This window comes from Streptomyces sp. NPDC049887 (assembly GCF_040656535.1).
Lineage (GTDB): Bacteria > Actinomycetota > Actinomycetes > Streptomycetales > Streptomycetaceae > Streptomyces.
This window is the reverse complement of sequence record NZ_JBFAMM010000004.1, coordinates 285,653-343,323: the sequence shown is the minus strand read 5'-3', so window position 1 is coordinate 343,323 and position 57,671 is coordinate 285,653. Positions and strand designations below refer to the sequence as shown.

Below are 57,671 nucleotides of genomic sequence, written 5' to 3'. Positions count from 1 at the left end.
CGTGATGCGGGGCGGCCCCGTGCCTCGCACCTTCAGCACGGCCGCGAACCGGCCCTCTCCCTCCGCCGGTGGCTCGGCACGGGCGGTGAGGGTGACCCTGGTCGACGGCAGCAGTCCCAACCATGGGCGGGCGGCCTCGCCGGGCCGGACGATCACCAGGACCGGCGCCCTGGTCGTGATGGACTCCCCCTCCGGTGTCGTGACCCTGACGACCTGTCCCTCCAGGAGGACGGCGGTCTGTGACGCCGGATCACCCCAGGTCCGCGGCCGTGTCCTGCGCGGATCGGTGGTGACGGTCAACTCGGCGGTGATCGGGCGGTTTTGCCGGGCCGCGTCGGGTACCGGCCCCCGGTACAGATCCGCGCCGCGCAGTGCGCCGGCGGCCGTACCAGCGGCGGTGCACAGCAGCACGGCGGCGGCAGCGACCCTGTTGCCGGCCCCCTGCCAGGAACGCCGGCGTACCGCCCGGACGGTGAGCGACAGCAGGAACGTGCCCGCCAGGGCGACACAGACGAGCACCGTCACTCCCGGCCAGGGCGGCCGCGTCGTCAGAGCGAGGGTCGCCGCGCCCCAGGCGGCCAGCGCGGGCAGCACCAGACGCAGATCGGCCGGGCGTTCCTCACGGGGTTGGGCCGCCTCCGGCCAGGACTCGGGGGGATCCGCGGGCGCCCGGGTCACGGCCGCACCAGCGGTTCCAGATCCGCGAACCGGCGGTCGCCGATCCCCGTCACCTCGCGGAGTTCGTCGACGGAGCGGAAGCCGCCGTGCTCGGTGCGGTAGTCGAGGATGTGCCGGGCGAGTACCGGGCCCACACCAGGCAGGGTGTCGAGCTGCTCCACCGTGGCGGTGTTGAGGCTCAGTGGTCCCGCGCCCGGGGCAGCGCCGCCCGGCGGCCCCTGCGGCCCCGGAGGTTGCGGGACGCCCACGACCACCTGCTCGCCGTCCATGAGCACCCGCGCCCGGTTGAGGCCGGTGAGGTCGGTGCCCGCCTTCACCCCGCCCGCCGCAAGCAGCGCGTCGGCGACCCGGGACCCCACCGGGAGGCGGAGGACGCCCGGCCGCCGAACCTTGCCGCTCACATCGACCACGATGCGCCCGGCGGGCTCCCGCGCGGGCGGTGGGCCCGGCGAGGGCGCGGGTCGATTCACCTCCGGAGCGGGCGGGGCCTCCCCGACCAGTTCGGGCGCGCGCACCGGCTCGGGCTGCCCGGACCAGAAGTGGTGCACGGCCAGGCCCACCCCCAGGACCAGGACCAGCGCGAGAGCGGCCAGTGCCTTCGGCTCCAGCCCGCAGCGCAGCCGCACCCACGAGGGCATCCGCTCCGCCAGGGCCAGCCGTGCCCGCTCCGGCAGCGACGGCCCGGCAGCGGTCGCTCGGCCCGCTCCTGAGGGGTCACGCGAACCGGGCGGCGGCCCGGACCGGACCCTGCCCGGCTCGGGCGCTGCACCGGCGTCCCGCCCGCTTTCGGGGTCGGCCGTCGCTCGGTCAGGCGCCGGTGTCCCAGCAGCCGCGGGCGGCCAGGTGCGCGTGGGTTGGCCGGTCGCCGTCCCGGGTGCGCCGGACATCCGGAAGAGGGCGTGAGCGCGCAACCGCGCCGCCGTCGGCGGCGCCGTGTCCGCCGGCGAGGGGGCGGACGGGGCCGGCACCGGGTGGCTCCCGGTGCGCTGCCGCTGCCGCCGGTGACGTACACGGCCGTCCGAGGCAGGCCCACGGCCCGGGCCGCTGGTCGCAGAGCGTGATCGGTGACTCATGCCATCCGACGGTAGGCATCTCCGCGCTATCGCGCTGAGCAGCACCAATTCCGGTGGACAACCGGGCCTTTGTGGAAAACTCGCTCACTCTCCGAAGTGACGAGACCGTACGGGCCGGCGACCAGCCGACGGCAGAACCCGCGCCCCGCACCACCGCACGACGCGGACGGGCCCGCCGCGTCACCGCGTCCTCACCTCTGTGAGACCACCGCCCCCAGCAGTCCGGGCCCGGTGTGCGCGCCGATCACCGCGCCCACCTCGCTGACGTGCAGTTCCCCGAGGTTCGGCACCCGCTCCCGCAGCCGCTCCGCCAGCGCGGACGCCCGTTCCGGCGCGGCGAGATGGTGCACCGCGATATCCACCGGTCCCGTACCGGCGCGCTCGGCGGCGATCTCCTCCAGCCGGGCGATCGCCCTGGAGGCCGTGCGCACCTTCTCCCTGAGCTCGATGCGGCCGCCCTCCAGCTGCAGCAGCGGCTTCACCGCGAGCGCGGACCCGAACAACGCCTGGGCGGTACCGATGCGGCCGCCCCGGCGCAGATAGTCGAGGGTGTCGACGTAGAAGAACGCGGACGTGCCCGCGGCGCGCTTCTCGGCCGCTGCCACCGCCTCGTCGAGGGAGCCGCCGGCGTCCACCGCCTCGGCCGCGGCGAGGGCGCAGAATCCCAGCGCCATCGCCACCATGCCGGTGTCGACCACACGGACCGGGACGGGTGCCTCCCGGGCGGCCAGCGCCGCCGCGTCGTAGGTGCCGGAGAACTCCGAGGACAGATGGAGCGAGACGATGCCGGTCGCCCCGGCCTCCGCCGTGGCCCGGTAGGCGGCCGCGAAGGTCTCCGGGCTCGGCCGGGACGTGGTCACGGCACGGCGCTTCTGGAGGGCCTGGGCGAGGGAACGGGCCGAGATCTCGGTGCCCTCCTCGAGGGCCCGGTTCCCCAGCACAACGGTCAGTGGCACCGCTGTGATGCCATGCGACTCCATCGTCTGCGGCGGCAGGTAGGCCGTGGAATCAGTGACGATCGCGACATGGCAGGACATGAGCGGGAGGTTACCCGCAGGGGCCGCCGCACGGGAGCCCGACCCCGCCCCACCACGCGTCTCCGTCCGGCGGACAGCCTCCGTCCGGGGCAGCCCGGCCGTCCGGCGGAGCGCTCGGCGCCCACCGGGCACGCTCCCCGGACGGCGCGCTCCGTGTCCTGGTGCGAGGTCTCCGAACGGCGAACTCCTGCAACTAGTTCGAGGTCTCCGGACGGGCGGACTTCTCCCACGAGTACCGCATCGCGAGCCGCGGGTCCCGTGGCGGGATCGCCCGGGGCTGCTGAGCGCCCGCCCCCGGCTCCGATTCGCCCGGCGTCCGCTCCGGGCCCGTCGCGGCCTCCGAAGGCCGCGCCGACGAGGCCCGCGGCCCCTGTGCCGACTGCGGATGAGTGGGCTCCTCGGCCGGCTCGGGCCACACCGGCTCGGCGCGCGACCAGTCGCGCAGGGCTCCCGCCTCCACGTCGATCTGGGTGGTCAGCGACTCCAGGTCGTCCTCGGCGAACGACCGCGCCCGGTCCCGCGCCGCCCAGCGCAGGGACTCGGCGGAGTGGGTGATCCGCTCGACCCGTTCGCGCAGCTGCGGCAACAGCTCCGTGGTCCTGGCACGATCCGGCTCGCGCTCCAGGCGCCGCAGCTCGTCGTCCAGCTCCCGCCCGTGCACGCTGAGCCGCTCGAAGAGGCCGATCGACTCCCGCAGCGACGCGTCCTCGGCCACCCCCGCCTGCAGGGCGTCCTGCGTGGCCCGCATCGACGTGCGCAGCCGGAGCCTCAGCTGGGCCAGCTCGCCGGCAACGCCGACCTGCCCGAAGCTCTTCGCCCGCAGCGTCGTGTCCTCGACGCTGCGCCGCGCCTGGCTGATCGTGCGGTCCACGCCGCGCTTGGCAGCACCGATCGCCTTGACGCCCACGTACACCCCGAGTGTCACAAAGGCGACGAAGAGCAGCGCCAGGATCAGGATGACGGCTTCCATGGGCGCCCCTCCGAGTCGTATGCGGTGTGTACTCCCACGGTAAACGGAACGGGCAGGCCGAGGGTTCCGGCGGAACCCCCAACCTGCCCGTAGGGGAAAGATCAGGGCCGGGGCCGGCAGCCGGCCCCGGCGCTCGGACCGGGCCGGTCACGCAGGGACGATGTTCACCAGCTTCGGCGCCCGCACGATCACCTTGCGGATGCCCGCGCCCCCCAGGGCGGCCACGACCGCCGGGTCGCCCACGGCCAGCGCCTCCAGTTCCGCGTCACCGATCGACGGGGAGACCTCCAGACGGGCCTTGACCTTGCCCTTGACCTGCACGACGCACGTCACCGTCTCGTCCACGACGTACGCGGGGTCGGCCACCGGGAAGGGCGCGTGGACGACCGAGCCGGAGTGGCCCAGCCTGCGCCACAGCTCCTCGCCGATGTGGGGGGCCAGCGGCGCGATCAGCAGCACCAGGCGCTCCGCCACCGAGCGGGCGACAGGGCCGCCGGTCTTGGTCAGGTGGTTGTTCAGCTCGGTGATCTTGGCGATGGCGGTGTTGAAGCGCATCGCCTCCATGTCCTGGCCGACGCCCTCGATTGCCTTGTGCAGGGCGCGCAGGGTCGCCTCGTCCGGCTCCGCGTCCACGACGGTCACCTGACCGGTCGCCTCGTCGACGACATTGCGCCACAGGCGCTGCAGCAGCCGGTACTGGCCGACGACGGCACGCGTGTCCCAGGGACGGGAGACGTCCAGGGGACCCATCGCCATCTCGTACAGGCGCAGGGTGTCGGCACCGTACTCGGCGGCGATCTCGTCCGGGGTGACCGCGTTCTTCAGGGACTTGCCCATCTTGCCCAGCTCGCGCCTGACGGGCTCGTCACCGTGGACGAACCCGCCGTCGTGCTCCCGGACCTCGGCGGCGGGCACCGGGAAGCCGCGGGCGTCCCGGTAGACGTACGCCTGGATCATGCCCTGGTTGTACAGCTTGTGGAACGGCTCGGCGGACGAGACGTGACCCAGGTCGAACAGGACCTTGGACCAGAAGCGGGCGTACAGCAGGTGCAGCACGGCGTGCTCGGCGCCGCCCACGTACAGGTCCACACCGCCGTGCGGCTGCCCCTCACGGGGGCCCATCCAGTACTGCTCGATCGCCGGGTCGACCAGCTTGTCGGCGTTGTGCGGATCCAGGTAGCGCAGCTCGTACCAGCACGAACCGGCCCAGTTCGGCATGGTGTTGGTCTCGCGCCGGTACCGCTTGACCCCGTCGCCCAGATCCAGCTCGACGTCGACCCACTCCGCGTTGCGGGACAGCGGGGTCTCGGGCTGGGTGTCGGCGTCGTCCGGGTCGAAGGTGCGCGGCGAGTAGTCCTCGACCTCCGGCAGCTCCAGCGGCAGCATCGACTCGGGCAGCGCGTGGGCCACACCGTCCTCGTCGTAGACGATCGGGAACGGCTCGCCCCAGTAGCGCTGCCGGCTGAACAGCCAGTCACGCAGGCGGAAGTTGACGGTCGCCTCGCCGATGCCCTTGGCCACCAGCCAGTCGGTGATCTTCGCCTTGGCCTCGGTCACCTCCAGTCCGTCCAGGGAGATCTCGTCGTTGGAGGAGTTGATCGCCGGGCCCTGGCCGGTGAACGCCTCGCCCTCCCAGCCCTCCGGGGGCCGCACGGTGCGGACGATGGGCAGGCCGAACGCCTCGGCGAACTCCCAGTCGCGCTCGTCCTGGCCGGGGACGGCCATGATCGCGCCGGTGCCGTAGCCCATCAGCACGTAGTCGGCCACGAAGACCGGGATACGCGCGCCGGTGACCGGGTTCACGGCGTAGGCGCCGGTGAAGACACCGGTCTTGTCCTTGTGCTCGGTCTGGCGCTCGACGTCGCTCTTCGTCTGGGCCTGCTTGCGGTACTCGGCCACGGCCTCTGCCGGGGTGGCCGCGCCGCCGGTCCAGGCGTCCTTGCCCCGGGCCTCATCGGGCCATTCGGCGGGCAGGACCGAGTCGATCAGGTCGTGCTCGGGCGCCAGCACCATGTAGGTGGCGCCGAACAGGGTGTCGGGGCGCGTGCTGAAGACCGTGATGCGGGCGCCGTCGTGCCCGTCGACGGTGAAGTCGATGCGCGCGCCCTCGCTGCGGCCGATCCAGTTGCGCTGCTGCAGCTTGATGGCCTCCGGCCAGTCCAGCGCGTCCAGGTCGTCCAGCAGCCGGTCCGCGTAGGCGGTGATGCGCATGTTCCACTGGCGCAGGTTGGCCTTGAAGACCGGGAAGTTGCCGCGCTCGGAGCGGCCCTCGGCGGTGACCTCCTCGTTGGCCAGCACGGTGCCCAGTCCGGGGCACCAGTTGACCGGAGCGTCCGAGGCGTACGCCAGGCGGTAGCCGCCCAGGACGTCGGCGCGCCCGACGGCGCTCAGCTCGCTCCAGGGACGGCCGGACGGGGTGGCCCGCTCGCCGCTCTCGAACTGGGCGACCAGGTCGTCGATCGGGCGGGCCTTCCCGGCGTCCTCGTCGTACCAGGAGTTGAAGATCTGCAGGAAGATCCACTGGGTCCACTTGTAGTAGTCCGGTTCGATCGTCGCGAACGACCGGCGCTTGTCGTGCCCCAGGCCCAGCCTGCGCAGCTGGATCTTCATGTTCTCGATGTTGGCCTCGGTGGACACGCGCGGGTGCGTGCCCGTCTGGACGGCGTACTGCTCGGCGGGCAGGCCGAACGCGTCGAAGCCCAGGGTGTGCAGCACGTTGTGCCCGGTCATCCGCTGGTGCCGGGCGTAGACGTCGGTGGCGATGTAACCCAGGGGGTGGCCGACGTGCAGGCCCGCACCGGACGGGTACGGGAACATGTCCATGATGAACTTCTTGGGGCGGGCCACGAGGTCGGCGTCCCCGGCCAGGTCACCGCTCGGGTTGGGAGCCTCGTACGTGCCGTCGGCGTCCCAGAAGTCCTGCCAGCGCGCCTCGATGTCGGCGGCCATGGCCGCCGTGTAGCGGTGGGGTGCGGCCGCCTCCGCGGAGGGGGACCCACCCGTGCCGGAGGCCACGGGGGAGGAATTCGTCTCGCTCATGATCCTTAAAGCTCCATCGATCGTCTCTGCCTGCGATTGCCTGAAACGAAAAATCCCCTCGCACAGGAGGGGACGCCGCGCCGATTCCGACCGGGAGACCACCGGTCGGGACTGATCAGCGCGGCTCGCTAAGCAGAAGGCGTACGGCACGCATGGCGCCAGGGTACAGCAGGCCACCTTCCCGCCGCACAGAGTGTCCGCCCGCCGGCACGGGACGGAACCGCGGGGGACCGGGGAAAAGCCGCTCCACGGCCCCGCCCGGAACCGGACCCGGGGCCCCCGTATGTCCGGCCCGCCAGGCGTCGTCCGTTCCGTCGGAGCGAGTCCCGGAGGGATGCGGAGCGCCGGATGGTGAGTGGAGAGCATCGCCCGCATGAGTGAAGAACCGTTTCGGACGGCCCGAGTTACTCGGCGTATCACCCCTATCCGGGGCAACCCCAGAGTCAGTTGTCGGTCAGGCTGACCACTAAACGTCGAAAACTCGTACCCACTGGTATGACGCCACTTAGAGTGCGACGACGGGACCGCTTTCCCGCACCATTCGGAGCCCCCATGAACCCTCGTCGCAAGATCCGTTCCTCGCCCGGTGAACCGGGCATGAGCCGGCAGGCACAGGGCGGACTGATCGTCGCCGCTCTCGTGCTCGTACCCCTGCTCGCCATCGGTGGCAGTGATGCCTTCCGCGCAGCGCTGGACTTCACCACCGGCGTGCTGTCCCTGGTCTCCCTGACCGCCTCGGTCGCCTGGGGCCTCATCGCCACCGACCGCGTGTTCCTGTCCACGCGTCACCGCCTGCTCGCCCAGGCCATCCACAGAAGCACCGCCGTCGCCTCGCTCGGCTTCCTGCTCCTGCACATCACGGTCAAGGTCTCCCTCGGCCACGTCGAACTGCTCGGCGCCCTGGTGCCGTTCGGCCTCGGCATCACCGGCACCTCCGGCCTCATCGGCTTCGGTTCGCTCGCCGGTCTGCTGATGGTCGTCGCCGCATCCACCGGTGCCGCGCGCAGCGCACTCGCCGGGAACGGCCGCTTCGCGGGCCGCTGGCGGGCGCTGCACATGCTGGCGTACCCGGCCTGGTGCTCCGCCCTCGTGCACGGCCTCTACGCGGGTCGCCCCGCCGCCGGCTGGGTGATCGTCATGTACAGCCTGGCGCTGACCGGAGTCGCCGCCGCCGTGTCGCTGCGGCTGCTGCCGCGCCCGGTGAAGCGGCAGCTGGTCGAGCGGATCATGAGCCTGACGGGCGCCTCCGGCGATGCCCCCGGAGCCACCGAACAGAACGTGCGGGACATGGCGTCGGCGCCCCTCCCCGGTACGTCCGGCATTCCCTCGCAGCCCCAGGCGCGGTTCGAGCGCGAGTACCCGCGCGGCGCCGCCGACCTCGGCGACCCGCCGGGCCGGCCGCTGGGCTCACCGCTCGGATCCCCGCTGGGGCAGCCGCTCGGCGCCTCACGCGGTGAGCCTCGCCGGCTCGCCGCCCCCTCCCCGCAGCTGTACGAGGCCAGCCAGCAGCTCTACGACAGGGCACCGATCCCCTCGACCGAGCCGGCCACGGCGACGGGCTCCTTCCCCGGCGCCGGCCCGGCGATGGGCGGTTCGCTGTCCGGCGACGGTCCCGGAACGGGGATCTCCGCCGCCTACCGGGCCGTTTCCCGCGCGGGTGACCCCTCCCCGCGCACCGGTGGCCCCACGGCCCCGCCGGGGCGCTCCTCGGACGACGTGCCGTTCGCCGAGCGCATCCCCATGACCGAGGAGCTGCCGGTCGTCCCCGACGACTCCTCCCCCCGTTCGGCGAGCTGGCCGACTCCCTCGCCGCCGCCGCCGGCCCAGGCCTTCCCCCAGCCGCCCGCGTCCCCCCCGTACGACACCGGCACGACCTCCCCGTACAGCGACTCGTACGCGGCGTCGCCGGGCGCCGCCGGGTACGACCCCGTCTCCCCTTACGGCACCGCCGGCACTCCCGGCGGCTACGACGGCGCCCCGTCCGCCGAGCCCTTCCAGGGCTCGTTCGACGAGACCCAGCCGCCGCCCGGCCCGCTGTATCCGCCCACGGCCGGGGAACCTTGGAACACACCTGCAGGAGAACGACCGTGAACGCCCCCCTCCCCGATGTCCCCGAAGTCCGCGTCGTCGGCCTGCCCCAGCTCACCCAGGGATTCGACCTGGTCGAGCGTCTCGACCTGTCGATGCACCTGAAGGTGCACGGCCCGCTCGAACCCATGAGCGGCGAGCGGCTGGCCCAGCTGGCCGAGAACATATCCCTGCGCGGCCGCGGGGGCGCGGGCTTCCCGTTCACCCAGAAGCTGCGGGCCGTGGCCAAGGCCGCCATCAGGCGGGGTGTGCGGCCCGTCGTGGTGATCAACGCCAGTGAGGACGAACCGGCCTGCCGCAAGGACACGGTGATGGTCAACCGTGCGCCCCACCTCATCCTGGACGGCGCGCTGCTCGCCGCCGAGGCGCTGGGCGCCCGCACCCTGATCGTCGCGGTGACCCGCAACTCCACGGAGGTCTCCATACGGGCCGCCCTGGCCGAGCGCGGCCTGTCCGACCGGCGCGGGCAGCAGCTCCGCGCCCGGGTGCAGCGCAACCCCGAGCGCATGGTCTCCGGTGAGGCCTCGGCGATCATCCGGGCGATCAACGGCGGCCCCGCGCTGCCTCCCGGCCGCCGTGAGCGCGCCGCCGAGTCCGGTGTGGCCGGGGCGCCGACGCTGCTGTCCAACGCGGAGACGTTCGCGCAGCTCGCCGTGGCCGCCCGGATCGGGGCCCGCAGGTACGGCCACACGGGCCTGGAGAACGAACCGGGCACGGTGATGCTGACGGTCTCCGGAGCGGTCGCGCGCCCCATGGTGATCGAGGTGCCGACGGGCGTGCCGATGCGGTACGTACTGCAGCTCGCGGGTGCCCCGCCGGTGCCCCAGGGCGTGCTGACCGGTGGTTACCACGGCAACTGGATCGACGCGGCCGCGACCCACGAGGCCGTGATCTCGCGGGAGTCGCTGGCCAACGTCGGCGGGGCACTCGGTGCCGGCGCCATCCTCCCGATCGGCCAGGAGACATGCCCGCTCGGGGAGGCGCAGCGCGTGGCCAACTGGCTCGCGGCCGAGACGGCGGGCCAGTGCGGCCCGTGCAAGCTCGGCCTGCCCGCGGCGGCCGGCGGCCTGTCGGACGTGATCAACGGCGGCGGGCCGGCCGCGCTGGAGGCACTGCGCGAGGTCACCCAGGCCGTCAAGGGCCGGGGGGCGTGCAAGCACCCCGACGGTTCCGCCCGGTTCTTCTCCTCGACACTGTCGGCGTTCACGGACGACCTGGCCGCGCATGTCCTGCACGGCGGCTGCGGCCGGGAGACCGTCGGTGTGCTGCCGCTGCCCGGGCCCGGCGGCCAGGAGGCTCAGGAGTCCATTCCGAGCGGCGAGAAGCTCGCGGTGGACTGGACGCTGTGCCAGGGCCACGGCATCTGCGCGGAGATCGTGCCGGAGCTGATCCGCATGGGCGCCGACGGCTACCCCTCCGTGGCGGAGGCAGCAGTTCCGATGCATCTGCGGGGGCGCGCGCAGCGTGGCGTGCGGCGCTGTCCCGCGCTGGCGCTGCGCATCGAACAGGCGCCGCCCCCGCGGAGCAGCAAGCCGGCCCTGCCGCCCGGTGGTGACCGCAAGGCGCTTGGCAGCGGCCAGGGTTGACACACGGAAGAGGGCCATCCGATCGGATGGCCCTCTTCCGTGTGCTCCGAAGAGCCTCTGTGGAGCTAAGGAGAATTGAACTCCTGACCTCTTGCATGCCATGCAAGCGCTCTACCAACTGAGCTATAGCCCCTTGCTGTCGACCGCTTCGCTTCCCAGGGTCTCCCCCGCGGCGACACAGAGAACATTACACGGTCCCCCCGGTGGTTCACCAAATCGTTTGCGGTCCGCACCCGGCACGGGCGACGACGCCGGCTCACGCCGTGACCGCGACGGCACCCTCGTCCGCCCGAGGGCCCGGCGCGCGCGCCCTCGGCGCCGTATGCCCCTGCCTCGGCCTTTCGCGGCGCCCCGGAGGGCGCAGCACCCGGACGGAATGTCCCTGATCCACCTTTTCACCCGAGGGCACCGCGAACCGGTCGCCGCGCGCCGGAATGACCTCGCGCTCGTACACGCCCGGGTGGAGGCGCCACGACCCCGCGGCCCGAACTCACCCCGCACCCGGGCGGCATGGCCCTCCCGGCCGTCCCGCGCCTACGGCCGTCGACGCGCCTGGGCCCGGCGGCACGGGCGGAGGCCCGGGGGCGTCACGCCGTCGCGAAGGAGTAGAAGCGCTTGAGCGTGCAGTGTTCGTCGAGCAGTCGTCCGTAGATCGGCTCCCCCTCGAGCTCACGGTAGGTCTCGATGGGATCGCCTTTTATGATCAGTGCCCGCGCGCACTCCTCGCACCAGTACTGGTACTCGGGGTTGACCGGGTCCATGTCCCGGACGATCGGCGTGCCGCTGCCGCACCAGTCGCACTTCCTCCGGTGTGCACCCATCATTCAGCTCCAGCTGTGGCCGCAGGCGGTGCACACGTACGAGATACCTCCGTTGTCGCCGAGCACTTGGGCAACGTGGGACGAACCGCATGAAGGACAGCTGAGGCCGGCACGGGCGTCCGCAGCGAGGAGCTGGTCGTCGTTCTCCTCGTTGCCGCCTCCGGGCATCGCCTCTCCCTCCCGTCCAGGCCTTCGTCCCCCTTCAGCCGTCCCGATTCTGCCATGGCGGGGCATGGGGGTCATCGGCGTCGGCGAACCGGTGCGTCATCGTTCCGGAGATCACCACGACCGCGGGGTCGAGGGCGCGCAACGGGGCATGGAAACACGAAAATCCCGCCCCCTGCGGGGGACGGGATCCGGGTGATGGTGCTTGTGGAGCTAAGGAGAATTGAACTCCTGACCTCTTGCATGCCATGCAAGCGCTCTACCAACTGAGCTATAGCCCCTTGCGTTCATCGCGCTCCGCGCTGCGAACAAGAAGAACCTTAGCCTGTGACCAGCCGGAAAGTGAAATCCGGCCGGTCCCGGGCCGTCCGACGGGCCCGGCACGGGTCCGCGGCGGGCCGCACACTGGTCCGGGAACGGGCGCGCGGCGCCGGCAGAGCGGGCCGGGAGCGGCCGCACGGCACCGCCGAGCGCCCTCGGCAGCGGCCCTGAGGGCCACGAGGGCCACGAGGGCTTCCGGGACGGACGCGGCCGGAGCGGCTCACAAGGACCGCTGCCGCACGGCCGACTCAGTCGTCGTCGCCGAGGACCGGCTCGGGAAGGGTGCCGGCGTTGTGCTCCAGCAGGCGCCAGCCCCTGGCGCCCTCGCCGAGGACGGACCAGGAGCAGTTGGAGAGGCCGCCCAGGCCCTCCCAGTGGTGGGCCTCCAGGCCCAGGAGCCGGCCGATCGTCGTGCGGATGGTGCCGCCGTGGCTGACGACGACGAGCGTGCCCCCGTCGGGCAGCTTGTCCGCGTGGCGCAGCACGACCGGCGAGGCCCGGTCGGCGACCTCGGTCTCCAGCTCGCCGCCGCCGCGGCGCACGGGCTCGCCCCGCTTCCAGGCGGCGTACTCCTCGCCGTGGCGCTCGACGATCTCCTCATGGGTCAGGCCCTGCCAGACGCCCGCGAAGGTCTCGCGCAGTGCGGAGTCGTGGATGACCTCGTGGCCGGTGATCGAGGCGAGCTGGTCGGCCGTCGTCGCCGCACGCTTCAGGTCCGAACTGATGATCGCGTCCGGCTTCAGTGACGCCAGGAGCCGCGCCGACCGGCGTGCCTGGCTGACGCCGGTCTCAGTCAGCTCGATGTCCGTCGAACCCTGGAACCGGCGCTCGAGGTTCCAGGCCGTCTGGCCGTGCCGCCACAGGACGATGCGGCGGCCGCGACCCTTGCCGGTGTCGCTGCGGCTCAGCTCAGCTCACCGTCCGATCCACTGCCGTCCCCGCTGAGCCTGGCGTGCTCCTCCGCCTTGCCGCGCGTCTTCAGTGCGTCCTCGGGCAGCGGAAGCTCCGGGCAGTCCTTCCACAACCGCTCGAGGGCGTAGAAGACCCGCTCCTCGCTGTGCTGGACGTGGACCACGACGTCGACGTAGTCGAGCAGGATCCAGCGCGCGTCGCGGTCGCCCTCACGGCGCACCGGCTTGGCGCCGAGCTCCTTGAGCAGCTTCTCCTCGATCTCGTCCACGATCGACTTGACCTGGCGGTCGCTCGGGGCGGAGGCGAGGAGGAATGCGTCCGTGATCGACAGCACATCGCTGACGTCGTAGGCGATGATGTCGTGCGCGAGCTTGTCCGCGGCCGCCTGTGCGGCGACGTTGATGAGCTCGAGGGAACGGTCCGTAGCGGTCACAAGCAGGCTTTCGTCGGCGGTCGGGACCCCTCCAGGGTCTCACGGACCGCCGACAACCCATGCGGCCGTTCGCCGCGGCGGCGCTCGGCACCCCGCCGGACGGCCCGAAGGCGCGGGCCCGGGTGCCCCCGGCCCGCGGAGCCCTCCGTCCACGGAGCACGACGCCGGCGGATCACCTGGGCTCGTAGTCCTGGCCGAGGACCACCAGCACGTCGGCGTTCGGGGCGGCCCTGCCCTTCTCCACCGCGCCCTCGTCCAGGCCCAGCGTCTTGGCGACCTCGACGGCGTTCTGCTTCTGCGCCGCGTCACCGTAGACGACCCGCGTCGACGACTCCGCCTCCGCCCTGCCCACGTCCACGAACGCGTAGCCGCCGTTCACCAGGACGATCCTGGTGCTCTCGGTCGCGTCGCCGTCGCCGCTGGCGTTGCGGACGCCCACGCGGACCGCCGCGCCCTGCTCCGGCGCGCTCACACGGCCGCCGAGGACGTCCGTGATCACGCTGTCGCTCGCCTCCCGGCTGAGTCTGCCGTCGTCCTGGACGGGCAGCACGGCGGTCTTGTAGTCGCCGCCCTTGGCGTGCTCCGCGAGCTTCGCGAGCGACGCCCCCAGATCCTTCTCGGGCAGCGACGGGTCCAGGATCTGGGCCAGCGTCTCGACGGTCACCGTGGCGGCCTTGGCGTCGCTGGGCATCTTCCGCAGCACGCCGTACATGACCTGGCCGAACCTCTGGAGTTGGTCGGCCTCGGCCTCTCCGGGCGCGCGGTACGTGGCGTAGCCGACGGCCATACGGCCGTTGAGCGTCTGGTTCTCGCCCTTCTTCACCAGCGGTGCGTCACCCTTCCTCGCGCCGGGCACGGCGGTGTCGGTGGTGATGTCGATGCCGCCGACCAGTTCGACGAGGTTCTCCAGGAAGGGGGTGTCGAGCCGCCAGGTGCCGCTGATGCGGGTGCCGAGGAGATTGCCGATGGACTCGCGTGTGCCGCTGGTGCCGTCCTCGTCGACGGACTTGCCGAGGGTGGTGGCGACCCCCTCGTCGTCGGCGACGGAGAGCGAGTTCGGGAGCAGGACGGTGGTGCCCTGCTTGGTGGTGGCGTTGTCCACGAGGAGCGCGGTCGAGGTGCCCTTCTTCTTGGTGTTGTGGAGGTGCAGGACGATCACGTCCCGCTTCTGCGGGCCGGTCGCGGTTGTCTGCGCGCCCCCCGGGTCGGAGGTGCCGGGCAGCTTGCCCGCGTACCAGAGGTAGCCGACGCCGCCGGCGAGCACCAGGGCCAGGACGACGACGAGGGCCACGGTCCGGTTGCGCCCTCGTCGCTTCGCCTCCTCACGGCGCTCGGAGCGGCTCTCGGTGAACTTCAGCCAGTCGATGACGTCCTCGGAGTCCTCGTCCGGCTCCTCGACGAAGGAGAACTGCTCGGTGCGGTAGTCCCCGTCCTCGCCGCCCGCGGGGCGGCGCTGTCCGGGGACGGCGGAGGCGGCCCGGGCCGGCCCGGGCGGAGCCGGACGGTGTCGCCCGTCGGGCCCCGGCGGCTCGGCGGACTGCTGCTGGGGCGGGACGCCCCACTGCCGGGTGGTGTCGACGGCGGCCTGCCGGCCCGTGTCGTACCCGTAGCCGTCGGGGCCGTAGCCCTCCTGCGGCTGCTGGGACTGCGGGTACGGGCCGGGCTGCTGCGTGCCGTACGGGTCGTACGACTGTGGATGCTGCTGGGGCTGCGCGTAGGGGTCGTAGCCGTATCCCTGGGAGTCCGGGGACGCCGGCTGCCGGTGCTGCGACCGTTCCTGGGGCTGCCGGCCGTACGCGTCGTAACCGTGGGACTGCGGGTCGTGCCGGGGCTGCTGGTAGACCGGCTGCCCGTACTCGTCGTAGCCGATGATCTGCGGTTGCTGCGGGTAGTACGGGTCGTACGGGTTCTGCTGGTCGTTCACCGGTGCCCCTCTCCGTGGCTCACTCGCCGCGGTACAACTGGCGCTTGTCGATGTAGCGCACCACACCGTCCGGCACCAGATACCAGACCGGGTCGCCCTGCGCGACCCTCGCCCGGCAGTCGGTGGACGAGATCGCCAGCGCGGGCACCTCCACGAGGGAGACGCCGCCCTCCGGCAGCCCGTCGTCGGTCAGGTCGTGACCCGGCCGGGTGACGCCGATGAAGTGCGCGAGCGAGAAAAGCTCCTCGGCGTCCCGCCAGGTGAGGATCTGGGAGAGCGCGTCGGCCCCGGTGATGAAGAAGAGGTCCGAGTCGGCGTTGAGCGCCCGCAGGTCCCGCAGGGTGTCGATCGTGTACGTCGGTCCGCCGCGGTCGATGTCGATGCGGCTGACGGAGAACTGCGGGTTGGAAGCCGTGGCGATGACCGTCATCAGATAGCGGTCCTCCGCCGGCGACACCGCCTTGTGGCTCTTCTGCCACGGCTGTCCGGTCGGTACGAACACCACCTCGTCGAGGTGGAACAGGGCCGCCACCTCGCTGGCGGCCACCAGGTGTCCATGGTGGATCGGGTCGAACGTCCCGCCCATGACGCCGAGTCGGCGATTTCCGCGGCCGGTCGTAGGCGCTTCCTGCTGTCCCATGCGTGCAGAGCCTACTGGCACGGCCGTTCGGATCCGTCTCAGCGGTCGCGGTTGAAGCGGGTGGTGATCCACAGCAGCAGGAGCAGCGCGCCCAGCGCGCCGAAACCGGTGAGGTAGGGGCTGAGGCTTTGGTGGCTGCCACCGTGCTCGGCTCCCTCGGCGAGAGTGACCAGGGTGGCGGCGGTGCTGGCGAGACTCATCTTCTGCAGGCCCTATCGATCGGAGTCGGAGCGGAGACTTCGGGCACATCGTATGCGTGCGCTCCGGGCACGCTCACGCCGACTCAGTCGTTGTCGGTTTCACCGGCCCGGTTTCCACGGGCGCGCGCGGTGTCCGCCGGGCCGGCGCCGTCCTGTGGAAACCGGGCCCGGCGGAGTTGTCCACAGCCCCCGCCGCAGCGCAACCCCAGCGCCTAGTGTGGGGTCTGTCGGGGGGACGGGTCACGACTCGCGACGACGCGGCAGGACGCATGAGGAACCAGGGGGCACCATGACCGACAGCAGTTCCGAGAACGTACCGGGCAGGCACCGCACACGCTTCCCGGGGATCTCCTCGCGGGCGTACGAGCACCCGGCGGACCGCTCGGCGCTGGTCGCCCTGCGCAAGCTGAGCGGTTTCGACACCGTGTTCAAGGCGCTGAGCGGGCTGCTGCCGGAGCGCAGTCTCCGGCTGCTCTTCCTCTCCGACTCGGTGCGGGTGAGCGACGCCCAGTTCGCGCACCTCCACACGATGCTCCGCGACGCCTGCTACATCCTGGACCTGGAGAAGGTCCCGCAGATGTACGTCACCCAGGACCCGAAGCCCAATGCCATGTGCATCGGCCTGGACGAGCCGATCATCATGGTCACCACCGGTCTGGTGGAGCTGCTGGACGAGGAGGAGATGCGGGCGGTCGTGGGCCACGAGGTGGGGCACGCCCTCTCCGGCCACTCCGTCTACCGCACGATCCTGCTGTTCCTCACCAATCTCGCGGTGAAGGTGGCCTGGATCCCGCTGGGCAATGTGGCGGTCATGGCGATCGTGACCGCACTGCGGGAGTGGTTCCGCAAGTCGGAGCTGTCCGCGGACCGGGCGGGGCTGCTGGTGGGCCAGGATCTGCAGGCCTCGATGCGTGGTCTGATGAAGATCGCGGGCGGCAACCACCTCCACGAGATGAACGTGGACGCCTTCCTGGAGCAGGCCGAGGAGTACGAGGCGGGCGGCGATCTCCGGGACTCGGTGCTGAAGATCCTCAACATGCTGCCGAGGACGCACCCGTTCACCACCGTGCGGGCCGCCGAGCTGAAGAAGTGGGCGGAGAGCCGCGACTACCAGCGGATCATGGACGGCCACTACCCGCGGCGCACGGAGGACAGGGACACATCGGTCACCGACTCGTTCCGCGCGTCCGCCTCGCACTACGCGGACTCGGTGCGCAGCAGCAAGGATCCGCTGATGAAGCTGGTCGGCGACATAGCCGGCGGCGCGGGCGACCTGGGCGGCCGGCTGCGCGACAGGTTCACCGGCCCGGCGGCCGGCGGGAGCCGTGGCGGCGGCCACGGGAACCCTCCGAAGGACGGCGGTACGGGGACGGCGGGTCAGCCCGAGGGCTGAGTGCCGGTCGCGAGGGTCCCGCAGACCGCGGCGGCGGCGCGGCCCGTGTCGTACGGGTCGGTGCCGGCCGGCACCTCACCGGTCGCCCGCCGGCCCGCCGGCAGCGGTTCCATCTGGGCGGCCGCGTCGGCCGAGCAGGACATGGGGCCCGCCTGCACATGGCTGAGCAGCAGTTCGGCCCGGTGGGTGCGAAGGTCGTCGCGGTCGAAGCGGAAGTGCAGCTGGCGGCGGACGGTGAAGAGAGAGGCGGTGTCCACGGCTCGCCCGTCCGCGGCGTCGGGAGTGCCGGTCTCCTTCCCCGCGGGCTGCACCGTGTAGGCGAAGGTGTGGTCCGAGGTCACCTCCAGCGCGTCGGGGCCGGCTTCGGCGAAGGCCAGCGTGCCGCGGACTCTTACCTCCGGGGCGGCCAGGGCGATCCGGTCCGGGTCGAAGCGGACGAGCCAGCCGGTCGCCGCGTGGCGCCCGTCGTCCTCGGGTGCGTTCATCGACCGGTCGAACTGGTTGAGCTGGTCCGGGTCGAGCAGCACCCGCACCGGCCGCACGGCGCCCTCGGTGAGCACGGCGGGGTCGAGGGAGGACGCCACCAGGTAGTCCTTGGCGATGGTCAGTGCGGTCATCACCTGGTCGTCCGAGAAGTTCTTGGTGTGGCGTACGGCCGGAAGGGTGATGCCGGCCGCTCCGACACCGAAGTCGGCTGCGGGACTGCGGGCGAACAGTCCGGCCGGTTCGCCGCCGGGCACGGTCCCCTCGGGGGCGAGCGGGACGACCATGCTCCGCAGCGCTTGGACGGGCTGGGTCTCGGGGGGCCGGTAGGGATGGCGCACACCCATGTAGACGGCGGTGCCGAAGGCCATGGCGATCAGCAGCACCAGTACCAGGAAATGCCTGGGCCCGGTGCGCATCCCCCGTCCGGGGCGGCTGCGGACCGCCCTGGCGTGGTCGCCCATCCGCTCCTGCGCGGAGAACTCCTGGAGGCGGGCAGCACGGACGAACGATTCGTCGAAGACGACGGACCGGTACTCGTCGTCGTTTCCGCCGGGGAGCCCCTCGGGTGTCCCCTCAGGTGGGTCTCCACGCCCTGCCATATCTTCAGAGTAGGTCCGCGGAAGGCCGTGTAAACGCGCTGCCGCGGGCCGGGTTGCGGTGCGGGGGGACCGCCGGACGCCGGGGCGCGGGACGGGACGCCCGGGTCAGGGCGTACGGGGGGCCGCGGAGACGGGAGGTGCGGAGTACTGGGCCGAGGCCGAGGGGCGCGTGACCCGGTCGGGAACGGCGCCCTTGGCGGGCGTGTCGACACCGGTGGTGGTTGCGGGTGTCGGGACGCGGTCCTGGCGGTTGGCGGCCGCTCCCCGGTACACGGCCGTGAAGGCGAGGGCGACCATGCCGACGCCCATCACCACGGCGAGGACCCAGGCGACCGGCCGGTGCCAGCGGGCCGAGCCCCGGTAGGGCCGCAGTGCGCCGCCGTGCGGCCCGTAAGGGTCCGCGTAGTGGTCGAGACCGTCGGCGTCGAGGTCCCCGTAGGGACGCTCCCGGCCGTGTCCGCCCGCAGGACCGTAGCCGTCTTCGTAGAGGTCGTCGTCGGCCGGGCCGACCCCGGCGCGGGGGCGTGCCGCCTCGGCCTCGGCTCGTGCCTGGGCGGCCGCGAGCAGCCGCTCCACGGCGCTCGGTTCATGGATCTCGGCCGCCCGTACGAAGTCCTCGTCGAACACCACGGAGGCGAAGTCCTGGTCCGCGCCTCCGCGGTCGTCGTCGGGCTCCCAGCCGTCCGGGAACGGCCTGCCCCCCACGTCGTCCGGCACGACTTCAGGGTAGACCTGGCCGTGGGTTTTCGGCAGGGAGTGCGGGCAACTGACCGCGCTCCTCCGTCACCGGGTGTGACCGTCGCCCGTCACGATGTACTTGGTCGAGGTCAGCTCGGGCAGCCCCATCGGGCCCCGGGCGTGCAGTTTCTGCGTGGAGATCCCGATCTCGGCGCCGAAACCGAACTGGCCGCCGTCGGTGAAGCGGGTGGACGCGTTCACGGCCACCGTCGTCGAATCCACCAACCGGGTGAACCGGCGGGCCGCCGCCTGGGAGGTGGTGACGATGGCCTCGGTGTGCCCGGAGGACCACAGGCGGATGTGCTCGACAGCCTTGTCGAGGGAGTCCACCACGGCCGCGGCGATGTCGTAGGACAGGTACTCGGTCTCCCAGTCCTCGGCCGTGGCGGGCACGACCGTGGCCTTGGAGCCCTCTGCGAGGGCGAGGGTGCGCTCGTCGGCGTGGATCGTGACGCCGGCCTCCGCGAGGGCGTCCAGGGCCCGGGGCAGAAACGTCCCCGCGATGTCCTGGTGGACGAGAAGGGTCTCGGCGGCGTTGCAGACGCTGGGCCGCTGGGCCTTGGAGTTGATCAGGATCTCGACGGCCATGTCGAGGTCGGCCTCGGCGTCGACGTAGACGTGGCAGTTTCCGGTGCCGGTCTCGATGACCGGGACGGTGGACTCCTCGACCACGGTCCGGATCAGGGAGGCCCCGCCGCGCGGGATGAGGACGTCGACGAGTCCGCGGGCGCGCATCAGTTCCCGTACGGAGTCGCGGCTCTCCCCCGGAACGAGTTGCACGGCGTCGGCCGGCAACCCGGAGCCTCCGACGGCGTCCCTCAGGACCTTCACGAGGGCGGCGTTGGAGGAGTAGGCGGAGGAGGAACCGCGCAGCAGCACGGCGTTCCCGGACTTCAGGCAGAGCGCGGCGGCATCCACCGTCACGTTGGGCCGGGCCTCGTAGATGATGCCGACCACGCCGAGGGGGACGCGGACCTGGCGGAGGTCGATACCGTTGGGGAGGGTCGAGCCGCGGACGACCTCACCGACCGGGTCGGGAAGCGCGGCGACGTGCCGCACGTCGGCGGCGATGGCCCGGACCCGCTCCGGGGTGAGCGTGAGCCTGTCGATGATCGCCTCGCTCGTGCCGGCTTCCCGGGCGCGGGCGATGTCCTCGGCGTTGGCCTCGACGATCTCGCTCGTGCGGACCTCGAGGGCGTCGGCGATCGCCAGCAGGGCGTCGTCCTTGACCGCGCGCGGAAGTGGCGCGATGTCGGCGGCTGCGGAGCGGGCCCGGTAGGCGGCCCGGGTGACCGGGGTCAGGTTGTCGTACGGCGAGAGCGAGGTCATGCCCGCAGGGTAATGCGCACTCTGCGGGCATCCCTCACCTATCCCGCACTGCGAGACGAGCGGACCGGGCGCTGGTACCGCCACGGGCCCGGCTCGGGACCGGGCGCGCGCCGGTACCGAACCGCACTTTCCCGGCGGCGGAGGCCGGCCGGTCACGGATGCCGGTGCGGCGCCCGTCACGAATGCGGGTGCGGGGCCGGGCGTCGGGCTACCCGGCGCGCCCCCGAGGGGCCCGCCGTCGTCAGAACGGGTGAACGCCGACGGGCGTGGCCGGCGGCGGCCCGTACCCCTCGGCGATGCGCTGGTGGTAGGTCTCGCGGTCGATGACCTCCAGGCCCACGATCTCCCAGGGCGGAAGCTTCGCCGTGGAGCGGTGCTCGCCCCACAGGCGCAGGGCAACCGCCGCGGCGTCGTGCAGGTCCCGGGCCTCCTCCCAGTAGCGGATCTCGGCGTGGTCGTTGGCGTACCGGCTGGTGAGCAGGAAGGGGTGGTCGTGGGCGAGCTGCTCCAGTCCGCGCCTGACCTCCTTCAGCGGGGTCTCGGCGCCCGAGACGCAGAGGGTGATGTGCCACAGCCGGGAGACGGCCCGCTCGTCGCCGTGCGGCGCGGTGTCCTCGCCGGCCTCGTGCTCCCCTCGGAGGGCCCCGCCGACGGGGGTGAGGCCGTCCCGTGAGTCGAGGTCCGCGGACCGCTCGAAGTCGGCCCCCGCGTCCACACTGCTCAGGGCCCGCTGCTCCCCCACGGACCTGCGGGCGTGGGTCGTTGCCCGTGTCCCACGGGGCGCCGCCCCTGGGCGCGCTCGTCTCACCGGCGGCCTCCTGTCGATGCGTCGTGGTGCCGAACCCCGCCTTACCCTCCTGACAAAGTTGACCAGTCCGGGGCCGGGCGCGGGGCGGTTTTGATGAAGGTCCCTGCCGGAAGGCCGGACTTTCAGCCGTTTCAGGGGGTGACGTCAGGGGTTCAGGACAACGAGGTCGTCCCTGTGTACGACCTCTCGCTCGTAGGCGGGGCCGAGTTCCCTGGCGAGGTCGCGGGTGGAGCGGCCGAGCAGGAGCGGGAGTTCCTTGGAGTCGAAGTTGACCAGTCCGCGGGCTACGGCCCTGCCGTCGGCGTCGCGCAGCTCCACCGGGTCCCCGGCGGTGAACTCGCCGTCCACGGCCGCGATTCCGGCGGGCAGCAGTGACTTCCTGCGCTCGACGACGGCCTGGACCGCTCCGTCGTCGAGAGTGAGCGCGCCCTGCGGGGTGGAGGCGTGGGCGAGCCAGAGCAGCCGGTCGGCGGAACGCCGACCGGTGCGGCGGAAGTAGGTGCCGGTGTCGCGCCCGGCGAGGGCGTCGGCGGCGAGGGAGGCGGAGGTGAGGACGACCGGTACGCCGGCCGCGGCCGCGATCCGTGCCGCCTCGACCTTGGTGACCATGCCCCCGGTGCCGACGCCGGCCCTGCCCGCCGAGCCGATCTCCACGCCCGCCAGATCGGCGGGCCCTCGGACCTCCTCGATCCGGGAGGTGCCGGGCCTGGCGGGGTCGCCGTCGTAGAGGCCGTCGACATCGGACAGCAGGACCAGCAGGTCGGCGCGGACGAGATGCGCGACGAGGGCCGCGAGCCGGTCGTTGTCGCCGAACCGGATCTCGTCGGTGGCGACCGTGTCGTTCTCGTTGACGACCGGAACGGCCCCCATGGCGAGCAGCTGGTCGAGGGTGCGGTAGGCGTTGCGGTAGTGAGCGCGGCGGCTGGTGTCGTCGGTGGTGAGGAGCACCTGCCCGACCCGGACGCCGTAGCGGGCGAAGGAGGCGGTGTAGCGGGCGACGAGCAGGCCCTGGCCGACGCTCGCTGCGGCCTGCTGCCGGGCCAGGTCCTTGGGACGGCGGGCCAGCCCGAGGGGGGCGAGTCCGGCGGCGATGGCGCCGCTGGAGACGAGGACTATCTCCTTCTCGCCGCCGCTGCGGACCTTCGCCAGCACGTCCACGAGGGCGTCCACCCGGTCGGCGTCGAGTCCCCCGGTGGCCGTGGTGAGTGAGGACGAACCCACCTTGACGACGACCCTGCGTGCTTCCGTCACGTACTGCCTTGCCACTGTCACGTGGCGAATCTATGTCAGTCACGGCCGTCGGCGCGCCTCCGTTTCGCCCGCTGGACAGGCTCCCGGACAGGGCGGGGCCGGACGCGCCGGGCCGATCGCCCACCGGGTCCCACGACGCGGCCGGCCCGTAAACGCGCCCCTCGGGGGGCCGCTCACGGGCCGGTGGACGCCGCTCGGCGGCCGGTCAGCGAGCCGCGGTGGCCGTCGCCTCCGCGCCGTCGGTCTCGGCGACGCCGTTGCCCTCGGTCTCGGTGTTCTGCCCACCCGCGTCGGACTCGCGATCGAGCTCGCCGATCGCCTGCTCGCCGATGCGCTGCTCCACTCCGGCGTTGCGGGCCTCGGCCTTGGCCGCGAGGGCGCGCACGGCTGCGTCGAACTGCTCGATCGACGTGGGCTCGTCGGGTCCGAGGAGGTACTTCCTCAGCTCGGCACGCGCGCCGGCGAGGCTGTCGGCCGCCGGGTCGGCGACGGCCGCCAGCAGACCGTCCAGTTCCCCGGCGCCGTTGGACAGGACGACCGCCGCGCGGACCGCGGTGTTCTGGCGCCTGAACTCCTCCGCGCCGAGTTCCGCGGAGTCCGTCACCGCGTACGGCTTTCCGCTGGCGATGAAGTCCGAGACGACGCTGGAGATGTCGGAGACCATGGCGTCGGACTCGTTGAAGCAGTCGTAGAGGGTGGGCCGGGCGCCGGTCACGATCGCATGCTCCCACCAGCCGAAGGAGCGCCAGTAGGCCGCGTTCCACTCGGTCCGCAGGCTCTTGATCTCGGCGAGCCGCACGGGGTCGGCGAGGGAGACGCGGGACTCCTCGGCCTGGTCACCGCCGGAGCGGCCGGGCTTGGTGAGCTCGGCGAGCCGGGCCTCGATCCGGATCAGCCCGGCGCGCGCGGCCGCCCGCTCGGCCTCTCCGGCGGCGGCCCGGTCGGCCCAGCGCGGGTCGGCGGCACGCTCGGCGGCCGCCTTCCGCACCATCGCCGTGATCCGCTCGTGGACGGCGAGCGCCTTCTTGTTGCGGATGCCGGTGAAGGGATGCGGCTTGTAGATCAGCCGCACCGGGGGCTCGGCCTCCAGCAGCCGCCGGACGATGTTCTCGCCGGCGAGCAGCAGGGAGGTGTTGCCGGGGTTGTTGTCCCAGCCCTCCCAGGTGGGGGCGTAGAGGACGGTGGGGACGGGGTTCTTCGGCGTGCCCGTCCAGGACTCGATGGGGGCCAGCTGCGGGCGGCCGACCTCGACGATGTCGTCGTCGCGAACGCCGACGTCGGCGAGCGCGTACCGGTCGCGGCCGGCCCGGCCGGCGGTCCACACCTCGTCGTACACCTTGGAGAAGGGGTTGACGCTGGCGAGTTTGTCGCTGTCGCCGTGGCCGATGAAGACGTGCTTCATGGTCGGGACGCGCAGCATGTGGATGTTCTTGCCGACGTTGGCCGGGTAGAGCGTGACGCGGACCGAGTCGAACTTCATCGCCATCAGGTGCTGGCCGCCGGGGATGCACAGTACGGGAACGGAGGTCTCGTTGAGCTTCGCGACGAGGCCCCGCTCGCGCATGACCACGATCGGCCGGCCGTCGAGCTGCTCCATGGTCTCGAGCCACATGTTGACCTGGTACGCGGAGTCCTCGGAGCCGGAGAAGTACAGCGCGACGGTGGGCTGGTACTCGCCGAGCCACTTCTGGACGGCCTTGAGGACGGCCGGACCGGAGGGCACCCGGCGCCTGCGGCGCAGATGGGGCACGAGCGCCGCGGTGTAGAGGAGAGCGAGGGCGATGCTGGTGGCGGTACCTGCATAGCCGACGACGTCGTGCCCGGTGGCCGCCGCGACGATGACGCCGGCCATCGCGGGGATGTCGAGGTGCAGCATCTTCTCGCCGGAGCGGCGCAGCAGGGCGCGGGGCGGGGCGTCCGGGATGCGCACGGCGTGGAGGTCGATGTTGCGGGTGACGACCGGCATGGTCCGGCGCAGCCGGATCAGGGTGGTGAGCGCGCCGTGCGACGCCTGGAGGCCGTAGAAGAGGAGGAAGCAGGCGACCGCCGCGTAGAAGAGCGGTTCCTCGGCGAGACCCGCGCGGGCGAGCAGCAGGATCAGCAGCAGCTCACGGAGCAGGAAGCGGATCGGCAGACCGGCGCGGACCTTGTTGAGGCGGTTGACCAGGTAGCTGCCGCGCTGGTGCAGATACCAGTCGGCGGCATAGGCCACGGCCGCGGCCGCCGCGAACATCCAGATGTCCGGGATCAGCGCGGCGATCATCACGCACGGATAGCTCAGCCCCATGAGGACTGCGGCGGCCAGCTCTGACCGGCTACCCACACGTGCCAGGCGAATGGCGGTCGAAATCACGTAGAACCTGCTCCAAAGGTGCCGTTTGATTCACATTGGAGAAAATTGTGAAGGCGGACCCTCACCAACTCGGGCCTCTGTATCGCGAAAGCGATCTCAGAGGCCCGAATAAGATCTTTGACGGAGAATTATTACACATTCTCCTGGCGGTCCAGGACGGACGCGAGAGCCTGCTCGAACCCGGAGGCCTCGCTCGCCCCGCGGGTCGGGTCCTGCTGACGTACGTCGATGACATGGCCGGTCAGCTCGGAGAGCAGCACGTCCAGCGAGGTCCGGGCAACGGCCTCGGAGGACAGCAGCGAGCCGGCCGGCTCCTGGCCGAACGCCTTGGTGCGCATCGGCGTGGCGGTGCGCTCGGGATTGACGCAATTCACCCGGATTCCCTCGGCCGCCCATTCGTCGGAGAGGGCCTGGGTGAGATTCACCATAGCCGCCTTGGTCGACGAGTAGAGGCTGTATTCGGCACGGCCCCGGGTGTAGCTGGAAGAGGTGTAGAGGAGCAGCTGCCCCTTGGACTCCGCCAAATACTTGTAAGAGGCACGGGCAATCTGGACGGGCGCCAGGTAATTGACGTTCAGCGCTTCCTGAATGGTCGCGTTGTCGGTCTCGGCGAGCTTGCCGATGCGCAGCACGCCCGCGGTGTTGATGACGTAGTCGACGCGCCCGGTCTCCGCGTACGCCTTGGAGAGGGCGTCGTCCACGTGCTCCGGGTTCTCCACATGGGTGCCGGTGGTGGAGCGGCCCAGAGCGTAGACCTTCGCGCCGTACTCCTCGGCGAGGGCGGCGATGTCCGCGCCGATGCCGTAGGAACCACCGAAGACGACCAGCGTCCTGCCGGCCAGCAGCTCGCGGTACGCGGCCTCGTCTGCCTGGCGCGGCGCGGCGGTGGAGGCGAGCTGGAACAGCTTGTCGGCGATGAAGACGTCGACCGGCTGCGTCACCTTCATGTTGTACTCGTCACCCGCGACGACGTAGATCGGCACGTCCGGGAGGTACTTGAGCACGACGCTGCAGTCGTCGGTCGCCTGGAAGTTCGGGTCACCCGCGGCGATCTCGTACGCCCGGCGGATCGTGGAGAGCTTGAACGCCTGCGGGGTCTGACCGCGGCGCAGCCGTGAGCGGTCCGGCACGTCGGTGATGAACTCGCCGTCCCCGCCGTGGGTGCGGGTCACGATGATGGTGTCGGCGGAGGGGATGGCGACGTCGACGGCCTGGTAGCGGTCGAGGGCGCTGACGCAGTCCGCGATCACTCGCTGTGACAGAAGCGGACGCACCGCGTCATGGAAGAGGACATTGGCGTCCTCGCCCTCCGCGAGGCCCTCGCTCAGGGCCTCGATCGCGCGCTCGGTGGTCTCGTTCCGGGTCGCGCCGCCCTCGATCACGCGGCGGACCTTGGTCAGCCCGGCCTTCGCGATGATCCTCTCCACGTCGGGCACGAAACCCGGCGCCATCAGCACGATCACGTCGTCGATCGCCTCGGCCTGCTCGAAGATCGACAGCGTGTGCTCGATGACGGCCTTGCCGGCGATCTTCAGCAGCTGCTTGGGGATCGCGAGCCCCACGCGCTGGCCGGTACCACCGGCGAGCACGACTGCTGTGGTGCGGGGCTTGGCTTCGTGCGGCACGGACACAGACGAACCTCTACCTTGCGATGACTGGGGACGGTGTGATGGTCGCACTCTGCGTGACCGTCCCGCAAGGCGGTCCTCAAGGTGTCCACACCACCCGGAAACCCCCTGTTCACCCTGCGGTCAGAGGGGTTTGCGGGGGCGAACCGGAAGAAGAGGTGACAGACACCACAGGCCAGGGCTGCGGCGCAGCGTTACTTCGTCGTTTTGTCGACGACATTGAGCACGAGTTCATTTCCCGCGCTGAAGAAGATCTTCACCGTGACCTGCGCCCGAGCCCGGGAGAGCAGCCCGTCCAGGGCCGCGCGCACCCGTGCGAGCGGCCGCTTCCTGAGCACGTCGACGGTGGGGTAGGGGAAGACGCTCCCCTTCTCCACCACGTCGTCGAGCACCCGGCCGATCCGGACGGGCGCGGCACCGGGCGCGGGGAGCAGCCAGAGGTCCCAGACGTCGTGGGCCGAGGCACGCACGGCGACCGGCGCGGCGAGCGGGATCGTACAGCGGAACCCGTCGGCCCCGACGCGGGTGCCGGGGAACTCCAGTTCACGGGCGTCCGCTCCGCGGCGGCGCAGCAGGACTACCGGGTCCCCGACCGGCCGCACCTGGCCGAGCAGCCGTCCGGACACGGTGATCCGGCGGGAGCCGACGGTGATGTCGCCGGACTCGGCGTGGGCCGGGCGCACCCAGGAGCGCAGGGCGAGTCCGCCGTTCCGCACGTAGGGGACGAGGGTGTGCACGGGCTCCCCCGGCCGGACCCGTTCGGCGGCCCGCACCGCTCCGCGCTGGTCGACGGCCCGGGTGACGAGCCGGGGACGACCCGAGGCGTCCTCCCGCACCGCGCCGGGCGCCGGAGGGTCGACGTGGCACGTCCAGACGCCCTCGGCCAGGCCGGCGCCGGCGGGGATCACGGCACGGCCGGTAGCGTCGAAGGGAAAGACCCGGTCGGGGACGGCGGCGTCGGTATGGACGCAGACGAGGTCCGGCCGCCCGGCGCGCTCGACGAGCAGAGTCACCGTCACATCGCCGTTCATCTCGGCGGCACAGTCCACGAGCGGGCAGGCGGCCGTCCTGTCGTCCCCAGACAGGGCGGGTGCGGGCCCCTTGGTGTGCGCACGGGCGCCCGCGCCGAGGTCCGCGAACAGTTCCTCGTACTGCTTCGCGACCGGGCCCGGGTCGAAGCGGCGGGCGTGGGACCGGGCAGCTGAGCCCATGCGGCGGCGCAGTGGCTCGTCGTCGATGAGACGGAGAAGGGCGGCGGCGACGGCCCTGCGGTCGCCGACCGGGACGAGCAGGCCGTCGACGCCGTCCTCGACGATCTCGCGCGGACCGTAGTCGCAGTCGGTGCTGACCACGGGCAGTCCGCAACGCATCGCCTCCACGAGCGTCATACCGAAGGACTCGTGGCGCGACGTGGAAACGGCGATCGTGCCCTTCACCCACTCGGGCTCGATGGGCGAGCGAGGCCCCATCAGATGGACGCTGTTGTAGAGGCCGAGCTCGTCGATGCGCCTGCGGAGACGTTCCTTCTGCTTGCCCCAGCCGCAGATGCGCAGGGTCCACTCCGGACGCACGGCCACGACCTCGGCGAAGGCCTCGATCAGGACGTCGTACTGTTTCTCTGCGGCGAGCCGGCCGGCCGCGACGACGGTCGTCCCACCGAGGTCGGAGACGGGCACCATGGGCTCGGGAACGCTGTTCGGTATGGCCAGCACCCGGGTGTCCGGCAGCGGCATCCGCTCGCGCCACACGGCGGCGTCACCCTCGGAGACGGTGACGAACGCGTCGAGTGCGACGAGGTGCGGGCGCATCTCGGCACGCAGCTCGGGCTTGTGGTGATTGTGCGTCATGTGCTCCTGCCCGATGAGCACGGCGCGTGCGGGCGCGAACTGGGCGACGTAGGCGACGAGTCCGGGGCGGGTGCCGATGACCACGTCCGCGTCGGAGTCGGCGTAGTGCTCGCGCACACGCTGGTCGGTGAGTCTGCTGTACTCCTTGGACCGCGCCTCGTGGGCGGGAATGCGCTCGGCGGGCTGCACCGCGAGAGGGTGCTTTGTCTCGTTGCCGGGGGACGAGGGGCGGGTGTCCACCAGTGGGACGACGGTGATCCGCGGGTCGATCGCGAAGAGCGGCTCGTCCCGGTGCCGGAAGACGGAGACGATCTCCACCTCGTGGCGTCCGGCGAGTTCCTCCGCGAGATTGAGCGTGGTGCGGATGGTGCCGCCGATGCCGTAGATGGTGTGGATGAGGAAGGAGACCTTCATCAACGCTCCGTTCGACCGTGCCGGGGCAACTTGCTGCCCCACCCCCGCGAACAAGACGGTGATATCGGGTAGGAGGTTGTGCCACCGCACGGATCCGAACGGAGGGGACATCTCCCCTGCCACCGGGCATGTCAGCAGGGCGCCACGGAACGCCAGAGGACACGGACGCGGGCCTGAGGGGGACGGTCGGGTGGGCTTCGAGCCCGGCTCCGGATGCGCCGTGACCCGCCCGTACGCGTCGGAGAGGACCGCGGTGGCCGGGCCGCGCCGACTGATCGTCCCGGGGCCGGAAAGCGGCCCGGGGCCGGGGGCTGCTGCCCCCGGCCCCGGCAGACGCCACGCGTCGAATCGCAACGGCCCAGATCAGTACGCCTCGGGACGGAACGGCGCCCGGAACCGCTCGGACACGGCCCGGATCAGAACGGCCCGGATCAGAACGGCTCGAAGTCGTCGTACTCGCGTGTGGCCTCGTCGCGCTCCGCCTGGCGGTCCTTGCGGCGCTGCGCCGCGGGGCGCGGGGCCTCGAAGCGGTGGTCCTCGCCGCGGCGCCCGAGCATTTCCGCGCCCGCCATCATCGTGGGTTCCCAGTCGAAGACGACGGCGTCGTCCTCGGGGCCGATGGCCACGCCGTCACCGGCACGGGCACCGGCCTTCATCAGCTGTTCCTCGACGCCGAGACGGCTCAGCCGGTCCGCGAGGTAACCCACGGCCTCGTCGTTGTTGAAATCGGTCTGGCGGACCCAGCGTTCGGGCTTGTCACCACGCACGCGGAAGAGACCGTCCTCCTCCTGCGTGACGGTGAAGCCGGTGTCGTCGACCGCCTTCGGGCGGATGACGATGCGGGTCGCCTCCTCCTTCGGCCTGGCCGCGCGCGCCTTCGCGACGATGTCGGCCAGGGCGAAGGACAGCTCCTTGAGCCCGGTGCGGGCGACCGCGGACACCTCGAGAACCCGGTAGCCGCGCTCCTCGAGGTCCGGCCGGATCATCTCCGCGAGGTCCTTGCCGTCGGGGATGTCGACCTTGTTCAGCACGACGACCCGCGGACGGTCGTCCAGACCGCCGTAGTGCCGCAGCTCCTCCTCGATGACGTCGAGGTCGGAGACCGGGTCGCGGTCGGACTCCAGTGTCGCCGTGTCCAGCACGTGCACCAGCACCGAGCAGCGCTCGACATGGCGCAGGAACTCCAGGCCCAGGCCGCGGCCCTGGCTGGCGCCGGGAATCAGGCCCGGCACGTCCGCGATGGTGTAGACGGTCGAGCCGGCGGTGACGACGCCGAGGTTCGGCACGAGCGTGGTGAAGGGGTAGTCCGCGATCTTCGGCTTGGCAGCGGACAGCACCGAGATCAGCGAGGACTTTCCGGCACTCGGGTAGCCGACGAGCGCCACGTCCGCGACCGTCTTGAGCTCCAGGACGATGTCGCCGGACCGGCCGGGCTCGCCGAGCAGGGCGAAGCCGGGCGCCTTGCGGCGGGCCGAGGCGAGCGCCGCGTTGCCGAGACCGCCGCGGCCGCCCTCGGCGGCCACGTACGTCGTGCCGTGCCCGATCAGGTCGGCCAGCACATTGCCCCGCTTGTCGAGGACGACGGTGCCGTCGGGCACGGTCAGCACGAGGTCCTGGCCGTCCTTGCCGGAGCGGTTGCCGCCTTCGCCGGGCTTGCCGTTGGTCGCCTTGCGGTGCGGCGAGTGGTGGTACTCGAGCAGCGTCGTGACGGACTGGTCGACGGTCAGGACGACGTCACCGCCGCGCCCGCCGTTGCCGCCGTCGGGCCCGCCGAGAGGCTTGAACTTCTCACGGTGTACGGAGGCGCAGCCGTGGCCTCCGTTACCCGCGGCGATGTGCAGCTCGACGCGGTCCACGAAGGTGGTCATGGTCCTGTGCCTCCAGTACGAAAGTGGCGAAGTGCGGAGCACGGCGATCCGTGCGGGTATGTCTGTCTGTCAACAAGCGAAGGGCGGACCCGCTTCCCGCCCGGGGAAGTGGTCCGCCCTCGCAAGAACTCCGGTCAGGCGACCGGAACGATGTTCACGACCTTGCGGCCGCGGAAGGTGCCGAACTCCACGGCACCGGCCTGCAGCGCGAACAGCGTGTCGTCGCCGCCGCGGCCGACGCCCGCGCCCGGGTGGAAGTGCGTGCCGCGCTGACGGACCAGGATCTCACCGGCGTTGACGACCTGACCGCCGAAGCGCTTCACGCCGAGCCGCTGAGCGTTGGAGTCGCGACCGTTCCGGGTGGACGATGCGCCCTTCTTGTGTGCCATCTCTCCTCAGTCCCTTACTTCGCAGCCGTGGGGATCGCCGTGACCTTGATCGCCGTGTACTGCTGACGGTGGCCCTGACGACGGCGGTAGCCGGTCTTGTTCTTGTAGCGCAGGATGTCGATCTTGGCGCCCTTGTGGTGGTCCACGACCTCGGCCTGGACCTTGATCCCGGCCAGCACCCACGGGTCGCTGGTCACGGCGTCGCCGTCGACAACGAGCAGGGTCGAGAGCTCGACCGTGTCGCCGACCTTGGCAGTGGAAATCTTGTCAACCTCAACGATGTCGCCGACAGCAACCTTGTGCTGGCGACCACCGCTGCGCACGATGGCGTACACGCGGATCTCTCTCTCGCTCGTAAACGGGAACCCCTGATGCCAGCCGCCCGCACGGGCCGGGGCCCGGACAGTCCGCGAGGAATGGACGGCCTCTCCGGATCACGGACCCGGAGGGAGGTGCTCAGAAGCTGGCGTATGGAAACACGCCGACGGTCAAGGTTACGGGCAGGGCCGCAGGGGGTCAAACCAGCCCCGGAGCGCCACGGACCCCGGGGAACCGGCCACGCGCGCCGCCACGGACCGCACGGCGGGCTCTGTGCGGGGGCTGCGCGACGGGCTGCCTCATGAGCCGTGCACCGGCCGACTTCGCGTCGACTTCCCGCGCCGTCCCGGACACCGCCTCGGCGCTCCCCCGCGACGCCGCCTCCCGCATGCCGGCCTCCGGTTCCCGGACCGGCAGCCCCCGGCCGCCCGGGCCGGTGTGGTTGTCGAATGCGCGCTCGTGCTCCTGCGCTCCTTCCTCACCCTGTCCCGGCTGCTCCGGTACGACCCGCCGTCGGCGCCGACCTGCCGCCCGACGAGGCGGTGCTCCTCGACGCACGGCCCGCGTCGCGGCGCGACGCCGTGTCCGCCGCGACCGCGGGGAGGCGAACGACCCGGAACGCCTGCTGGTCCGGTCCCCGGGCGCCGGTCCGCCGCTCGGTCTGAAGGCGTGGTGGCTGCCGTGTCTACGCCCCGGCCGCGGCCTGGGCCTGGTGGTCCCCGGCGCCGGCCCGCTGCGGTCCGCCCCTTTCGCCCTGCCGGCCCTGGCCTTCGGGGTCCGGATCGTGGCGGCGGCAAGGGAGCGCGGCGGCGGCTGAGCAAACTCGCCGGCTACCGGGCGCCCGCGAACCAGGTGATCGCCGACGGGGCCTGACACCGCTCCTGAGGACTCCTCCACCCGCCGTCGCGGGGCGCGTGAACGGCCGCGACGGGCCGCCCGCCGCGGCCGCACTCCCGGGGCGGGCGGCCCGTATGCTCGGCCGGAAGCCAGACACCGGAAGGCAGAGAAGTGAACTACAGGGTCCAGCCCAGCGCCCAGGTCGACGAGACCGCCGAGATCGGCGCCGGCAGCAGCGTGTGGGATCTCGCGCAGATCCGGGAGGGCGCCCGCCTCGGCGAGGGCTGTGTGATCGGCCGGGGTGCCTACGTCGGCAGCGGCGTGCGCATGGGCGACAACTGCAAGCTGCAGAACTACGCGCTGGTGTACGAGCCGGCCGAGCTCGGTGACGGCGTCTTCATCGGTCCCGCCGTGGTGCTCACCAACGACCACAACCCGCGTTCCGTCGACCCCGAAGGCAAGCAGAAGCGCGGCGGCGACTGGGAGGCCGTCGGTGTGGAGATCGCCGACGGTGCCTCGATCGGCGCGCGCTCGGTGTGTGTCGCTCCCGTCCGCATCGGCCGCTGGTCGATGGTCGCCGCCGGCGCCGTGGTGACGAAGGACGTGCCGGACTTCGCCCTGGTCGTCGGGGTGCCGGCGCGGCGGATCGGCTGGGTCGGCCGGGCCGGTGTGCGGCTGACCGAGCGCGAGGGCGAGCCGGGGGTGTGGGAGTGCCCGCAGACCGGCGCCCTGTACGAGGAGAAGGACGGCGTGCTCACCGAGCGCTGACCAGGAACCCGTCCGGGACCTCTCCGCCCCTGCGGACACCCCTCGCGGACCGGGGCAGCGCGACGCACCGCTCGCCGGCCGCTTGACGGCCGGGAGACAGGCTCGGCCATCCGATCGAGTCGGCCTCCCGGCTTTCGCGTGTCTGTCACGACCTCCGCCCGGAATGCCCCCATAGGATCCGCAGCCATCGCCGATCTTCCCCTGGGGGCTACAGGCATGGCCGAGAGCGGCAGCACCCGACGGGACCCTTCCGCACCGAAAGGGTCCACACTGGACCGCAGGCGGTTCATCCGGCTCGCCGGCGGCACCGTGCTCGGCGCCGTCCTCACCGGAGCCGGCGCCGGTGAGGACGCGGCGCAGGCCGCCCCGGCCCGGCCCCTCCCCAAGGCGACGCTCCCGCCGCTCCCGCCCCTGCCCGACCAGCTCTCGGGAGGAAAGGTGACTCCGCCCGCGCCCTCCGTCCGCGTCCCCCGGGCGGACGGCACACCCGCCCCGGCTGCCGTACGCGCCGCGATCCCCGAGTCCCTCCCGTTCACCTTCCACGGCATCGGCTACACCGCGGTGGACCTGCCGGAGCGAATGCGGCCCTGGCGCGACCGGCCGACGCCCTGGTCCGGCGTCACGCCGGACACCACGCACACCTATCTCGACCGCGACGGGGTCATCATGTACCGCCCGCACAGGTCGGCCCCGGGACACAACCAGCCCGTCACCCAGATCCAGTTCGGCCTCGGCTGTGCCGCCGCGTACCGCACCGCCGAGGACCCCGCCCGTCGTGCTCTGTACCTCAGGCGCGCCAAGGCCCAGGCGAAGCGCCTGATCGACACCCGGGTCGAGGCCAGGGGGGCGTGGTACTTCCCGTACCCGTTCGACTTCACGCACGGCACCCACAGTGGCATCTCCTACCGGGCGCCCTGGTACTCGGGGATGGCGCAGGGCGAGGCGATCAGCCTGTTCGTGCAGCTGTCCCTGCTCGACGGAGTCACGCCGGAGGAGCGCGCGCTGTACCGGACGGCCGCCGACGGGGCGTTCGCGTCGCTGCTGCGCGGGGACGACGGCGCCCCGTGGGTGGTGAACAGGGACGACGCGGGCTATCTGTGGATCCAGGAGTACCCGGTCGACGCGCCCGGCGACTCCGACCGCACGTACAACGGCATGATCTTCGCCATGTTCGGACTGTGGGACTACGCCCGGATGACGGGGAACCCGCTGGCCGCCCGGCTTTACGACGGGGCGTGCACCACGGTCGACCACTACTTCCCCACGCTGCGAAACCGGCGCTGGGCCTCGTACTACTGCCTCACCCACCGGATCCCGACGCCCTCGTACCACCAGCACCACATCAATCTGTACCGGCAGCTGCACTGGCAGACCGGCAGTCCGCGCTTCGCCCACATGAGCGATCTGCTCACGGACGACCATCCCTCGGGCTTCCTGCCGGACGGCTCACCAGTCGTCCTGGCGGCCGGCCCGCACACGCTGTACCGCTACGACACGGACACGGACGGTGACTTCGTCGCGTCGAAGGGGGACGCCGAACTCGCGCGCAGGACCGTCAGCCTGCCCCGCACCACGCGGGCCACCGCGAACCGCCGCCGCCGGATCAAGGGCCGCGGCGTGGCCTACCGGATCGACTCGGGGCCCTACGCAGGCTGGTGGGCCGGCGAGTCCCACCCCAGGTGCTACCTGCTCGGGGAGTACCTCCCAGCCGAGTACCGGCCAGGCCGGACGCTGTCCTTCCGCGCGGGCGGCCGGGTGACGTGCCACCGCTACGGCCGGGACCGCGGCGTCACCGCCACCCGCACCGTGACGTTCGACAAACCGTCCGGGGCGCCCTTCGACCGGCGGTCGATCGTGAACGGCCGGCCGATGTGCCGGATCTCCGCCGGGGCCCTCAAGGGCTACTGGGTGTACGCCGGGGACGTCGTCACCGACGGACGCTGAGCACCGCTCCGCCAGTCCGCCCGGGACCGCTGCCCGAGCGGACGGTCCCGGGCGACCCGTTTTCGCCGGAATTACGCACACGGTTCACGAAATCGTTATGCGGTCGCATCGATGATCGCCGGGGCCGTTCTGACCTTTGCATGCACACGACCTCCACCCGGTGCGGCCCCACGGCCCTGGGCCTGGTCAGTGCGCTGATTGCCTACCATTACGAGCAGTGTGAGACCGTGACACGCCTGCCCACGCCCTGACCAAGAAGAAGAGTGCTCAGTGAAAGTCATCAGCATCGTCGGAGCCCGTCCTCAATTGGTGAAGCTCGCCCCCATCGCGGCGGCGTTCGCGGAGACCGAGCACGAGCACTTCATCGTGCACACCGGACAGCACTACGACGCCGACCTCTCCGACGTCTTCTTCGACGGCCTGGGCATCCCGGACCCCAACGTGCACCTCGGCGTGGGCTCCGGTAGCCACGGTGTGCAGACGGGCTCCGTGCTCTCCGCCCTGGACCCGGTCCTGGAGCGCGAGAAGCCGGACTGGGTGCTCGTGTACGGCGACACCAACAGCACGATCGCCGGCGCGCTCTCGGCCGTGAAGATGCACCTCCCGGTGGCGCACCTCGAGGCGGGCCTGCGCTCCTTCAACCGGCGGATGCCGGAGGAGCACAACCGCGTCCTCACCGACCACTGCGCCGACCTGCTGCTGGCCCCGACCGAGGAGGCCATGCGCCACCTCGCGGACGAGGGCCTCGCCGACCGGGCCCGGCTCGCCGGCGACGTCATGGTCGACATCTGCCTGCGGATCCGGGACGCCGTGCGGGCCGGTGAGCACCCCGCTCCGGCGCTTCCCGAGGGCATCGACCCGTCGCAGCCGTTCCTGCTGGCGACCCTGCACCGCCCGGACAACACGGACGACCCCGAGCGACTCTCCGCCATCCTGGAGTCGATGGCGAAGCTGCCGGTCCCCGTGGCGCTGCTCGCCCACCCTCGTCTGGTCGCCCGCGCCGAGGCGCACGGCATCAACCTGGCCCAGGGCAGCGTGCACGTCGGCCGGCCGCTGCCGTACGCGGGGCTGGTCGCCGCCGTGCTCGCCTCCACCGGCGTGGTCACGGACTCCGGCGGCCTCCAGAAGGAGGCGTTCCTGCTGGAGCGCATCTGCACCACGGTCCGCCCCGAGACCGAGTGGGTGGAAACCGTCGAGACCGGTTGGAACGTCCTTGTTCCCGACCCGCACACCCTCTCCCCCGAGGAGTGGGCCGCGACGGTGACCCGCGCCGTGCCGACCGCCGACCCCGGCACCCCGTACGGCGACGGCCGGGCCGCCCAGAACGTCGTCCGGATCATGGAAGAGTGGAAGGGGGGCAGCCGGCACGCGTGACGGAGCAGTGGCCCCGCGCCGCGCGCCCGCGACGGGCGACGCGGCGACCTGGTGGCCCGAATCCGTACATGTCACCGTGCTAGCGTCACCGACTATGTCAGCGTCTCCCGGGTCCGGGCTGCCCGCCGAAGGCAAGCGGCCTCATGTGATCTACCTCGCCATCGGGTTCCCGCCGGCCGCCAAGAGCTCGGCCTACCGCATGCGCGAGACCGCGAACCAGTTCATCAACGTGGGCTGGGACGTGACCGTCGTCAACGTCGCCCAGGAGTCCTGGGAGCGGGACTCCGGCGTCGACCTCACCCTGCTGGACCAGGTCGACCCCAAGGTCAGGATCGTCGAGCTGCCGCTGGCGCGCGAGGATCTCGAGACGGACATCCGCCTCTACGACGAGGCCCGCGCGCTCAACCCCAACGGCTGGGTCGCCCAGCTGCGCCGCCGCCAGACGAAGCCGTTCCCGGAGCCCAACTTCGGGGAGTGGCGCACCGACCTGGAGCAGGCGGTCCTGCGAATCCACGAGGAGCACCCGGCCGATCTGCTGCTCGCCAGCTGCGTGCCGTACGTGAACCTCGCCGCGGCCTGGAAGCTGTGGGAGGAGAAGCGGGTCCCGTACGCGGTGGACTTCCGCGACGGCTGGTCCATCGACGTCATCGAGGGCGTCGAGGCCTTCGGTCCCGACTCCGAGGAGGGCCGCTGGGAGCGGAAGATCCTCGACGAGGCCCTCTCCCTGTGGGTGGTCAACGACCCCATCGCCGACCACTACCGCAAGCGCTACCCGGACTTCGCCGACCGCGTCCACGTCGTGCGCAACGGCTACGACGCCGACAGCTCCCCGGGCCGCGCCCACGCCCCGGACCCCGAGTCCGGGCTGGTCTTCGGCTACCTCGGCACGGTCAACTTCACCCCGCAGCACCTGGAGACGGTGCTGAACGCCTGGAAGGCGGCGCGGGAGAAGGAGCCGCTGCTGGCCAACGCGCGCTTCGAGGTGCGCGGCCACATCGGCAACGGTGCCGGCCGGGAGGCCAACCGGCACACGGAGATCCTCAAGCAGGCCGAGGCCGACGGCGTCCACTTCGGCGGCCCCGCGGCCAAGGCCGAGGTCGCGTCGATCTACTCCGGCTGGGACGCCATGGTGCTGATCCTGATCGGCGGCCGCTACGTCACCTCCGGCAAGGTGTACGAGTACATGGCCACCGGTCTGCCGATCGTGTCGGCGCACGTCGTCGAGCACGACGCGTCGAACGTGCTCAGCGGGCACCCGCTGTGGACGGGTGCCGTCGGCATCGACGAGGAGGGCCTGACCGAGTCGTTCGTCCGGGCCGCCCACATGGCGGTGGAGACCAGCGATGAGGTGCACGCCGAGGCCATGGCCCACGCGGACCAGTTCACCCGTGAGGCGCTGATGACCGTGGCCGTGAAGAACCTCGTCGAGGAGTTCACGGCGAAGTACGCCGCACCGGGAGCGCGGGACGTCGGGCCCGGCGGTGGCCCGGCGGCGGCGCCGGGCACCGGGGACGTGGCGCCCCTCGCCGAGAAGTCGACCGTCGCCGGAGGACCCACCCCGTGACCGAAGTCCTGTTCGTCGCCGCTGCCAAGCCGCAGTTCGGCGTGCTCGCCGACTCGGTGCGCAAGTTCAACGCCCTGGGCGCGCGGGTGCATCTCGCGGCCACGTTCCACCTGGAGTCCAGCGCCGAGGAGGTCGCCGCGCTGGAGCTGACCGGGCTGCACCAGCTGCCGCGCAGCGTCGCGCACCGCAGCCAGGCTCTGCGGCGCAAGGCGCGTACGTCCCCGCTGGGCATGCGGGTGTGGATGCAGTCCAAGCGCGACTCGTGGCTGCGCGAGCGCGCCCGCAAGGCCGACGTCATGGTCGCTCTCGACCCGGGCGCCGTGTACACCGTGTGGCGGCTGGCCCAGTACAACCGCAGCGCCGCCGCGATGTTCGGTCTCGCACCGGGTCTGAAGGCCGTCGAGGGCCTGACGTCCCAGGGCGGCAGCGTGCAGCGCCGTTCCGTCATCCCGCCGCTGGACGCCGTGGCCCGCGATGTCCGCCGCTCCGTGGACGGGCTGCCGGCGGCGGTGATGCGCACCGCGACCGCGCGTCCGGTGATGCGCTCCACGGTCGGTGCCCGGCTGTGGCGCACCGCCGTCACCGCCCCCGGTGTGCCGACCAGGGTGCGCGCCGCGACCTCCCGCTACGTCGCCGAGGGCATGCAGTGGGCGGGCCGCACGAGCGGCGCCGCCATAGCGCTCGCCGACGCCGCGTCGAGGATCCCGGACCTCGGGCTCAAGGCGCAGCTCCTCGACGAGGGCGTGATGAAGGAGATCACCAAGGGCCTCAGCCCGCGGCATCTCGACAAGGCGGTGGCGGCTCAGCTCGCCTTCGCGGACCGGGAGTTCACCGCCGGCCGTACGGAGAAGGCGGCCACGGCGCTGGACCGCGCGCTGTTCCTGGACTTCCACCGGGTGCTGCACATCGACCAGCTGTCCTCGCCGCTGGCGAAGGACGCGGAGGGCTTCGTCGCCCCGCTGTACCGCTCCAAGGCGATGCAGGCGCTGAGCCGCCCGCAGGGCCGGAGGACGCCGTACAGGAAGGCGCCGGCGGACCGTCCGCTGCGGCTGCTGGTCACCACCAGCGCCAACGACAACTTCCTGCACCACATCCTGGACCACTTCGGCGACCACCCCGGCGTCGAGCTGCGGTTCCTGGACCTGGCCGCGTCGAAGCACCTGAAGCGGATCGCCTGGGCGGGCCGGCGGATGCTGGAGGACCGGCTGTCCGGCGGCACCAGCGACTACCAGGAAGAGGTGGAGCGGCTGTTCCGCCCGTACCTCGACTGGGCCGACACGGTCTTCCTGGACTGGTCGGTGGGCCCCGCGGGGATGCTCACCACCATCGATCCGGGCGACACCCGGATCGTGGTCCGGCTGCACAGCTACGAGGCGTTCACACGCTGGCCGCACATGACGGACTTCTCGCGGATCGACGATCTCGTCTTCGTCGCCCCGCACGTGAAGGACCTGGCCGTGTCGCTGGTCCCGCAGCTGCGCGGCGACGGGGCTCCTCGCTTCCACATCGTCGACAACGCGATGGACCTGTCCGGCTTCGCGCGGCCGAAGCCCGCCGACGCCCGGTTCAACCTGGGTCTGATCGGGATAAGCCAGGTCGCCAAGGACCCCAAGTGGGCCGTGGACGTCCTGGAACGGGTGCGCCGCCACGACGAGCGCTACCGGCTGATCCTGGTCGGCGGGGACATGGACCCGAAGTCGAGCCGCGCGACGCGCGAGTACCGCCGCGAGTTCGAGAAGGAGCTGGCTCCTCTGGAGGAGTCCGGCGCCGTGGTCCGACTGGGCCCGACGGACGACGTTCCGTCGAAGCTCCAGGAGATCGGCACCATCATCAGTTCCTCGGTCCGCGAGGGCTGCCACGTGGGCCTGATGGAGGGCGCGGCGAGCGCCGCCCTCCCGGTCGTCCGCGACTGGCCGTTCTACGCGGGCAAGGCGAACAGCGCCAGGACCCTCTACCCCGAGGGCTGGGTCGTCGGCTCCCCCGAGGAGGCCGCGAAGCGGATCCTGGAGGCCACGGCCACCGAGGAGGCGTGGCGGAACGCCGGCAAGCTCGCGGCCGAGCACGCGCTGTCCGTGTGGGACTGGCCCGTGGTGCGGAAGCACTTCGAGAAGCTGTTCCTCGACGAGCGGTAGAGAGCGGTACGAGCAAGGGCCCCGGGACCTCGTCCCGGGGCCCTTGCCTTCGTCGCCCTCGTGCGCCACGCCGGCCCATGCCTTCGGTACAGCTGCCCGTCCGCCGCCCGGCGGACGCCTACGGGTGGCGAAGCTGCCAGCCCGCCCACGCCGACTCGACCATCTCCCGCACCTCGTGGCGTGCGCTCCAGCCCAGTTCCTCGCGGATGCGGTCGGCCGAGGCGACGACCCGGGCGGGGTCGCCCGGCCGACGGTCCGTGATCTCGGGCTTGACGTCCTTGTGACCGGTGACGTCCTGGATGATGCCCACCATGTCGGCGACCGAGACGCCCTCGCCGCGGCCGATGTTGAGGATCAGCCGGGCGTCCGGGTCGGCGGCGATCCTGCGTGCCGCCGCGACATGTGCGGAGGCGATGTCCTCGACGTGGATGTAGTCGCGGATGCAGGTGCCGTCCGGCGTGGGGTAGTCGTCACCGAAGATCCGCGGCGCCTCGCCGGACGTGAGCCGCTCGAACACCATCGGCACGAGGTTGAAGACACCCTCGTCGCCGAGTTCGGGCGTGGCCGCGCCGGCGACGTTGAAGTAGCGCAGCGAGGCGGTGGCGACGGGGTGAACCCTGCCGACGGCCGTGACCAGCCACTCACCGGCGAGCTTGGTCTCGCCGTACGGGTTGATGGGCGCGCACGGCGTCTCCTCGGTGACGAGGTCGACGTCCGGCATGCCGTACACGGCCGCGGAGGACGAGAACAGGAACCGGCTCACCCCGGCGGCGACCGCCGCGTCGAGGAGGACCCGCAGGCCCTCCACGTTCTCCCGGTAGTAGTGGAGCGGCTTCGCGACCGACTCGGCCACCTGCTTCTTGCCCGCGATGTGCACGACGCCGGTGACGGCGTGGTCGCGCAGGACGCGGTCGACGGCGTCGCGGTCGAGGACGGTGCCGATCTCCAGCGGTACCCCGGCGGGCAGCCGCTCGGCACGTCCCGTGCTCAGGTCGTCGAGGACGACGACGTGTTCGCCGCCCTCCGCCATCGCCTTCACCACGTGCGATCCGATGAAGCCGGCGCCGCCGGTGATCAACCAGGTCATGGGAACCTTCCTGCAAGCGGGCCCTGCCCCACGCGTGCGCGGGGCAGGGCCGGGTCGTCGCGTACGGAGCGGGCCGTCCGTCAGCCGCCGATGACGACGCGGCGGACGCCCTCCCAGCGGCTCGGGTCGGTGGTGCGGCGGCCGTCGACCAGGACGGTGACGTCCGGCAGGTCGGAGGCGGCCAGCTCACGGTACTCGGCGTGGTCCGCCTGGAGGACCGCGGCGGTGACCTTCTCGCCCCGGTGCGGGGTGAGGCCGTGCTCGGCCAGCTCCTCCGCGGTGTACATCGGGTCGGAGACGAACGGCACCGCGCCGCGGGCCTTGAGGGCCTCGACGGTGCCGAAGACGCCGGAGAAGGCGGTCTCCTTGACGCCACCGCGGTAGGCGGCGCCGAGCACGAGCACGTTGACGTCCTTCAGGTCGCCGTAGGCGGCGGCCAGCAGGTCGACGGCGTACTCCGGCATGGCGGCGTTGGCCTCGCGGGCCGAGCGCACGACGGTCGCCTCCGGGTCGTTCCAGAGGTACATCCGCGGGTAGATCGGGATGCAGTGGCCGCCGACGGCGATGCCCGGCTGGTGGATGTGGCTGTAGGGCTGCGAGTTGCAGGCCTCGATGACCTTCTTGACGTCGATGCCGTTCTTGTCGGCGAACCGGGCGAACTGGTTGGCCAGACCGATGTTGACGTCGCGGTAGGTGGTCTCGGCGAGCTTCGCGAGCTCGGAGGCCTCGGCGGTGCCCAGGTCCCACACACCGTTCGGCTGCGGGAGGTCGCCGCGCTCGTCGAAGTCCAGGACCTGCTCGTAGAACTCCACACCGCGCGCGGTGGAGGCCTCGTCGATGCCGCCGACGAGCTTGGGGTAGCGGCGCAGGTCGGCGAAGACCCGGCCGGTGAGCACGCGCTCCGGGGAGAACACCAGGTGGAAGTCCTTGCCCGCGGTGAGGCCGGAGCCCTGCTCCAGCATCGGTGCCCAGCGGGTGCGGGTGGTGCCGACCGGCAGGGTCGTCTCGTACGAGACCAGGGTGCCGGGCTTGAGCCCCTTGGAGATGGCCTGGGTGGCGGAGTCCATCCAGCCGAAGTCCGGGGTGCCCTCGGCGTCCACGAACAGCGGGACGACGACCACGACGGCCTCGGACTGCGCGACGGCCGCGGCGGTGTCGGTGGTGGCGGACAGCAGCCCGGCGTCGACGGCCTGCTTCAGCTTGACGTCCAGGTCGTGCTCGCCGGGGAAGGGCTCGGTGCCGGCGTTGACCAGCTCGACGACCTTCTCGTTGACGTCGGCGCCGATGACCTTGTGGCCCTTGGCGGCGAACTGCACGGCGAGCGGAAGCCCGATCTTGCCGAGCGCGACTACACAGATATTCATCGGGTCAGTTTCCTCTTCACACGGGACATCAGGTGACGCAGCCGGCTGCGCTCGCCGGACGACGAGGACTCCCACAGCGGAGCCGTGGTGATGACGAGCCGTCCCTTGGCGTTGGCGTTCGCGGAGACACGGTACGGGACCTTCTCGCGCCAGCGCCGTGCCAGGGGCAGGGGCCGGTCCAGGGTTCTCACCGGCACCTCGTACGTCGAGCCTGCCACGTCCAGATAGGCGCGGACGCCGAGCTTGGCCCTGACGGGCCTGATCGGGATGCGGGCGGTGAGCACCGTCCCCGTGCCGTCGTCGGTGGTGGAACGGCTCAGGCCCCCTACGGGTGCGGGGAGTTCGGTGCCCACGGGCAGCCTGCGGGCACCCGGCTTGTCGGCGCTCTTCGGCATCGCCTTGTCGGCGAGGCGGACGACGGCGTGGTCCGTCTCGCCCGTGACGGGGACGCGGACCGAGAGGGCCACGGCCAGCTCCTGGCCCTCCTGCTCCCACCACGCCGAGACCAGCCCGGTGCCGGCGGCGAGCTGCCTGGGCACGGACTCGCCGATGACCTCGTACAGCCGGTCGGGCAGGCCCAGGGCCGGGTCGCGGAACCCGGGGTAGCGCAGAAACGCCCGGCCGTCCTCCAGCAGCAGCGGAGGCGCTCCCTGGGCGGCCTCCTCCTCGATGGCACGGATCAGTTCGGTGACGGCCCCGCGCTGGGCCAGCGCGATCCGCACCCGCCGCTTGACGTCCATCGAGTCGCGGAGCGGCTCGGTGAAGTAGTCGTCTGCGAGGGCGGCGATACCGGCGCAGATCTGGATCTGCGTCTCCCGGTCGAGGGTGGGGAAGTCGTCCTGGACCAGCTTCGCGAGCTCCCAGGTGAAGTGGCGCTTGAACACCGCGTCACGCCGGGGGCCGGCCTCGATGAGCCCGGCTGTGAACTTCATGATCTCGGCGGTGCAGCGCAGCCTCGCCAGATGGTTCGCGCGGTACGTGATGTTGCTGGCGTCCCCGCGCTTGACCGCGTAGTAGTACGTGTAGTCGGCGAGGACGGAGATCTTCCGCGCCCGGACGCACGCCTCGATCGTGAACGGCTGGTCGCTGCCGACCGGCAGGTCCTCGGGGAAGCGCAGCTTGTGCTGCTCGACCAGATCGCGCCTGAACAGTTTGGTGTTGGCCAGTGTGAACGGCAGCGCCGAGTCGTACAGGCTGACGTCCGGATCGCTCTTCCTGTAGAGCGCCTGGTGGACGTAGCGGCCGTTGGTGCCGACCATCTTGCCGACGACGACGTCGGAACCGTGTTCGTCGGCACAGGCCACCATGCGCCTCAGCGCGTCCCTGCCGAGGTGGTCGTCGGAGCCGATGAAGTACACGTAACGGCCGGTGGCAACATCGAGGGCACGGTTGCTGGGTGCGGCCGGGCCGCCGGAGTTGGCCTGGTGGATCACCTTCACGGTGCCGGGGTACCGCTCCGCGAAACGGTCGAGCTCCCGGCCGCTGTCGTCGGTCGAGCCGTCGTCGACGGCCACGACCTCCAGCCGGTCCACTCCGATGCTCTGGTTCACCAGCGACTCGAGGCACTCGGTGAGGTACGGCATCGTGTTGTAGACGGCCACGACGACGGTGACATCAGGGGTGGTCAACTGGCCACGCCCTCCGGGTTCAGCTGCACGGTGGCACCGCTCTTCGCGGAGTCGATGACGGCGGCGGCCACCTCTACGGTACGCAGGCCCTGGCGCAGCGTGCAGATGTCCTGGGACTTGCCGAGCACCGCGTCCCGGAAGAGCTCGTGCTCGACGAGGAGCGGCTCGCGCTTCGGGATCGCGTAGCGGATCATGTCGCCCTCGGAGACACCTCGGAAGGCCTGCAGGGCCTCCCACTCGGTGGCCACGGCGGCGTTCGAGTAGAACGTCAGGTCCGCGGTGAGGGTGTCGGCGATGAAGCAGCCGCGCTCGCCGGTGACCGAGGTGAAGCGCTCCTTGAGCGGGCTGAGCCAGTTGACGAGGTGGCTGACCATCGTGCCGTCGGAGAGCTTGCCGACGGCCGAGACCATGTCCTCGTGCGGGCGGCCCGACTTGGAGACGGTGTGCGCCGCGATCGACGTGTACTGCTGGCCGGTGACCCAGGCCGTCAGGTCGATGTCGTGGGTGGCGAGGTCCTTGACCACGCCGACGTCCGCGATGCGGTGCGGGAAGGGCCCCTGGCGGCGGGTGACGACCTGGAAGACGTCACCGAGCTCGCCGGCCTCCAGACGGGACCGCAGGCTGCGCAGCGCCGGGTTGCAGCGCTCGATGTGGCCCACACCGGCGACCAGGCCGCTCGACTCGAAGGCCTCGACCAGCCGGCGGGCACCCTCCACGGTGTCCGCGACCGGCTTCTCGATCAACGCGCCGACGCCGGCCCCGGCCAGCTTCAGGCCGACTTCCTCGTGCAGCGCGGTCGGGCAGGCCACGACGGCGTAGTCGATGCCGAGCGCGATCAGTTCGTCGACGGTGGACAGCACGGGGGCGCCGTGCGCCCAGCCGTTCTTGTCCCCCATGGGGTCGACGACGGCGACGAGGTCGACGCCGTCGAGCCCGGCCAGTACACGGGCGTGGTGGCGTCCCATGGACCCCAGGCCGATCAGGCCGGCCCGCAGTGCAGCGGCAGTCACAGGTTCTCTCCCAGCGCGTTCACAGCGGTGACGATGCGCTCGAGGTCGCCCTCGGTGAGCGAGGGGTGGACGGGCAGCGAGACGACCTCCGCGGCCGCCCGCTCGGTCTCCGGCAGGTCCCAGTCACGGCCGGCCTTCTGGTCCGGCTCCCAGTACGGCTTCAGCCGGTGGATGGGCGTCGGGTAGTAGACGGCGTTGCCGATGCCGGCCTCGGTGAGCTTCGCCATGGCGGCGTCGCGGTCCCCGCGGACCCGGACCGTGTACTGGTGGTAGATGTGGCGAGCGCCCTCGGCGACGACCGGGGTCACCACGTTCGAGGCGGTGATGTGCTCGGAGAGGTACGCGGCGTTGGCGATGCGCTGCTCGGTCCAGCCGGGCAGCTTGGCGAGCTGGACGCGGCCGATGGCCGCGGAGACGTCGGTCATGCGCATGTTGGCGCCGACGATCTCGTTCGCGTAGCGCTGCTCCATGCCCTGGTTGCGCAGCAGGCGCAGGGTGCGGGCGACCTCGGCGTCGCCCGTGGAGATCATGCCGCCCTCGAGGCTGTGCATGTTCTTGGTCGGGTAGAAGCTGAACGTGCCGCCGGAGCCGAAGGCGCCGACCGGGGTGCCGTTCAGCGCGGCCGCGTGCGCCTGGCAGGCGTCCTCGACGACGGCCAGCTTGTGCTTGTCGGCGATGGCCATGATCCGGTCCATCGCGGCCGGGTGGCCGTACAGGTGCACCGGCATGATCGCGGCGGTGCGGGGGGTGATCGCGGCCTCGACCGCGGCCGGGGAGAGGCAGTACGTGTCCGGGTCGATATCGGCGAAGACGACGTCGGCGCCGACCAGGCGGACCGAGTTCGCCGAGGCGGCGAACGAGAACGACGGGACGATCACCTCGTCACCCGGGCCGATGCCGAGCGCCATCAGAAGGAGGTGCAGCGCGGAGGTGCCGGAGTTGACGGCGACGCAGTGGCGGCCGCCCACGAGCTCCGAGAAACCCTCCTCGAACGCGGCCACCTCGGGGCCCTGGACCACCCGGCCGCTGCGCAGTACGCGTACGGCTGCTTCGATCTCTTCTTCACCGATGACCGGGCGGGCAGCGGGGATGGGCTGCGCGTTGCTGCTCGGCATTGGACGTCCTCCTTGAACACCGCGAGAGCTCTTTGTGGCAGAGGTCCGGGGTCTGCGGGGCGTTTTCGGGCCGCGCGAACCCCTCCGGCGTGATGGCCGACGCCCTACCGAGGAATGCTGGGACCGGTCTGTCCCTCAACCGGGCCGGTCACCGACCGTAGTCTCCGGGTGGGTCCTCGGCACGGCAGCGACCGCCGTCACATTATCAGGGATTTCCCAGGCAATTTCTGGGCCGTTAACAGGCCCAGGCATCAATTCCGAAACAAATGGCGTGTCCCGCCCCTGAGTCCGCAGGGGCGGGACACGAACGTTCAACCACCGGCCATGGATTGTTCAGCTTTCCGCCGATGCCGTCACGGTCGGCAGGCTCTGCTGCTCCGCGGCGGCGGTCTTCTTGGCGGCCGACTTGGTCGCCTTCTTGGCGGTCGTCTTCTTCGCCGCGGTGGTCTTCTTGGCCGCCGTCTTCTTCGTGGCGGCCTTCTTCGCCGTGGCCTTCTTGGCGGTCTTGCGGGCCGCCTTCTTGGCCGGGACCTCCGACGGCTCCTCCGCGGGTGCCGGGACGGCCTCCGCCTCGGTCTCCGGGGAGGCCACCACCACGACCGCGGAGTCGTCCGCGCCGGACGGCGAGCCGGCCGGGGCCGTGACCTTGCGGGTGACCCGGCGACGGGCACGCGGCGGAGCCGCGACGGGTGCCTCCTCGGCCGGCGCCTCCGGAGCCCCGGCCGCAGGCACCTCTGCGGGGGCCGGGGCCTCGGCTGCCTCGGTCACGATCTCGGCGGCCCCGCTGCCCTTCGGGGAACCGGCCGGGGCCGTCGCCTTGCGGGTGGCCCGGCGGCGGGTACGGCCCGCGGGGGCGGGCTCCTCCACCTCGGCCGGCACGGCCTCGGGCTCGCCCGCCGGGGCGGGGGCCGCCGCGGCGGTCTCCTCGTCCCGGACCGGCTCGGCCCGCCTCACCTCGGCCTCGACCGGCTCGGACTGCTTCGGCGCGCCTGCCGGGGCCGTCGCCTTGCGGGACACCCGGCGGCGACCACGGCGGGACGCGGCGGCCTCTGCCTCGGCTGCGCTGCTGTACAGCTCCTCGTCCGGGGCGAAGGCGGGCTCGGGCAGGGCCGACGGCGCCGCTGCCTCCGCCGCGACCTCGGCCTCGGTCTCGGCCTCCTCGACCTCACTCGGCGGGGCCTCGGCGCCCGGCGCCTCGACGACCACCTCGTGGTCGTGGACGTGCTCGGCGCCGCCGCGGCCGCGCTTCTTCCGCTTGCCGCCACCGCCACCGACGGCCGGCGGCTGCTCCATGTGCACGATCACACCGCGGCCGTTGCAGTGCACGCAGCTCTCGGAGAACGACTCCAGGAGTCCCTGGCCGACCCGCTTGCGCGTCATCTGCACCAGGCCCAGCGAGGTCACCTCGGCCACCTGGTGCTTGGTGCGGTCCCGGCCCAGGCACTCCAGCAGGCGCCGCAGCACCAGGTCCCGGTTGGACTCCAGCACCATGTCGATGAAGTCGATGACGACGATGCCGCCGAGGTCCCGCAGCCGCAGCTGGCGCACGATCTCCTCGGCCGCCTCCAGGTTGTTCCTGGTGACGGTCTCCTCGAGGTTGCCGCCCTGCCCGGTGAACTTGCCGGTGTTGACGTCGACCACGACCATCGCCTCGGTCTTGTCGATCACCAGCGAGCCGCCGGACGGCAGCCAGACCTTCCGGTCCAGCGCCTTCATCAACTGCTCGTCGATCCGGTGCACCGCGAACACGTCCGTCTCGCTGGTCCAGCGCTGCAGCCGGTCCGCCAGGTCGGGCGCCACGTGCGACACATAGCCGTGGATGGTCTCCCATGCCTCGTCGCCGCTGACGACGACCTTGGAGAAGTCCTCGTTGAAGATGTCGCGGACGACCCGGACGGTCATGTCCGGCTCGCCGTAGAGGAGGGTCGGGGCGTTGCCGCTCTTCGCCTTCTTCCGGATCTCCTCCCACTGGGCCTGCAGCCGCTCGACGTCACGGCGCAGCTCGTCCTCGCTGGCGCCCTCCGCGGCGGTGCGCACGATGACGCCGGCGTCCTCGGGAACGATCTTCTTGAGGATGGTCTTCAGCCGGGCCCGCTCGGTGTCGGGGAGCTTGCGGCTGATGCCCGTCATCGAGCCCTCGGGCACGTACACCAGGTACCGGCCCGGGAGGGAGACCTGGCTGGTGAGCCGGGCGCCCTTGTGGCCGATCGGGTCCTTGGTGACCTGCACCAGGACCGACTGGCCGGACTTCAGCGCGGTCTCGATACGGCGCGGGCCGTTGGCGAGGCCGAGCGCCTCGAAGTTCACCTCGCCCGCGTACAGGACCGCGTTGCGGCCCTTGCCGATGTCGACGAAGGCGGCCTCCATCGACGGCAGGACGTTCTGCACCTTGCCCAGGTAGACGTTGCCGACGTACGACGTCGACTGCTCCTTGTTGACGTAGTGCTCGACGAGCACGTTGTCCTCGAGGACGCCGATCTGGGTGCGGTCCCCGTGCTGCCGGACCACCATCACGCGCTCGACGGCCTCGCGGCGCGCCAGGAACTCCGCCTCGGTGATGATCGGCACCCGGCGGCGGCCCTGCTCGCGGCCCTCACGGCGGCGCTGCTTCTTCGCCTCCAGCCGGGTGGAGCCCTTGATCGACTGCACCTCGTCGGCCGGCTCCGCCTTGGGCCGCGGCTCACGGATCTTCACGACCGTGCGCTCCGGCTCGTCGCTGCCGGGCTCGGTGTCGGCGGCCTCACCGCTGCGACGGCGGCGGCGACGGCGACGACGGCTGCTGCTGGTGCCGGCGGCCGACGGGGTGGAGGCGTCCTCCTCGTCCTCGTCGCCCTCGGCCTCCGGCTCCTCGTCGGCCCCGGGCTCGCCGTCCTCGGCCTCCGGCTCCTCGTCGGCCCCGGACTCGGCGGACTCGCCACGACGACGGCGGCGGCCACCACGGCGGCGACGGCGGGAGGGACGGCCCTCGTAGTCGTCGGACTCCTCGGTGTCCTCGGCTGCCGGCTCCTCGGCCTCGACCTCGGCCTCGTCGGCGGGCTCGGTCTCCGTGGTCTCGACGGCGAGCGGGGACTCTCCCCGACGGCGTCGGCGACGACGCGGGGCGGCCTCGGCGGCCGGGGCCTCGGCGGCCTCCTGCTCGTCCTCGTCGGAAGCGGCGGCCTCGGCGGCGGCAGCGGCCGCGGCCGTCTCCGGGGTCTGGAACACCGGCTCGGTGAAGACCGGGGCCTGGAACACCGGCACGGCGGGCTTGCCGGACCGCCGCCCGCGGGCGGCCGGCTCGGCCTTCTCCTCGCGCTTCTCGCCCTTCGCTGGCCGGTCCTTCGCCGCGGGCTCCGCGGCGGACTGCGCGGCCGTGGCCCGGCGGCGTCCCCGGCCTCGGGAAGCGGCCTTCTCGGCGGCCTCCAGTTCGGCCTCGTCGGCGGTGATGCGCGCGACGGCGTCCTCGGGCAGGCCCTCGCCCGCCACCGACGTGTCCTCGGCGACGGCCTCGCCCTGCTCCGGCGCACCGGCCGGAGCGGTCACCCGGCGCGTGGCACGACGACGCGCACGAGCCCGCGGCGCCTCCTCCGCGCTCTCCTCGACAGCCGACGCCTCAACGGCACCGGCGTCGGTCCCGGCGACGGCCTCGCCCTGCTCCGGTGTGCCCGCGGGGGCGGTGGCCCGGCGGCGGGTACGGCGCGCGGGCGCCTCGGCAGCGGCCTCGGCGGGCCCGGTTTCCGCGGCGGTCTCGCTCACGGCACCTTCCTCGATGTCTTCGTCGGCGGCGACGGCCTGGGCCGTGCTCGCCGGAGCAGGCGAGGTCGCGGGCGCCTCGGCGGAGGCGGGCTCTGCGACGACCTCGGCAGGGGCCGGCGAACCGGCGGGCGCGGTGGCCTTGCGCGTCGCCCGGCGGCGGGTACGCGGCGCGGGCGCCTCCACGGCTGCCTCGGCGGCCCCGTCCTCCGCGGACGGTATGGCGTCCGAGAGGGACGCGGTCACATCGGCGACGGTCTCCACCCGCGCGGAACCCACGGGCGGGCCCGCCGGCCGCGACGCGGCACGACGGCGGCGGCGCGGGGGCAGCGTGTCGCTGGGGGTGGAGCTGTCGTTCTCTTCGGTGTCCCCGGCCATACCGGGGTCCTTCGGTTCGAGCATGCGGGCGGTTCTCCCGTCACGCCCCCGGGCGCCGAGCCTCGATCCGGTCCGGTGGCACGTCCCGCATGATGAGTGCGGGGCCTCCGTCCGGGGCGCGGGCGCCGCACGGGAGCTGTATGTCTGGCTCGCCGGTTCCGTACGCGATGTACGCACGGCCTGGCGAAAGTCTCCTGGTCTTTGCGCTGCCCGACCCAGGTGGCTCCCGAGTACGAGGGCGGCGCTACAACGACTGCCCCTACGCGGAACCGGTACCAGCGGGCGCCGTCGCGGCGGCTCCGGCGACCCCTGAGCGATCGGCTGGGGCGGCCGTGACTGCCTCGCGGTCGGGCGCGAGCGGGTCGGTCACCGTGCCGGACTCCTCGTCGAAGAGCCCCTGCGCCAGCCTGGTCACCGCAGCGGGGACCGGCGGCGCCAGGTCGGCCACAGCTCGGAGACCGGACAGGACGTCGTCGGGTCGCACGGCAGGTGTCACGTGCCGAACAACCAGCCGCAGTATCGCACAGGGCCGGTCCGTGGGCCTATCAGGCTGTGGACAACTCGCCTGCAGGTCGGCCACCGCACCACGGGCGTCGAAGGCCCGGATCCCGTTCTTCGTCTTGCGGCGGACCTCGACGGCGTCCGCCGCGAGGAACGCGGCGACCGCCTCCTCGGCCTCCTCCGACGCGACACCGTCGAGCCGCAGCTCCCACACGGACGCCGTCAGCCGGTCCGCCAGCCCGGACGTCCGGGCCTCGACGGCGTCGACGATGTCGAGCCCGGCGGGCAGCGACTCGTCGAGGAGCTCGCGCAGCTTCTCCGGATCACGGTGATCGGTCAGCGCGATCTCGAGGTACTCGGCCTCGGACCCCGTACCCGTCGGGGCGGCGTTGGCGTACGACACCTTCGGATGCGGGGTGAAGCCCGCCGAGTACGCCATCGGCACCTCGGCGCGGCGCAGCGCGCGCTCGAAGGCGCGCTGGAAGTCGCGGTGGCTGGTGAACCGGAGGCGGCCGCGCTTGGTGTAGCGCAGTCGGATGCGCTGCACCGCGGGTGCGGGCGGCGGGCCTTCGGGCTGTCGCTTGCCCAGTGGTTCTTCTCCTCGGTGCGGGACGGACGCCTTCCTGCGCCGCCCTTTGTGGCCTTCGGACCCCCTGGAGGGCAGCCCGCCCGGTTCACCCCCGCTTGTGCAGGGAGATCTCGGGCCCGGGCGCCACGCCGGGGACAGTCGGTACGTGTTGCGCACCACCCAGGTTACGCGCCCGGACGGGTACCGGTTCCACGGCCCGGGCTTCACGGGGTCCGCCCACCAGTGCCCGCCAGGCATCTCGGCGTGCCCGGCGCACCGTCTCCCGGGCCGAGGCGAGCGCCCCGCGGGCGGCCCGTCCGGCTTCCACGGCGGCACGCCGCGCCGGGGCCCACACCCGGTCGCGGGCGAAGTGGCCGACCGGGGTGCAGACGTTCCGGTAGCACCAGGCCGCCGGCCGTCCCAGCAGATTCCACGCCAGCCACTTCAGCGCCCGCCCCACCGCGCGCGACAGGCGGCCGGCGGCTCGCCAAGCCAGCCCGACGGCATCGGCGGTCTCTCGGCCCACGACGGCGAGGAACCTGCCCACGGGAGCGAGCGTCCAGCGGTACAGGAAGACGACGGGCGCGACCAGGAGCATCCGCGCGAGCCACACGACGGCCGTCCGCACACCACAGGCCGCCGGGGCGAGCGCGTTCGCGTACAGCCAGGCCAGACCGTGGCCCACCGGCGTGAGCACCCACCGGTACAGCGCGAGCCAGGGCCGGACGAGCACCGCCCACAGGAGCAGCCCCACGCCGCGGCCCAGCGGGGTCAGCAGCCGGGCGTACAGCCAGGCCAGACCGTGGCCCGCGGGCGTCAGCAGGGCCCGGTACAGCCAACCCAGCGGCACGGCCACGCCGTAGGTCGCGACCGGCACCACCACGTACCGCCACAGCGCGAGCCACGGCCAGTGGAAGAGGGCCCTGAACAGCCACCACGCACCGGTCGCGACCGCCCCGGCGAGCCAGGCGATCCCGTGGCCGACGGGCACCAGCAGCGTCCCGTACACCCGACCGAAGGCCCGGCCCAGCGGTCGGAGCAGCACCCGGTCGAGGGCCCTGCCGCAGACGACGAGGACGTCCCACAGCATCCGCATCGGCACGACGAGGACCAGCACGACGATCCGCACGGGGATCCTGATCGCCACCGCGAGGCAGCCCTCCGGATCGGCGTGCTGCCCGCGCTTCTCCGGCTCCATGGTCGAGGAGACGCCGCAGCCCGGCCGAAGGTTCTCGCCCGGCCGGGATTCCCACCGCCGCCGGGCCGCGGTGCCCGGGGGGACGGGAACGGCCCCGCCGCACGAGCGACGGGGCCGGTGAGCGAAGGGCTCGGCTACTCGTTGACGACCGTCAACGGCAGCAGCTTCTTGCCGGTGGGGCCGATTTGAATGGCCGTGTCCATCTGAGGACACACGCCGCAGTCGAAGCACGGCGTCCAGCGGCAGTCCTCGACCTCCGTCTCGTCCAGCGCGTCCTGCCAGTCCTCCCAGAGCCAGTCCTTGTCGAGACCGGAGTCCAGGTGGTCCCAGGGCAGGACCTCCTCGTAGCTGCGCTCGCGGGTCGTGTACCAGTCGACGTCCACCCCGAAATCGGGCAGCGTCTTCCCCGCGCACTCCATCCAGCGGTCGTAGGAGAAGTGCTCGCGCCAGCCGTCGAAGCGGCCGCCGTCCTCGTAGACGGCGCGGATCACGGCGCCGACGCGGCGGTCGCCGCGGGAGAGGAGGCCCTCGACGATCCCGGGCTTGCCGTCGTGGTAGCGGAAGCCGATGGAGCGGCCGTACTTCTTGTCGCCGCGGATCTTGTCGCGGAGCTTCTCCAGGCGGGCGTCGGTCTCCTCGGCGGAGAGCTGGGGGGCCCATTGGAAGGGTGTGTGCGGCTTGGGCACGAAGCCGCCGATGGACACCGTGCAGCGGATGTCGTTGGAGCCGGACACCTCGCGGCCCTTGGCGATGACGTTGACCGCCATGTCGCCGATCTGCAGCACGTCGTCGTCGGTCTCGGTGGGCAGGCCGCACATGAAGTACAGCTTCACCTGGCGCCAGCCGTTGCCGTAGGCGGTGGCGACGGTGCGGATCAGGTCCTCCTCCGACACCATCTTGTTGATGACCTTGCGCATGCGCTCGGAGCCGCCCTCGGGGGCGAATGTCAGACCGGACCGGCGTCCGTTGCGCGTCAGCTCGTTGGCCAGATCGACGTTGAACGCGTCGACGCGGGTCGAGGGGAGCGACAGACCGATCTTGTCCTCCTCGTACCGGTCCGCGAGGCCCTTGGCGATGTCGCCGATCTCACTGTGGTCGGCGGAGGACAGCGACAGCAGGCCGACCTCCTCGAAGCCGGTCGCCTTGAGGCCCTTGTCGACCATCTCGCCGATGCCGGTGATGCTCCGCTCCCGGACGGGGCGCGTGATCATGCCGGCCTGGCAGAAGCGGCAGCCGCGGGTGCAGCCGCGGAAGATCTCGACGGACATCCGCTCGTGGACGGTCTCGGCGAGCGGGACGAGCGGCTGCTTGGGGTACGGCCACTCGTCGAGGTCCATGACGGTGTGCTTGGACACCCGCCACGGCACGCCGGACTTGTTGGGCACGACGCGGCCGATGCGGCCGTCGGGGAGGTACTCGACGTCGTAGAAGCCCGGGACGTAGACGCCTCCGGTCCTGGCGAGGCGGAACAGCAGCTCCTCGCGGCCCCCGGGGCGCCCCTCGGCCTTCCAGTCGCGGATGATGTCGGTGATCTGCAGGACGGCCTGCTCGCCGTCGCCGATCACGGCACAGTCGATGAAGTCCGCGATGGGCTCGGGGTTGAAGGCCGCGTGGCCGCCGGCCAGGACGATCGGGTCGTCGATCGTGCGCTCCCCGGCCTCCAGCGGGATGCCGGAGAGTTCGAGGGCCGCGAGCATGTTGGTGTAGCCGAGCTCGGTGGAGAAGCTCAGGCCGAAGACGTCGAAGGCCTTGACCGGGCGGTGGCTGTCGACCGTGAACTGGGGGACGCCGTGCTCACGCATCAGCTCCTCGAGGTCCGGCCAGACGCTGTAGGTGCGCTCGGCGAGGACGCCCTCGCGCTCGTTCAGCACCTCGTAGAGGATCATGACGCCCTGGTTGGGCAGTCCGACCTCGTAGGCGTCCGGGTACATCAGCGCCCAGCGCACATCGCAGCTCTCCCACGGCTTGACCGTGGAGTTCAGCTCACCACCGACGTACTGGATGGGCTTCTGCACATGCGGGAGCAGAGCTTCGAGCTGTGGGAAGACCGACTCGGCAGACATCAGGAACCTTCGTGGACGGGCAGGGGCGACTCTCAAGCGTAACCCGACCGGAAGGCGGCCCCGGGCCGTGCGGGGCGCGGTCAGCCCTTGAGCGCCGAGCGGAGTTCGGGCCGGGCCGCCTCCTCCCAGACCTCCGGCAGTTCACGCTCCCGGTCGGCGGCCGCGGCCTCCTCCCGTCCGAACAGCAGTCCCCAGGTGAACGCGGACTCGCCGGCCGCGTGGGCCTGGACGGCGAGGGCGCGGAGGGTCTCGCGGGCGACGACGCTGTCCTGGTGGTCGCCGAGGACCGTCTGGACGGCCTTCATGCGCTTGGCGAACCTCTTGGCGGACTTGCCGAGGGCGGGCGTGACGGCCTCCGCCGCGTAGCGGGCGCGCTTGGCGGCCTTGCGGGCGTCGTGCATGGCGAGGTCGCGGTCGTGGCCGGCGGGGAGACCGAGCGCGTGCTCGACACGGCCGGCGAGCCGGTCGTAGTCCTTGAGCACCGCCTTGGGCAGCGCGACCGTGGGCTTCGCCTCGGCGGCGGGGAGCAGCGGTGGTTCGTCGAGGAGCGCGTCGAGGGTGTCGAGGAGGGTGAGGTAGCGCTCGGTGTCGAGCACCGCGACGGAGCGGCGGCGGGCGTCGGCGCGGTGGGCGGTGGCCCAGATCCGGAGCCTGCCGCGGACGGGGCCGAGGAGCAGTTGACGGGGCAGTGCGTCGATGCGGTCACGCAGCCGCTCGGCCATGACCTCCTGGTCGCGGGCGGCGCCCAGTTCGCCCGCCAGCCATTTCAGCTCCTCCCCCACCGGGTCGGTGACGGTCCGGTCGGTGATCTTCCGGAAGGTCTTGAAGGCGCTGCGCATACGGCGGGTGGCGACCCGTATCTGGTGCACGGCGTCGGGGAGGTCGCGGCGCACGGCCGGGTCGAGGGCGACAAGGGCGTCGCGCTGTTCGCGCAGGTAGGCGAGGACGTGTTCGCCGGCGTGCGCGGGTCCCAGCCGTGCGCCCCGGTGGCGGACGCTCCTGGCGGCCTCGGGGGCCTTGGGGGCGCGTTCTCCGCCGGCGGGGGCGAACGCGTCGGCGTGGCGCGATGACGCCGGTTCCTCGGGGTGCGCGGCGGTGGTGCCGTCGTGACCTTGCGCGGCGGTGGCCGCCTGCCTGGCGGCGGTCGATGCGGCTCGGGTGCCGGTGGCCGCTGCCGAGTCGGGTTCGGTGTCGGCGAGGGCCCTGGCCAGTTTGGACGAGGTGGACGCGGGCTTGATGCCGGCCTTGCGGAGGCGCTTCTCGACGCGGTCCAGGAGGGCGGGGTCGGCGTCGTCGGCCAGTTCGACCTCGATCTCGGTCCATCCCGCCGTGCCGCTGCCGGGTGTGAGGCGTTCCGCGTGCACGGTGTCGAGGGAGAGCTCGGCGAGGAGCCGGCCCCGGTCGTCGACGAGATGGCGTACGTCGCGGGAGGACCGCAGACGCACGACGGCCACGAGGGGGGTGCCCCGGGTGCGGGAGCGGACGAGTCCGGCGAGGGTGCGGGGCACCGCGTCGCGGAGGGGGGCGTGGATCTCCTCGCGGATGCCGGTGGCGACGGGGAACTTCAGGTGCCAGCCCTCGTCGGCGCCACCGGTGCGGCGGCGCAGCGTGATCCTGTCGGCGGCCAGGCGCAGGCCGGGAGTGTCGTAGTAGACGGCGTCGAGTTCGGTCACGCCCTTCTCGACGACGTCCGCGATCCCGGCCGCGCCGGTGAGGTCCGGGACCTTGGTGTCAGGTGTGGCTTCGTACTTCCGCTCGATTTCCCGCTTCGTCTCCGCCATGAGTTGAATCTATCCGCCCGGTATTCATCTAGTCGTCCCGGCGGCCGTCGTCGTGGGTGCGGCCGCCGATGCGGTCTTCGTGGTGGACCGGTGGGGGGCGAAGGAGTTCAGGCGGACATCGGGCGTTGCACCTTGATGGACTGCAGGAGCCCGACGGCCACCCACACGGCGAACATCGACGATCCGCCGTAGGAGACGAACGGCAGCGGCAGTCCGGCGACGGGCATGATGCCGAGGGTCATGCCGATGTTCTCGAAGGACTGGAACGCGAACCAGGCGATGATCCCGGCTGCGACGATCGTGCCGTACAGCTCGGTGGTGTCGCGGGCGATGCGGCAGGCGCGCCACAGGACGACGCCGAGCAGGACGATGATGAGGCCCGCTCCGACGAAGCCGAGTTCCTCGCCTGCGACGGTGAAGACGAAGTCGGTCTGCTGTTCGGGCACGAACTGGCCGGTGGTCTGGGACCCCTTGAACAGGCCGGTGCCCAGCAGCCCGCCGGAGCCGATGGCGATGCGTGCCTGGTTGGTGTTGTAGCCGACCCCGGCCGGGTCGAGTTCGGGGTTGGCGAACGCCGCGAAGCGGTTGATCTGGTACTCGTCGAGCAGGCCGAGCGCGGTGACGAGGACGGCCCCGCCGATGCCCGCGCCGATCAGTCCGAAGATCCAGCGGTTGGAGGCGCCGGAGGCGAGCAGGACGCCCAGGACGATCACCACCATCACCATCACCGAGCCGAGGTCCGGCATCAGCATCACGATGATCATGGGCAGGACCGCCAGGCCCAGCGACTTCGCGACGGTGCGGTGGTCGGGATGGAGCTGGTCGCCGGCGTCGACCTGGGTCGCCAGCAGCATCGCCATGCCCAGGATGATCGTGATCTTCACGAACTCGGAGGGCTGGAGGGAGAAGCCCCCGCCGAGCACGATCCAGGCGTGGGCGCCGTTGATGGTCGCGCCGAGCGGGGTCAGCACCAGCGCGACCAGCACCAGGGAGATGCCGTACAGCACGGGCACGGCGCCGCGCAGGGTGCGGTGCCCGAGCCAGACGGTGCCGACCATCAGGGCGAGCCCGATGCCGGTGTTGAGCAGGTGGCGCAGGAAGAAGTAGTACGGGTCGCCGTCGTTGAGCTCGGTGCGGTTGCGGGTCGCGGACCAGACGAGCAGGGAGCCGAGCAGCGACAGGGCGAGTGCGGAGGCGAGCATCGGCCAGTCGAGCCGACGGACCATCGAGTCGCGGGCGAGGAGCTTGGCGAGGCCGCCGCGCTCCGGTGCGTAGCGCGAGACCGAGAAGCCATGGGGTCCGGCCATTCCTCAGTCCCT

General features: G+C 72.0%; 43 protein-coding genes and 2 tRNA genes (2 of these 45 running past the window's edge). 8 read left to right on the top strand and 37 right to left on the bottom strand.

Annotation, left to right across the window (positions count from 1 at the left end):
* The 5 genes from AB0J10_RS07520 to leuS form a co-directional block, all read right to left on the bottom strand.
* Positions 1-678, bottom strand: the 5' portion of a protein-coding gene (locus AB0J10_RS07520) for a ComEC/Rec2 family competence protein (RefSeq protein ID WP_363058783.1). Its footprint begins 1,827 nt before the window's first position; 678 of the gene's 2,505 nt are visible here — the first part of the coding sequence; its start codon is at positions 676-678; its stop codon lies beyond the left edge, outside the window.
* Entirely contained in the window at positions 675-1,316 is a 642-nt protein-coding gene (locus AB0J10_RS07515; RefSeq protein WP_363058781.1) for a ComEA family DNA-binding protein, read from the bottom strand. The genes AB0J10_RS07520 and AB0J10_RS07515 overlap by 4 nt, the downstream gene beginning before the upstream one ends.
* A gap of 626 nt (positions 1,317-1,942) precedes the next feature.
* Positions 1,943-2,788, bottom strand: coding sequence for a DegV family protein (locus tag AB0J10_RS07510; protein WP_363058779.1), 846 nt, complete (start codon positions 2,786-2,788; stop codon positions 1,943-1,945).
* A 193-nt stretch (positions 2,789-2,981) separates the two neighbouring features.
* Positions 2,982-3,758 (bottom strand): hypothetical protein, encoded by a 777-nt coding sequence (locus tag AB0J10_RS07505; protein ID WP_363058777.1) that lies wholly within the window; start codon positions 3,756-3,758, stop codon positions 2,982-2,984.
* A gap of 147 nt (positions 3,759-3,905) precedes the next feature.
* The gene (gene leuS / locus AB0J10_RS07500; RefSeq protein ID WP_363058775.1) at positions 3,906-6,797 is read right to left on the bottom strand and encodes a leucine--tRNA ligase; all 2,892 of its coding nucleotides are present in this window, start codon (positions 6,795-6,797) and stop codon (positions 3,906-3,908) included.
* A 597-nt stretch (positions 6,798-7,394) separates the two neighbouring features.
* Between leuS and AB0J10_RS07495 the strand changes: the two genes are divergently transcribed.
* Together AB0J10_RS07495 and AB0J10_RS07490 are read left to right on the top strand one after the other, a co-directional pair.
* Positions 7,395-8,888 (top strand): hypothetical protein, encoded by a 1,494-nt coding sequence (locus AB0J10_RS07495; protein WP_363058895.1) that lies wholly within the window; start codon positions 7,395-7,397, stop codon positions 8,886-8,888.
* Entirely contained in the window at positions 8,885-10,471 is a 1,587-nt protein-coding gene (locus AB0J10_RS07490) for an NADH-ubiquinone oxidoreductase-F iron-sulfur binding region domain-containing protein (protein ID WP_363058773.1), read from the top strand. The genes AB0J10_RS07495 and AB0J10_RS07490 overlap by 4 nt, the downstream gene beginning before the upstream one ends.
* A gap of 60 nt (positions 10,472-10,531) precedes the next feature.
* Here AB0J10_RS07490 and AB0J10_RS07485 read toward each other — a convergent pair.
* The 9 genes from AB0J10_RS07485 to AB0J10_RS07445 form a co-directional block, all read right to left on the bottom strand.
* Positions 10,532-10,604, bottom strand: a tRNA-Ala gene (locus AB0J10_RS07485).
* Between the two features lie 454 nt (positions 10,605-11,058).
* On the bottom strand, positions 11,059-11,292 hold the full coding sequence (locus tag AB0J10_RS07480; RefSeq protein WP_026277450.1) for a hypothetical protein: 234 nt from the start codon (positions 11,290-11,292) through the stop codon (positions 11,059-11,061).
* A 3-nt stretch (positions 11,293-11,295) separates the two neighbouring features.
* On the bottom strand, positions 11,296-11,526 hold the full coding sequence (locus tag AB0J10_RS07475) for a hypothetical protein (RefSeq protein WP_363058893.1): 231 nt from the start codon (positions 11,524-11,526) through the stop codon (positions 11,296-11,298).
* A 139-nt stretch (positions 11,527-11,665) separates the two neighbouring features.
* Positions 11,666-11,738: transfer RNA gene (locus tag AB0J10_RS07470), tRNA-Ala, on the bottom strand.
* Positions 11,739-12,026: 288 nt separating this feature from the next.
* Entirely contained in the window at positions 12,027-12,686 is a 660-nt protein-coding gene (locus AB0J10_RS07465; protein WP_363058891.1) for a histidine phosphatase family protein, read from the bottom strand.
* The gene (gene rsfS / locus AB0J10_RS07460) at positions 12,683-13,123 is read right to left on the bottom strand and encodes a ribosome silencing factor (protein WP_138055274.1); all 441 of its coding nucleotides are present in this window, start codon (positions 13,121-13,123) and stop codon (positions 12,683-12,685) included. The genes AB0J10_RS07465 and rsfS overlap by 4 nt, the downstream gene beginning before the upstream one ends.
* A 172-nt stretch (positions 13,124-13,295) precedes the next feature.
* The gene (locus tag AB0J10_RS07455) at positions 13,296-15,047 is read right to left on the bottom strand and encodes a LytR C-terminal domain-containing protein (RefSeq protein ID WP_363058770.1); all 1,752 of its coding nucleotides are present in this window, start codon (positions 15,045-15,047) and stop codon (positions 13,296-13,298) included.
* Positions 15,048-15,066: 19 nt separating this feature from the next.
* Positions 15,067-15,687 carry a nicotinate-nucleotide adenylyltransferase gene (gene nadD, locus AB0J10_RS07450; protein WP_363058768.1) on the bottom strand — a complete coding sequence of 207 codons (621 nt, stop codon included), beginning with the start codon at positions 15,685-15,687 and terminating at the stop codon, positions 15,067-15,069.
* A gap of 38 nt (positions 15,688-15,725) precedes the next feature.
* A complete protein-coding gene (locus tag AB0J10_RS07445) occupies positions 15,726-15,887 on the bottom strand; it encodes a hypothetical protein (RefSeq protein ID WP_171053089.1) in 162 nt (53 codons plus the stop codon).
* Positions 15,888-16,176: 289 nt separating this feature from the next.
* Here AB0J10_RS07445 and AB0J10_RS07440 point away from each other — a divergent pair, with 289 nt between their 5' ends.
* A complete protein-coding gene (locus tag AB0J10_RS07440; RefSeq protein WP_363058766.1) occupies positions 16,177-17,280 on the top strand; it encodes a M48 family metallopeptidase in 1,104 nt (367 codons plus the stop codon).
* Here AB0J10_RS07440 and AB0J10_RS07435 read toward each other — a convergent pair.
* The 11 genes from AB0J10_RS07435 to rplU form a co-directional block, all read right to left on the bottom strand.
* Positions 17,265-18,365, bottom strand: coding sequence for a hypothetical protein (locus AB0J10_RS07435; RefSeq protein ID WP_363058762.1), 1,101 nt, complete (start codon positions 18,363-18,365; stop codon positions 17,265-17,267). The two genes, AB0J10_RS07440 and AB0J10_RS07435, sit on opposite strands and share 16 nt — an antisense overlap.
* 105 nt (positions 18,366-18,470) lie before the next feature.
* On the bottom strand, positions 18,471-19,082 hold the full coding sequence (locus tag AB0J10_RS07430; protein WP_363058760.1) for a hypothetical protein: 612 nt from the start codon (positions 19,080-19,082) through the stop codon (positions 18,471-18,473).
* 66 nt (positions 19,083-19,148) lie between these two features.
* On the bottom strand, positions 19,149-20,432 hold the full coding sequence (locus AB0J10_RS07425) for a glutamate-5-semialdehyde dehydrogenase (RefSeq protein ID WP_363058758.1): 1,284 nt from the start codon (positions 20,430-20,432) through the stop codon (positions 19,149-19,151).
* A 241-nt stretch (positions 20,433-20,673) separates the two neighbouring features.
* On the bottom strand, positions 20,674-21,240 hold the full coding sequence (locus tag AB0J10_RS07420; protein WP_363058756.1) for a hypothetical protein: 567 nt from the start codon (positions 21,238-21,240) through the stop codon (positions 20,674-20,676).
* Positions 21,241-21,384: 144 nt separating this feature from the next.
* Positions 21,385-22,491 carry a glutamate 5-kinase gene (gene proB / locus AB0J10_RS07415; protein ID WP_363058889.1) on the bottom strand — a complete coding sequence of 369 codons (1,107 nt, stop codon included), beginning with the start codon at positions 22,489-22,491 and terminating at the stop codon, positions 21,385-21,387.
* Between the two features lie 205 nt (positions 22,492-22,696).
* Positions 22,697-24,844, bottom strand: a complete 2,148-nt coding sequence (locus tag AB0J10_RS07410) for a hypothetical protein (protein WP_363058754.1) — start codon at positions 24,842-24,844, stop codon at positions 22,697-22,699.
* A gap of 131 nt (positions 24,845-24,975) precedes the next feature.
* Positions 24,976-26,475 (bottom strand): bifunctional cytidylyltransferase/SDR family oxidoreductase, encoded by a 1,500-nt coding sequence (locus tag AB0J10_RS07405; protein ID WP_363058752.1) that lies wholly within the window; start codon positions 26,473-26,475, stop codon positions 24,976-24,978.
* A 191-nt stretch (positions 26,476-26,666) separates the two neighbouring features.
* The gene (locus AB0J10_RS07400; protein WP_363058750.1) at positions 26,667-28,733 is read right to left on the bottom strand and encodes a glycosyltransferase family 4 protein; all 2,067 of its coding nucleotides are present in this window, start codon (positions 28,731-28,733) and stop codon (positions 26,667-26,669) included.
* A gap of 431 nt (positions 28,734-29,164) precedes the next feature.
* On the bottom strand, positions 29,165-30,601 hold the full coding sequence (obgE, locus tag AB0J10_RS07395) for a GTPase ObgE (RefSeq protein ID WP_363058748.1): 1,437 nt from the start codon (positions 30,599-30,601) through the stop codon (positions 29,165-29,167).
* Between the two features lie 134 nt (positions 30,602-30,735).
* A complete protein-coding gene (gene rpmA / locus AB0J10_RS07390; RefSeq protein WP_109293632.1) occupies positions 30,736-30,990 on the bottom strand; it encodes a 50S ribosomal protein L27 in 255 nt (84 codons plus the stop codon).
* A 14-nt stretch (positions 30,991-31,004) separates the two neighbouring features.
* Positions 31,005-31,325: a 50S ribosomal protein L21 gene (gene rplU / locus AB0J10_RS07385; protein WP_017944922.1), complete on the bottom strand. Its 321-nt coding sequence runs from the start codon at positions 31,323-31,325 to the stop codon at positions 31,005-31,007.
* A gap of 991 nt (positions 31,326-32,316) precedes the next feature.
* On the opposite strand from rplU, the gene AB0J10_RS07380 reads away from it, so the two are divergent.
* From AB0J10_RS07380 to AB0J10_RS07360, 5 genes are all read left to right on the top strand, one after another.
* The gene (locus AB0J10_RS07380; protein WP_363058745.1) at positions 32,317-32,913 is read left to right on the top strand and encodes an acyltransferase; all 597 of its coding nucleotides are present in this window, start codon (positions 32,317-32,319) and stop codon (positions 32,911-32,913) included.
* A gap of 216 nt (positions 32,914-33,129) precedes the next feature.
* Entirely contained in the window at positions 33,130-34,857 is a 1,728-nt protein-coding gene (locus tag AB0J10_RS07375; RefSeq protein WP_363058743.1) for a D-glucuronyl C5-epimerase family protein, read from the top strand.
* Positions 34,858-35,127: 270 nt separating this feature from the next.
* Positions 35,128-36,231, top strand: a complete 1,104-nt coding sequence (wecB, locus tag AB0J10_RS07370; protein ID WP_363058741.1) for a UDP-N-acetylglucosamine 2-epimerase (non-hydrolyzing) — start codon at positions 35,128-35,130, stop codon at positions 36,229-36,231.
* Between the two features lie 145 nt (positions 36,232-36,376).
* Positions 36,377-37,795, top strand: a complete 1,419-nt coding sequence (locus AB0J10_RS07365; protein WP_363058887.1) for a glycosyltransferase — start codon at positions 36,377-36,379, stop codon at positions 37,793-37,795.
* On the top strand, positions 37,792-39,927 hold the full coding sequence (locus tag AB0J10_RS07360; RefSeq protein WP_363058739.1) for a glycosyltransferase family 1 protein: 2,136 nt from the start codon (positions 37,792-37,794) through the stop codon (positions 39,925-39,927). The genes AB0J10_RS07365 and AB0J10_RS07360 overlap by 4 nt, the downstream gene beginning before the upstream one ends.
* Before the next feature lie 118 nt (positions 39,928-40,045).
* Here AB0J10_RS07360 and galE read toward each other — a convergent pair whose 3' ends face one another.
* The 12 genes from galE to mrdA form a co-directional block, all read right to left on the bottom strand.
* On the bottom strand, positions 40,046-41,014 hold the full coding sequence (gene galE, locus AB0J10_RS07355; RefSeq protein ID WP_363058737.1) for a UDP-glucose 4-epimerase GalE: 969 nt from the start codon (positions 41,012-41,014) through the stop codon (positions 40,046-40,048).
* 80 nt (positions 41,015-41,094) lie between these two features.
* Positions 41,095-42,378 (bottom strand): nucleotide sugar dehydrogenase, encoded by a 1,284-nt coding sequence (locus AB0J10_RS07350; RefSeq protein ID WP_363058735.1) that lies wholly within the window; start codon positions 42,376-42,378, stop codon positions 41,095-41,097.
* On the bottom strand, positions 42,375-44,006 hold the full coding sequence (locus tag AB0J10_RS07345; RefSeq protein WP_363058733.1) for a glycosyltransferase: 1,632 nt from the start codon (positions 44,004-44,006) through the stop codon (positions 42,375-42,377). Before AB0J10_RS07345 ends, AB0J10_RS07350 begins: the two co-directional genes overlap by 4 nt.
* On the bottom strand, positions 44,003-45,016 hold the full coding sequence (locus AB0J10_RS07340) for a Gfo/Idh/MocA family oxidoreductase (protein WP_363058731.1): 1,014 nt from the start codon (positions 45,014-45,016) through the stop codon (positions 44,003-44,005). Before AB0J10_RS07340 ends, AB0J10_RS07345 begins: the two co-directional genes overlap by 4 nt.
* The gene (locus AB0J10_RS07335) at positions 45,013-46,131 is read right to left on the bottom strand and encodes a DegT/DnrJ/EryC1/StrS family aminotransferase (RefSeq protein WP_363058729.1); all 1,119 of its coding nucleotides are present in this window, start codon (positions 46,129-46,131) and stop codon (positions 45,013-45,015) included. Before AB0J10_RS07335 ends, AB0J10_RS07340 begins: the two co-directional genes overlap by 4 nt.
* A gap of 333 nt (positions 46,132-46,464) precedes the next feature.
* Entirely contained in the window at positions 46,465-50,265 is a 3,801-nt protein-coding gene (locus AB0J10_RS07330; RefSeq protein ID WP_363058727.1) for an Rne/Rng family ribonuclease, read from the bottom strand.
* A gap of 235 nt (positions 50,266-50,500) precedes the next feature.
* Entirely contained in the window at positions 50,501-51,289 is a 789-nt protein-coding gene (locus AB0J10_RS07325) for a TIGR03936 family radical SAM-associated protein (RefSeq protein ID WP_363058725.1), read from the bottom strand.
* Between the two features lie 127 nt (positions 51,290-51,416).
* Positions 51,417-52,508 (bottom strand): hypothetical protein, encoded by a 1,092-nt coding sequence (locus AB0J10_RS07320; protein ID WP_363058723.1) that lies wholly within the window; start codon positions 52,506-52,508, stop codon positions 51,417-51,419.
* A gap of 134 nt (positions 52,509-52,642) precedes the next feature.
* The gene (locus AB0J10_RS07315; protein ID WP_363058721.1) at positions 52,643-54,571 is read right to left on the bottom strand and encodes a TIGR03960 family B12-binding radical SAM protein; all 1,929 of its coding nucleotides are present in this window, start codon (positions 54,569-54,571) and stop codon (positions 52,643-52,645) included.
* 80 nt (positions 54,572-54,651) lie between these two features.
* On the bottom strand, positions 54,652-56,352 hold the full coding sequence (locus tag AB0J10_RS07310) for a CYTH and CHAD domain-containing protein (protein WP_363058719.1): 1,701 nt from the start codon (positions 56,350-56,352) through the stop codon (positions 54,652-54,654).
* 107 nt (positions 56,353-56,459) lie between these two features.
* Entirely contained in the window at positions 56,460-57,659 is a 1,200-nt protein-coding gene (gene rodA / locus AB0J10_RS07305) for a rod shape-determining protein RodA (RefSeq protein WP_363058717.1), read from the bottom strand.
* Between the two features lie 3 nt (positions 57,660-57,662).
* Positions 57,663-57,671 carry the 3' end of a penicillin-binding protein 2 gene (gene mrdA / locus AB0J10_RS07300; protein WP_363058715.1) on the bottom strand. It continues 2,166 nt past the right edge of the window, so the window shows 9 of its 2,175 coding nt (coding positions 2,167-2,175); its start codon lies beyond the right edge, outside the window — the gene reads right to left on this strand; its stop codon occupies positions 57,663-57,665.

Coding starts and splice junctions, on each gene's coding strand:
- AB0J10_RS07515 (WP_363058781.1), bottom strand. CDS start 1,316: ATGCCCTCGTGGGTGCGGCTGCGCTGCGGGCTGGAGCCGAAGGCACTG.
- AB0J10_RS07510 (WP_363058779.1), bottom strand. CDS start 2,788: ATGTCCTGCCATGTCGCGATCGTCACTGATTCCACGGCCTACCTGCCG.
- AB0J10_RS07505 (WP_363058777.1), bottom strand. CDS start 3,758: ATGGAAGCCGTCATCCTGATCCTGGCGCTGCTCTTCGTCGCCTTTGTG.
- leuS (WP_363058775.1), bottom strand. CDS start 6,797: ATGAGCGAGACGAATTCCTCCCCCGTGGCCTCCGGCACGGGTGGGTCC.
- AB0J10_RS07495 (WP_363058895.1), top strand. CDS start 7,395: ATGAGCCGGCAGGCACAGGGCGGACTGATCGTCGCCGCTCTCGTGCTC.
- AB0J10_RS07480 (WP_026277450.1), bottom strand. CDS start 11,292: ATGGGTGCACACCGGAGGAAGTGCGACTGGTGCGGCAGCGGCACGCCG.
- AB0J10_RS07475 (WP_363058893.1), bottom strand. CDS start 11,526: ATGCCCCGCCATGGCAGAATCGGGACGGCTGAAGGGGGACGAAGGCCT.
- nadD (WP_363058768.1), bottom strand. CDS start 15,687: ATGGGACAGCAGGAAGCGCCTACGACCGGCCGCGGAAATCGCCGACTC.
- AB0J10_RS07445 (WP_171053089.1), bottom strand. CDS start 15,887: ATGAGTCTCGCCAGCACCGCCGCCACCCTGGTCACTCTCGCCGAGGGA.
- AB0J10_RS07440 (WP_363058766.1), top strand. CDS start 16,177: ATGACCGACAGCAGTTCCGAGAACGTACCGGGCAGGCACCGCACACGC.
- AB0J10_RS07435 (WP_363058762.1), bottom strand. CDS start 18,365: ATGGCAGGGCGTGGAGACCCACCTGAGGGGACACCCGAGGGGCTCCCC.
- AB0J10_RS07425 (WP_363058758.1), bottom strand. CDS start 20,432: ATGACCTCGCTCTCGCCGTACGACAACCTGACCCCGGTCACCCGGGCC.
- AB0J10_RS07400 (WP_363058750.1), bottom strand. CDS start 28,733: ATGAAGGTCTCCTTCCTCATCCACACCATCTACGGCATCGGCGGCACC.
- obgE (WP_363058748.1), bottom strand. CDS start 30,601: ATGACCACCTTCGTGGACCGCGTCGAGCTGCACATCGCCGCGGGTAAC.
- rpmA (WP_109293632.1), bottom strand. CDS start 30,990: ATGGCACACAAGAAGGGCGCATCGTCCACCCGGAACGGTCGCGACTCC.
- AB0J10_RS07375 (WP_363058743.1), top strand. CDS start 33,130: ATGGCCGAGAGCGGCAGCACCCGACGGGACCCTTCCGCACCGAAAGGG.
- galE (WP_363058737.1), bottom strand. CDS start 41,014: ATGACCTGGTTGATCACCGGCGGCGCCGGCTTCATCGGATCGCACGTG.
- AB0J10_RS07350 (WP_363058735.1), bottom strand. CDS start 42,378: ATGAATATCTGTGTAGTCGCGCTCGGCAAGATCGGGCTTCCGCTCGCC.
- AB0J10_RS07335 (WP_363058729.1), bottom strand. CDS start 46,131: ATGCCGAGCAGCAACGCGCAGCCCATCCCCGCTGCCCGCCCGGTCATC.
- AB0J10_RS07330 (WP_363058727.1), bottom strand. CDS start 50,265: ATGCTCGAACCGAAGGACCCCGGTATGGCCGGGGACACCGAAGAGAAC.
- AB0J10_RS07320 (WP_363058723.1), bottom strand. CDS start 52,508: ATGGAGCCGGAGAAGCGCGGGCAGCACGCCGATCCGGAGGGCTGCCTC.
- AB0J10_RS07315 (WP_363058721.1), bottom strand. CDS start 54,571: ATGTCTGCCGAGTCGGTCTTCCCACAGCTCGAAGCTCTGCTCCCGCAT.
- AB0J10_RS07310 (WP_363058719.1), bottom strand. CDS start 56,352: ATGGCGGAGACGAAGCGGGAAATCGAGCGGAAGTACGAAGCCACACCT.
- rodA (WP_363058717.1), bottom strand. CDS start 57,659: ATGGCCGGACCCCATGGCTTCTCGGTCTCGCGCTACGCACCGGAGCGC.